Genomic DNA, 55,238 nt, shown 5'->3' on the forward strand with positions numbered 1-55,238 from the left:
AGCCCGCCCACGCGGGCCAGCATGATGCCGACGCCGAGCGCGGCCAGCAGGGAGAACGCGCCGCCGACCGCCATGCCGGTGCGGACTCCGTAGGCGTCGCTGACCCAGCCGACGATCGGGGCGCCGATCGGCGTGCCGCCGGCGAAGACCATCATGTACAGGGCCATGACCCGGCCGCGCATCGCCGGGGCGGCGGCCATCTGGACCGTCGTGTTCGCGGTGATGTTGGTGGTCAGTCCGATCATGCCGATCGGGACCAGCAGGATCGCGAAGATCCAGACGGACGGCGCCAGGGACGCGATGATCTCCAGGAGACCGAAGGCGACGCCCGCGGCGATCAGCATCCGCAGCCGCGAGGAGCGGCGGCGGGCGGCGAGCAGGGCGCCGGCGAGGGAGCCGGCGGCCATGAGGATGTTGAAGAACGAGTACATCCCGGCGCCGCCGTGGAAGATCTCGTCCGCGAAGGCCGTCAGCCAGATCGGGAAGTTGAACCCGAAGGTGCCGACGAAGCCGACCAGGACGATCGGCCAGATCAGCTCGGGGCGCTTGGAGACGTAGCGCAGGCCTTCCCGCAGCTGCCCCTTGGCGCGCGGCACGATGACGGGCTTGTGCAGCTCGCTGGTGCGCATCATCATCAGGCCGATGAGCGGGGCGGCGAAGGACAGGCCGTTGAACATGAAGGCCCAGCCGCTGCCGACGGTGGTGATCAGGACACCCGCCACTGCGGGGCCGATGAGCCGGGCGGACTGGAAGTTCGCCGAGTTGAGACTGACGGCGTTCCCCAGGTGGGCGGGGCCGACCATCTCGGAGACGAACGACTGGCGGGCCGGGTTGTCGACGACCGTCACCATGCCGAGCAGGAACGCGATGAGGTAGACGTGCCACACCTGGACGACGCCGGAGAGGGTGAGGACCGCGAGGGCGATCCCGCACAGGCCGAGTGCCGCCTGGCTGAAGAGAAGGAGCTTGCGCTTCGGAAGACGGTCGGCGATGACGCCGCCGTAGAGCCCGAACAGAAGCATCGGAAGAAACTGGAGGGCCGTGGTGATACCGACGGCGGCGGCAGACCCGGTGAGGCTCAGAACGAGCCAGTCCTGCGTGATGCGGGACATCCAGGTGCCGATGTTGGAGACCGCGCCGCCCATGGCGAACAGGCGGTAGTTACGGATCTTAAGAGACGAGAAGGTCCCTCCGGGCCTGCTCTCGTGGGTGGAAGTCGGTGCGGGGGCGGAGTCTGCTCCGGATCCCGTACTCAAAAAGGTTCGCCTCCTCGGGCACGTACGTTCATTGACTGGCGGAGATGGGGAGGTGTGCGCCGTCCGGTGGTCCGGTGCGCGCCCGCTACAGGTGGGCGAGCTTCTCCAGCACAGGGGCCGCTTGGCGCAGCGTCTCCCACTCCTGCTCGTCCAGGCCCTCGGCGAGGCTGGTCAGCCACGCGTTCCGCTTGGAACGGCTCTCGGCGAGCATGGCCTCCGCCTGTTCGGTCTGGCTGACCATCTTCTGGCGACGGTCGTCGGGGTGCGGTTCCAGCCTGACCAGTCCCTTGGCTTCCAGCAATGCGACGATGCGCGTCATCGACGGGGGCTGCACATGCTCCTTGCGGGCCAGCTCACCGGGCGTGGCCGAACCGCAGCGGGCGAGCGTGCCGAGCACCGACATCTCGGTGGGGCTCAGCGACTCGTCGACGCGCTGGTGCTTCAGGCGCCGGCCGAGCAGCATCACGGCGGAGCGCAGGGAGCTCACCGCGGCCGCGCTGTCGACGTCGTGGATCAGGTCAGGCATGTTCATTAGGGTATCTCATTACCTACCCTAAAGACCATTCGCGTGACACGGGCGAGAGCCATCTCACCCCCTTTGCTCACCCGTTCGAGTGAGTTGAATCCGGAAAGTGACGCAGATCGGCCTTCGAGGCCGTAAGCCTGCATGCCATGGGATCGACGGTGCTCAGCCTGCGGATAGACGGTGAGCTGCTCGACCGGCTCCGGCAGCATGCCGCAAAACGCGGAATGAGCGTCCAGGACTATGTCGTCCGGACGCTCATTCGCGATGACTTCGACGAGCGCTTCAAGGCGGCCGTCGACGAGACGGAGAAGTTCTACGGTTCGGAAGGGACCGCAGGAATCAGGACCGAAGAGGTCACGTGAGGCCGAGGGCCGGCATCGCGTAGTAGAAGACGAAGACCACCGACACCACGTACATGGCCACCGGCACCTCGCGCCAGCGTCCGGCCACGACCCGCAGCACGGAGAAGGCGATGAAGCCGATGCCGATGCCGTTGGTGATGGAGTAGGTGAACGGCATCATCAGCATGGCCAGGAAGGCCGGGATGGCGAGCGTGTAGTCGCTCCAGTCCACGTCCCGCACCGAACCCGCGGTGATCAGGAAGCCGACCGCCACCAGCGCGGGAGTGGCCGCCTGCGAGGGGACCATGGTCGCCAGCGGCGTCAGGAACAACGCCACCGTGAACAGCAGGCCCGTCACGACGCTCGCGAGGCCGGTGCGGGCGCCCTCACCGACACCCGCCGTGGACTCCACGAAGCAGGTGGTGGCGGAGGAGGAGCTCGCACCGCCCGCGGCGACCGCGACGCCGTCCACGAACAGCACCTTGTTGATGCCGGGGAAGTTGCCGTTCTTGTCCGTCAGGTGCGCCTCGTCACCGACACCGAGGATGGTGCCCATCGCGTCGAAGAAGCAGGACAGCAGCACGGTGAAGACGAACAGGATGCCGGTGAGCACACCGACCTTGTCGAAGCCGCCGAACAGACTGACCTGACCGACCAGCCCGAAGTCCGGAGTGGCGACCGGGTTGCCCGGCCACTCCGGCACGGTCAGCCCCCACGACCCGGCAGGCAGATCGGCGACCGCGTTGATGATCACTGCGACGACCGTCATCGCGACGATCGAGATCAGGATCGCGCCCGACACCTTGCGGACCAGCAGCGCCAAGGTGAGCAGCACGCCGACGACGAAGACCAGGACCGGCCAGCCCAGGAGGTGACCGTCGCCGCCGAGCTGGAGCGGGACCGTGGTGTGCGCGGCGTCCGGGATGCGGGAGACGAAGCCCGAGTCGACCAGGCCGACCAGCAGGATGAAGAGACCGATACCGATCGCGATGCCCTTGCGGAGCGACTTCGGTACGGCGTTCATCACGCGCTCGCGCAGCCCGGTCGCGACCAGCAGCATGACGACGATGCCCGCGAGGACGACCATGCCCATCGCGTCCGGCCAACTCATCCTGGGGGCGAGCTGGAGGGCCACGACGGTGTTGACGCCGAGGCCGGCGGCCATCGCGATCGGCACATTGCCGATGACGCCCATCAGGAGGGTGGAGAACGCGGCGGCCAGCACGGTGGCGGTGACCAGCTGGCCTCCGGCGAGCTGATGGCCGTACATGTCCTTCGCACTGCCGAGGATGATCGGGTTCAGCACGATGATGTACGCCATCGCGAAGAACGTGGCGAATCCGCCGCGGACCTCGCGCGCGACCGACGACCCCCGTTCGGAGATCTTGAAGAAGCGGTCCACGCCGTTGCGTGGTGCGGAGGCCGGGGGCTGCTGGGAGTCGACCGGAGCGGTGGCCGAGGGGGACATGTATGCCTCAGTAGTCGTCAGTAGTCGTACGTAGGGGGGCTTAAAAGTTGTCAGCTTTGGACTTTTACACGAATAATTCGAGCCAGCAGCAAACAGATTCAGTATGAATACATAAGGCGAAGATCGCTATCTCCGCGCGTAGACCGTTGCGCCACATGGCCTGTCGGTCCTTGTGGATGCCGCCCCTACGGGGCAAGGGGTCCGGGCGGGGGCCGGACCCTACACTGAGGTCATGGCGAAGTGGACACCGAAGCACGAGGCACCCGAGCCCCTGGAGGGGCCCGTCGTCGCCACCATCACGGGCGGCACGATCCTCTGGTTCGTCCTCTTCCTGGTCCAGCTCCCCTTCTACGGCTGGTTCGACGACCACGGGCACCTGTGGTGGCTGTGGACCTGCCTGGCCGGTGCGGGGCTCGGCCTGATCGGCATCCGGTACGTACGGGCTCGCGACGCGGCGATCAAGCGGGACGCGGCGGCGAAGGCGGCTCAGCAGCCGGGCGGTCCGGACAACGGCAGCGGCCCGGCACCGCACCCCGGCGCGACGGCCTGACACCACCCGCCCACCCGCGGAACCGCGCTCCCGACGCCACGCCACCCCGCGCGGGGTGGCTGATACTCCTCCTGTCGGAGGACCATTCCCCTCCTCCCCCGGTCTGATCTTCGGACCCCCCAGTGGGTGAACAGGGCCAACCACCCGTACCGTCGGAACCATGACGCAGCGGGCACCCCATTCCTTCGGCGAACACATCCCTGAGCCATCCGGTCCTCCCGATCACCCCGAACGGTCCAGGATCGACGCCGGAGCCGAGCTCGACCCGGTCCACCCGGTCAAACTGCCGGCCCCTGCCGTGAACATCCGGGGGCTGACCTCGGCCGAAGTGGCCGAACGGGTCGCCCGCGGCGAGGTCAACGACGTTCCCGTCCGCTCGTCCCGCTCCGTCGCCGAGATCGTCCGCGCGAACGTCTTCACCCGGTTCAACCTGATCATCGGCGTGCTCTGGCTGATCATGCTGTTCGTCGCGCCGATCCAGGACAGCCTCTTCGGCTTCGTGATCATCGCGAACACCGGCATCGGCATCATCCAGGAATGGCGGGCCAAGAAGACCCTGGACAGCCTCGCGGTCATCGGCGAGGCGAAACCCACGGTGCGCCGCGACGGGGTCGCGGCCGAGATCCACACCTCCGAGATCGTCCTCGGCGACCTCATCGAGCTGGGCCCCGGGGACAAGGTCGTCGTGGACGGCACGGTCGCCGAGGCCGACAGCCTGGAGATCGACGAGTCGCTGCTCACCGGCGAGGCCGACCCCGTGGTGAAGCACGCCGGGGACCATGTGATGTCCGGCAGCTTCGTCGTCGCGGGAGGCGGCTCGTTCGCCGCCACCAAGGTCGGCCGCGAGGCCTATGCCGCCCAGCTCGCCGAGGAGGCGTCCCGCTTCACCCTCGTCCAGTCCGAGCTGCGCACCGGCATCTCCACCATCCTCAAGTACGTCACCTGGATGATGGTGCCGACCGCGATCGGCTTGATCATCAGCCAGCTCGTCGTCCAGGACAACGACTTCAAGAACTCGATCGCCAGGACCGTCGGCGGCATCGTCCCGATGATCCCGGAGGGCCTGGTCCTGCTCACCTCGGTCGCCTTCGCGATCGGGGTGGTACGGCTGGGCCGCCAGCAGTGCCTGGTGCAGGAGCTCCCCGCCATCGAGGGTCTGGCCCGCGTCGACGTCGTCTGCCTGGACAAGACCGGAACCCTCACCGAGGGCGGCATGGACGTCACCGAGGTGCGGGCGCTGGGCGGTGCGGACGCCGCATACCTCCAGCACGTCCTGGGTGCCCTCGGCGCCTCCGACCCCCGGCCCAACGCCAGCCTGCAGGCCATCGTCGACGCCTGCCCGAACGGGGAGAAGTGGCGGTGCACGCAGTCGCTGCCGTTCTCCTCGGCCCGCAAGTACAGCGGTGCCGCGTTCGACGAGGGCGGCGGCCGGACGTCGGTCTGGCTGCTGGGCGCGCCCGATGTGCTGCTGCCCGAGCAGGACCCGGCGCTCACCGAGATCGAGCAGCTCAACGAGCAGGGGCTGCGGGTGCTGCTGCTGGCCCGTGCGCAGGGCGGTCTCGACGGCCCGGACATCGCCACCGGGGCCGTGCCGAGCGCGCTGATCGTGCTGGAACAGCGGCTGCGGCCCGACGCTGGGGAGACGCTGGCCTACTTCGCCGACCAGCGGGTCACCGCGAAGGTCATCTCCGGCGACAACGCGGTCTCCGTCGGGGCGGTCGCCGGCAAGCTCGGTCTGCCGGGCGCCGAGAACACCCTGGACGCCCGCCATCTGCCGACCGAACCGGACGACATGGCCACGGCGGTCGAGCAGAACGCCGTCTTCGGCCGGGTCACCCCGCAGCAGAAGCGGAACATGGTCGGGGCGCTCCAGTCCCGTGGCCACACCGTCGCGATGACCGGCGACGGCGTCAACGACGTGCTGGCGCTGAAGGACGCCGACATCGGCGTCTCCATGGGGTCGGGTTCCGAGGCGACCCGGGCCGTCGCCCAGATCGTGCTGCTCAACAACAGCTTCGCGACGCTGCCGTCCGTCGTCGCGGAGGGCCGCCGGGTGATCGGCAACATCACCCGGGTCGCCACCCTGTTCCTCACCAAGACCGTCTACTCGGTGCTGCTGGCGATCCTGGTGGTCTGCACCAAGGTCGACTACCCGTTCCTGCCGCGCCACCTGACGCTGCTGTCGACGCTGACGATCGGCATCCCGGCGTTCTTCCTGGCCCTGGCCCCCAACAAGGAACGGGCCCATCCGCACTTCGTGCGCCGGGTCATGCGGTACGCGATCCCGTCGGGTGTCATCGCGGCCGTCGCCACCTTCGCGACGTATCTGATCGCCCGGCACCACTACGTCGGTACGGGCGCGCTGGAGGCGGAGACCAGTGCGGCGACCCTCACGCTGTTCCTGGTCTCGATGTGGGTCCTGGCGATCATCGCCCGCCCCTACACCTGGTGGCGGATCTGCCTGGTGGCGGCGATGGGCCTGGCGTTCCTGATCGTGCTGGTCGTGCCGTGGCTCCAGGAGTTCTTCGCGCTGAAGCTGGTGGGAACGGCGATGCCGTGGACCGCGGTGGGCATCGCGGTGGTGGCGTCGGCCGCCCTGGAGTACGCCTGGCGGCTGGTCGGCCGCCGCTTCCCGGTGTAGTGCCACATAGCCGGAAGGCGGCGTTCGCAGGGCGAACGCCGCCTTCCGGGGAACCAGTTCTCGCGCGTGCGGGTTACTTCACGTCGACGAAGTCGCCCGCGGCCTTGACGGCCGGCGTGGTGGACGTCCCCACGAAGCTCCAACGCCAGTAACCGTCGACCGACGCCTTGACGGTCGTCTTCAGGTTGCCCGTGCTGTTGGTCTTGATCGTCTTGACCGTGGTGTAGGTGGAGCTGTTCTTCTTACGGAACTGGAGCTGCACCGGCTGCCCGCTGTAGCCGTGGTACTTGTGGTCCTCCCAGTTCGCCCGCGACAGCTTGCCGACGACCGTGATCGTCTTGCCCTTCTTCACGGGCTCCGGGGACGCGTTCACCGTCAGCTTCGAGAGCCGCTGCACCCGGGTGGTGCCGTAGAAGTCATCGAAGGCGGCATCCTCCTCGTTGCCGGCGAGGGCGCCCACGGCGACATGCCAGGTGCCTGCCAGGGCGTTCTTGTACAGGTCGTAGCGCGGGTCGATCGTGACCGTCACCTTGCAGGTCGAGGTCGTCGCATTGACCTTGGTGCACTTTGCCTCGTCCTCGTTCTGCAGGACGACGCCGTCCAGGGTGTCCTCCGAGGACGGGTCCGTGCCGTGCCACAGGACGGCGTAGGCATCGACGACACCGGTGGCGTGCGAGGCGGTGAGCGAGACGGAGACGGTCTTGGTGGCGGTGGTGCCCAGGACGATGTTCTTGCCGCCGTTGACGACGACCTTCGAGATGACGGGCTCCGTCGCGTCGGCGGCAGCGGCCACGCGGGCCTTCGACGCGCTCGGGGCGACGGTGCCGAACGCGTCGGCACCCCACGTCGGCTTGGGCAGGCTGGTGGACTGGTCGCCCGCGTGGGCGGCCGGGACGGCCAGGGCGGACAGGGCCAGGGCGCCGGATACGGCAGCAACAGTGGCACGAATACGCATGTGTTTCCCCAGTGGAGACGGGCCCCGCGAGTACGTGATACGACCCGGGCAGGGCTCAAACGGTCTCGGAGTCTGCTGACTCGCAAGTCCAGACCTGTGACCCCCGTGAAGGGTTGTACACCATGCGAAACTTCTCGGGAGAACGTGTGTCCGACCCTGCACCCACTCAGGCCCGGCCCGCCGGACTCAGTCGAACCAGCGGTCCCGGGCCAGTTCCTCCGTACGGGACGGGTCCTCCAGCAGCGCCGCGACCTCGAAGCGGCGCGGCCACTGCCCCGCCGCCCAGGCCAGGCCCGCTGCGACGCCCTCCAGCGTGGCGGCGTGCAGGGTCCCGTCGGGGGTGCGGCGCCAGTCCAGTTCGACGCCGCCCGCGCGCAGTTCGCCGTGCTCGATGTAGACGTCCGGGGTCCCGGCGCCGAGCAGGGCCCGCACCGACTGCGGCACCTGGTGCTCCTCGCCCTCCGTCGTCACCTCCGCCTCGACGCTCTCGCCGAGCCGCCGCACCTGGAACAGCTCGGCCAGATCGGCCGCGCGCGCCGGGGCGACCGGCAGCAGCGGGAGCCCCGCGGTGAGCGGCAGCAGATCGGGGGCGTCCGCGATCAGGGCGTCCGCCGCGTCGACGACCCGGACCTCGCCGTCGACCACGGCACGCAACGCGTCGGGCAGTGTGACCTGGTCCGGGTCGAGATCGGCGAGCGCGGTGTACAGGGCGTGCAGTTGCACGGGGCCGACCTCGCGGTCCTCGTCCGCGAGCCGGGCGAGGAGTTCGGCGGCGCCGCCCGGCTCGTCGAGGAGCGCGGAGACGGACGTCCGTACGCCGAGGGCGCGCAGCACCTGGGCGTCGTCGAAGCCGGTCGCGTCGGCGGAGTCGTACAGCCCGGACAGCCGCGGGTCGCCGGACGCCGCCCGCAGACCGGCAGGGCGGCGGCCGTCGAGCACGGGGTGGTCGCGCAGCCACCAGGCCGTATAGGGGCGGACGGACTGCGTCGTACCGTCGGGCAGCAGCACCCGCACCGGCTGGGTCAGCGCATCGCGCAACGGCGGCTGGGCGAGCAGGGCGAGCGCCTGCGGCCAGGCGTCGTCGTCGACGAGGTCCAGGTCGCGGATGGCGACGAGTTCGGTGGCGACCGGCGGGACGGTGGTGTCGGGCAGCCGGTCCAGGACGTCCTCGCACCACACGTCCACGGCGTCGAGCAGACCGGCGTCGTCGGGCTCGGCGAAGTCTCCCTCGCGGGGCTCCAGCTCGTCCGGGTCCAGCACCACATCGGTGGCCCGTACGAGGGCGAAGGTGGCGAGGACCCCGCAGGCGGTGAGCGGCTGCTCGCCCCAACGGTCGGCCAGTTCCTGGTCGCAGAGCGCCAGCTCGCCTTCCCGCATGAGGGCCGCGAACGGACTCCCGGGCAGCACGAGCTCACCGGCGGGCGCGGGTTCGCCGTCCTCGTCAGGAAGGGCCAGCGCGCCCAGCCAGGGCTCGTCGCCGGGTGCCAGTTCGGCGTCGCGTACGAGGGTGAGGACGGTCTGGGCGAGTTCGTCGGCGTCCAGCGCGTCCTCGTCCCAGATCTCGCCCTCGTCCAGCGACCCGGCGACGGCGGCCCGCACCTGCGGGGTCGTCAGCACGGCGCGCGGCGTGGCGGGCAGGGCGCCCAGCTTCTCCAGCAGCGGATGGGCGGCGTCCGGGTGCGCGACCTTCAGGCCGAGCCGGGCCAGGCGTTCCAGCGCGGGGCCGGTGAGCGCGTCCGGGAGCGGGAGGAGGACCTGACGGGGGCCGATGGCGGTGCGAGGGGCGACCGGCGTCTCCGATTCCTGCGCCGGTGACGTGCCCGCGAGCGGGACCGGCAGACCGGAGAGACGGTCCGGGTCGACGCCGGAGAGGCTGTCGTACAGCCGCCGCCACCAGCCGGGATCGCGCTCCAGACCGGCGAGCCGGTCGATCGCCTCGGTCAGCGGGACCCGGGCGATCCCGAGGGTGCGCAGTTCGCTGCGGCGTTCGAGCCCGGCGGGCAGCAGGCACGGCAGGACCTCCGCGAGCACCCGCACGGTCTCGGCGCCGACCCCCTCCAGCACCTCGGCCTCGATGGGGCGCAGCGCGGTGGTGGTGCCCTCCGGGATGCCGTCCGCGTCCCAGGGCTCCCACCGGTCCGTCTCGACGCCGGCCTCGCGCGGGGCGGCGGGCGCGAGGAACGCGACGCGCGGCAGCCGTTCCAGGATCGCGCCGCGCAGCGCGCCGTCCAGTTCGCCCTTGCCGAGCGGGCCGGGGACCAGGTCGATGGTGTCGACGGACAGCGGCTGCCAGGCGGCGAGCAGTTCCGCGTACGCGTCGGCCGCGCGCTGCACCAGGAAGTCGGTGAGCGGTCCCGGCGCGGGGTGCCGGCGGGTGGTGTCGAGCGGCAGGGAGGCGATGAGCAGGGCGGGGATGCCGAGGGGTTCGTCGGTGGGGGTCGGTGCGTGGACGACGGGGGCGGTACGGGGGCGCGCCGGAGCGCCCTCCGCGTCCACCGGGACCGCCCAGGTGACCGTCCAGTGGGGGCGCAGCCGTTCCTCGCGCGGCCGGTCGGCGAGCAGGGCGGGCTCGACGGGGCCGTGGTGGGTGACGGTGCGCCAGCGGTGGGTACCGTGCGCGGAGTCCTCGACGTGGGTGTACGGGCCCTGCTGCGAGCGCCTCAACGTCCGTACGCCGTCCGGGGTTTCGATCACGATCTCGCTGATGCTGCGCAGGGTGAGCAGCAGCGCGTCGTCGACCGCGTCGAGCAGCCGGACCACGAGGTCCTCGGCGCCGCCGTCGCGCAGCGGGAGGACGACGACGGTGTCGTACCCGTCGGGCGCGGTGCCCTCGGCGGGCAGCGGGAGCCGCAGCAGCGGAACGTGGCCGTCGCGGCGGCGGAGCTCGTCGCCGAGGCCGGGGCTGGCCGTGGCCGCCCGCGCGGCGAGGTCGCGGGCCTCGGCGAGGGACCAGCGGACGCCGCCGTGCCGGCCGACGACGGCGGGCTCGTCGCTCACCGCGAGCACGGCGGCGAAGCCGACGCCGAACCGGCCGACCGCTCCCTCGTGGCCCTCGCGCTTGGCGGAGGCGCGCAGGGTGGAGAGCGACTCCACGCCGGCGGCGTCGAGGGCGGCGCCGGTGTTGGCGGCGGCGAGCACGGCCGGGGAGTTCGCGGTCGCCGGGTGCAGCGTGAGCCGGAGCCGGCCGGGGACCTGTGCGCGAGCGGCAGCATCGGCGGCGTTCTGGGCCAGCTCGACGACGAGCCGGTCGCGGTAGCCGCCGAGCGCGAGGTCCTCCTCGGCGTTGGCGTCCTCCCGGAACCGGGCGGGGCCGGCGCCCCAGGCGTCGAGCACGCCGCGCCGCAGCCGTGCGGTGCCGAACGGGTCGGCCCCCTCGGTCGCATTCATGCTCACGCTCTGACTCCGCTCTTTTCGGTTACGCCTTGCCCGTGTCGCCAGTGTGCGCCCGAAGGTACCGGGTCCTCTCGCCGGGCGGGGCACCGCAGACAGCGCTCCACGCAGCAGCGCGCCGGGGCTGCCCGTGAACCGGACCGGATTTCCCCTCGCGACCGCCGTCGTGGGCGCACCCCGTACCGGGGCCGCGGTCACGGCACCGCCGGGAAGGCACGTACCCCGCGGATCCGGGGTCAGGAGTGGCCGAGGTCCTCCGTCGAGTCGTCCGGCTCCGCCGGGACCGAGCCCGAGTCCCGGGCCGGGCGCAGCGGATACTCGTCCACCTGCATCGTGTCCAGCGCGTGCGGGGCCGGCTTCGGCGGCTTCGGCATCACCGCCGCCTCCGAATGCCCGCCGCAGCCGTACGACAGCGACACCACGTGTCCGTCCGCCGGACCGAACTCGTTCGCGCACACCCCGAACGCCTGCCGCAGCGAACCCGCCAACGGCACCAGGAACGCGCAGGTGACGCAGGAGGCCGGAGCCGCCTGGGCCATCGGCGTCTTCGCTCCGAACGCCTCGTCCCACCGGTCGGCCGCCGCATGCAGCCCGTACCGCGACAGCACCCGCGCCCGCCGCATGCCGAGTTCCTCGGCGACCGCCGCGATCGAACCCCGGTCCGTCGTCCCGGGCCGGGACGTCAGTTCCGCGTCCTCCGCGTCGACGAGGTCGGCCATCTCATGCGACACCTCGGAGGCCACGGAGTTCGGCGCCGGCTCGTCCTCGCCGGTGTAGCCGGGCTCCAGACGGATGTCGTCCGCCTCGGTGGGCAGCAGATCGCCGGGCCCCATGTCGCCGGGGCGCAGCCGCTCGCTCCACGGCACCCACTCCGGGGCGAGGAGCGCATCGCTGCCGGGCAGCAGAACCGTCTCGTCAAGGGTGACGTTCTTGGCGCGCGACGCCCTGGCGACCGTCACCGCCCAGCGCCAGCCCCGGTAGCCCGGCTCCTCGCACTCGAAGAAATGCGTGACGACCCGGTCCCCCTCGGCGACCACGCCCACGTGCTCACCGACGACTCCCGAAGCGGCGGCTTCCTCGGCCGCCGCGCGGGCCAGATCTACCGCCTCGACGCACAGGCGGTCAGGGACAGGGGTACGGGTACGGCTTCGCGTCGTCGCAGCACTCACAGGTCTCGCTTCTCTCCTACGCCAGTCTCACGGGCGCGCCAGCACATCCCATCGATTCGGCCCTGGCGGATGCGGGCGGAGCGGACCTGGGGGCCGCGTCGACGTCCACACCCGTTGTGCCTGCCTCGGGCGCACCTTCTGCCATCCATTCTGCGGGATCGCCGATAGGCGCGCGGCCGAGAACAACCGCCGGTGGCGCGTTAGGCACGCTACCCTCTCCGCCGCCCCCCGCCCACCTGCCCGTCGCTAACAGGGCCGCATCCGAAAGCCATGGCCCGCACGAAGTCCGCCTCGAAGCCGACTCGGTCGCGGGCCGGGCCGTTCAGGAACGGCCGCTGACCGGAGCCGGCCGGGGTGCTGGCCCGACCGGGCGGAGGACGCCGTGCCCGGCGCCGGTACCGGTTCGCCGCCGCCGGTACTGGGGCACTATGACGGAGTGACTTCCGCCCGGTCGCACCAGGACTCCGGCCCGTTCCGACGGACGGGCCGGGCGATCGGTCATGCCCTGCGCACCCCGTTCACCGGCGCCGCCAGAGGAATCCGGCGGGCGACGCACGCCAACGGCGCCGGGGAGTCGGGGCTCGGCAAGCTGATCGAACTGCACGCGGTCAACGGCGCGGGCGACGTCATGATCACGGTCGCGCTCGCCTCGACGGTGTTCTTCTCCGTACCCACGGACGAGGCCCGCGGCCGGGTCGCCCTCTACCTCGCGATCACCATGGCGCCCTTCACCCTCCTCGCGCCGGTGATCGGCCCGCTCCTGGACCGCCTGCCGCACGGCCGCCGCGCCGCGATGGCCGGTGCGATGCTGGCCCGCGCGGTCCTCGCGCTGGCCCTGTCCGGCGCGGTCGCCACCGGCGGTCTGGAGCTGTATCCGGCCGCGCTGGGCGTCCTGGTGTCCTCGAGGGCGTACGGCGTGGTGCGCAGCGCCGTCGTGCCACGCCTGCTGCCGCCCCGCTTCTCGCTGGTGAAGGCGAACTCCCGGGTCACCCTGGCCGGGCTCCTGGCGACCGGGCTCGCCGCCCCGGTCGGCGCGGGGCTGCACATCCTCGGACCGGCCTGGCCGCTGTACGGCGCGTGCGTGATCTTCGTCTCCGGGACCGTCCTCGCCTTCACCCTGCCGCCCAAGGTCGACTCCGCGAAGGGCGAGCGGCGGGCCCGGCTGGTGCCGACGTACGCCGGGCGGCCTCCCCGGCCCGAGCCCGGGAGCAACGGACAGCGGAACGGGAGGAACACCGGACGGGTGCGGGGCCAGGAGCGGAACGGCGAGAAGCGGCCCGGACTGCGGTCCGTGGGAGCGTCCGTGCTGAACGGGCTGCAGGCCGGCGCCGCGCACCGTGCGCTCTCCGGCTTCCTGATCTTCTTCCTGGCCTTCCTGCTCCGCGACCAGCCGCTCGCCGGGCAGAGCGCCGCCGTCTCCCTGGGCATCGTCGGCGTGGCGGCCGGGGCCGGCAACGCGCTCGGGACGGCGGTCGGCTCCTGGCTCCGGGCCCGTGGCCCCGAGGTGATCGTCGCCTCGGTGCTCTCGCTGGCGCTGGGTGTCGCGGTGCTCTCCACGCTCTTCTACAGCACCGTGATGGTCGCCGCGCTCAGCGCGACCGCGGGCTTCACCCAGGCCCTGTCGAAGCTCTCGCTGGACGCGATGATCCAGCGCGATGTGCCGGAGGAGGTACGGACCTCCGCGTTCGCCCGGTCCGAGACCGTGCTCCAGATGGCCTGGGTGGTCGGCGGCGGCATCGGCATCGCCCTCCCCCTGAACGGCGTACTGGGCATGTCGGTCGCATCGGGCATTCTCGCCCTGGGCGCCGCCACGTCCGTACGGGGGCTGCTGGCCGCCGCACGGCGCGGCTCGCCGCACCCCCGCGTGGCGTGAACTGGAGCGACCGATAGCCTTCGGCCCATGACCGTTGCGTTCTCATCCGGTAAGGGCCGTCGAATCGGCGTCGCTCTTGGTGCCGTGTCCGCGGGACTCCTTGTCCTTTCCGCCTGCAGCAAGCCGACGCCTCTCGCGACCGTAACGGTCAATGGCGACACGGTGACCGCCGAGGCCGCCTGCTACAACGACGGCAAGGCTCTCAAGACCTCCGAGTACCAGACCTGCCTCAACAAGAAGGCGGAGAAGTCCATCGAGGTCGCGATGGACGACAAGGTCCGCTTCGGCGTCGACCCGGAGATCGCGGACAACGGCTGGACGCTCTTCATCGACGGCCAGCAGGCCGAGCAGGAGCCGTACAAGAAGACCTACCGGTCCATCTCCGGCAGCGCGTTCTTCTCCAGCCAGACCGGCGAGACCGCGAACAAGGCGCAGATCAGCGTCGTGGAGACCAAGGGCAAGGAACTCATCGGGATCTGGCACTTCCAGCTGAACAAGGCCTCCTGACGCCGCTGACGCCTTCCTGACGCCTCCTGGCCTCTCCGGAAAGGCTTCCGGCCCCCTGGCCTCTCCTGACCGCCTCCGCCCCCTCCTGCCCCGGAGCATCTCCCCCGTGCGTGTGCTCGTCGTGACCGCTGTCCCCGCGGAACGGGACGCGGTCACGCGTGCGTTCGAGGACGGGCCGGACGTCCGCGACGTGCCCGGCGCCGAGGTCCACCGCACGGGCGGCCCCGGGGGCCGCTGCGTCGTCGACGTCCTCGCGGGCGGTGCCGGACCGGCCGCCGCGGCGGCCGCGACGGCCTTCGGGCTTGCCCACGGGCCGTACGACCTCGTCGTCTCGGCCGGTATCGGCGGCGGCTTCACCCCCGTCGCCCCGGTCGGCTCGCTCGTCGTCGCGAGCGGCATCGTCGCCGCCGATCTGGGCGCCGAGACACCCGAGGGCTTCGTCCCCGTCACCGGTCTGGGCTTCGGCCGCGACCGGTTCACGCCCCCACCCGCGCGGGTGCGGGACGTGGCCGCCGCCACCGGTGCGCTGACCGGCGAGATCCTCACCGTCTCCACCGTGACCGGCAGCGCCGAGCGGGCCGCCGCCCTGCTCGCCGCACACCCGCACGCCGCCGCCGAGGCCATGGAGGGCTTCGGTGTCGCCGAGGCCGCCGCCCGGACGGGCACACCGGTGCTGGAACTGCGGGCGATCTCGAACGCCGTCGGCCCGCGCGACCGGAGCGCCTGGCGCATCGGCGAGGCGCTGGCCGCGCTCACCGGGGCCTTCGGGAAGCTCTCCCCCGTACTGGAAGGTTGGACCCACCATGACCGACACCGCGCCTGACGCGCTCCGCACCCCGCTGGACATCGCGTTCTCGCCCTGCCCGAACGACACCTTCGTCTTCGACGCCTGGGCGCACGGAAGGGTCCCCGGCGCGCCCGCCCTCGATGTCACCTTCGCCGACATCGACATCACCAACGGCATGGCCGAGCGCGGCGAGGGCGACGTGCTCAAGGTCTCGTACGCGGTGCTGCCCTGGGTGCTCGACGAGTACGCGCTGCTGCCGTGCGGCGGGGCGCTGGGCCGGGGCTGCGGACCGCTCGTCCTCACGAAGGAGGCGGGCACGGACCTGACCGGCAGGACCGTCGCCGTGCCCAGCGAGCGTTCCACCGCCTACCTGCTGTTCCGGCTCTGGGCCGCGGAAGTGGTGCCGGGCGGCGTCGGCGAGATCGTCGTCATGCCGTTCGACGAGATCATGCCCGCCGTGCGCGACGGGAAGGTGGACGCCGGTCTCGTCATCCACGAGGCCCGCTTCACGTACCAGAACTACGGCCTCCACAACCTCGCCGACATGGGCCGGCACTGGGAGGAGACGACCGGGCTGCCGATCCCGCTGGGCGCGATCATCGCCAAGCGCTCGCTGGGCGCGGAGACACTGCGGCTGCTCGCCGACTCGGTGCGCACCTCCGTACGGATGGCCTGGGACGACCCGGAGGCGTCGCTGCCGTATGTGCTGGAGCACGCGCAGGAGATGGACCCGGCCGTGGCGAACCAGCACATCGGGCTGTACGTCAACGAGTTCACCGCCGACCTGGGCGAGGACGGCTACGCGGCGATCCGCGGACTGCTGACGCGCGCGGCGGCCGAGGGACTCGTACCGCCGCTGGGCCCGGACGCGCTGTCGTTCGTCTGAGGGCCGCGGGGCCAGGGCTCAGGCTTCACGGCCCGGAGCCCTGGGATGGAGAGGCCCGGAGGCCTCTCCCGTTCCGCTCAGACGTCGAGCTGGTCGGCGACCGCGCGCAGCAGGCCGCCGATCTTCTTGCCCGCCACCTTGTCGGGGTAGCGGCCGCGTTCCAGCATCGGCGTGATGTTCTCCAGCAGGGTGGTCAGGTCCTGCACGATGGACGCGAGTTCGTCCGGCTTGCGACGCTGTGCGGCCGCGATGGACGGGGCCGGATCCAAGATCGCCACCGAGAGCGCCTGGTCCCCGCGCTGACCTGCGACGACACCGAATTCGACGCGCTGGCCGGGTTTGAGGGCGTCGACACCGTCGGGAAGCACGGAGGAGTGCACGAAGACGTCACCGCCGTCGTCGCGGGAGAGGAAGCCGAAGCCCTTCTCGCTGTTGAACCACTTGACCTTGCCAGTCGGCAAAGCACGCACCCCATCTCAACCCGTATGCCGGAACAAAGCCACAGCAGGTCAGGCTATCCAGTGGTGGTGCTCCCCTGCTGGCAGAAGCCTCCCCAGGGGACGTACCCCTCGTCAAGCCGGGTCATCCGGACTGGCTGTCCAGAAACGGTGCTCATTCTGTGCGCGGCCCGCCGTGCGGTGGGCGTGCGGCGGGCCGTGGCGGCCGGGAACTACCCTGGCGGGGTGAGCACTACTCCTCCTGGCGCAGGTGACCGGCTCGTCCGGATCGGCGCGATCGTCTTCTTCATCGGCGCCCTGGCCACGCTGGCCACGATGGCCCCGCTGTTCCTCGGCACCCATCCGCTGCCCTCCATCGCCTGGTCCCTGTGCATGCTGATGGGGGTGGGGTTCCTGATCGCCGCCGCGGGCGTGGTGCGGTCGGTACGGGCGGGGTCGTCGAAGCGGTAGCGCTCGCCACCTCGCCCGACGACCCCTCCGGCGTCAGGACGGGGTGACCGGACTCCCGCCGTCGAGTTCGGCGAAGTGGTCGAACTCGCCGGCCACGACGCCCTTGGTGAAGGCCTCCCATTTCGTCGTGGTCGTCGTCACGACGTTCTCGGGGTCACTGGTCTCCCGCAGATAGACCAGATCGTCCGGCCCGAAGGCGATCTCGATCCAGGGGCCGGGCCCCTCCTCGCCCTCGGGGGCGGCACGGATCCAGGTGAGGTCGGTGGGGATGTCAGCCATGGACGCGGGTCTCCTTGAGAGCTCGTACGAGGGCCGCCCAGGCGGTGGGCGTGGTGCGGAGCGTCGCTCCGGTGGGGTCGCTGGTCTCGGTGAGCGCTATCGCTCCGGTCGGTACTGCGGACACGTGCAGGCAGGAATCGCCCTGGGCGCAGTAGGACGACCTCTGCCATGAGTGCTGGTGCATATCCAGTCCCTTCACTGGTCGGCGATCGGACTGCGCTGAAGCGAACGAAGGGCGGAGCCGAGATCCGGGCCGTAGTTGCCCCAGCACTGGATATCACTGCTGTCGGATACAAGGTCACCGAGATACCAGTCACCGTCGTCGGCCTGCACCACGCAGAGCCCCTCCAAGTGGATTGCCCAGTCGGCTTGGAGAGGTTCGCCGTGCAGGCTGACAGTGCCGAGGGCAGTGAGAATCTGGGCCTGTGGGCAGCCGGTGACGCGCTGAATATCAGCTATCGTCCACGGCTCGGGCAGACATGTGTGTGCTGAAGAAGCTGTACGAGCTGCCCCACCCGATCGAGGGCCAGGAGGCGGACCAGGCCGTGTTCGACCGGATCGGTGAGCTGCTGCACGAGACGGTCATGCCCGCCGAGAACGCCGCCGCCTTCTACAAGGCCGCCGCCCACATCCCCGGCGTCACGCTGCTGGACGACGTCACGGACCCGGCAGGTCGGCACGGCGTCGCCGTCGTCCGCGTCGACAAGCACGCCTCCACGGCCACCCAGTGGATCTTCGACCGGAAGACGCTGGCGTTCCTCGGCGACCGCAGCTACCTCACGAAGGACGTGACGGAGGTGAAGAAGGGCACGGTCATGTCGGAGACGGCGGTGCTGCGCCGGGCCGTCGTGGACGGATACCGGGAGCGGCCCTCGGGTTCCTGAGCCGCCGGGGTGGTTATGGAGACGTGATCCCGCAATCGCCCCTTCCAAGGCCCCAACTGGAGCCCCTCAGCGGCCGGTTGGGGCCTCTTCTGGGTGACGTCCCGCCCCTCTGTCCCCCGTGCGAGCTACAAGCGAGTGTCCACTGCACGGTGACGATTCCCCAACATCGAATCCGTAGCGTTCGAATCACCGCGGAACGCCGGGCCGCGGACCGGAGAAGGAACCGGAGTCGGAACCGGCAAAGGGGGTCCACGTCATGAAAGCCTGGAAGATAGTCCTGCAGGTAGTCGTCGTCTTCGCGGTCTACGCGGTGTGCGGCGGTCTCACCAACGGAGTGAAGGACAACCCCTGGCTCTCGCTCCTGGTGGGCGCCCTCACCGTGGCCGTGATGACCTTCGTCTACCGGTGGGCCGTGCGGCGCACCGAGAACCGCGAGGTGACCGAACTGCGGGGGAAGGAAGCGACGAGCGCGACCTTCTGGGGCCTGGTCTTCGGCACGCTGATGTTCCTCTGCGTCATCGGCAACATTTACTTCCTCGGTGACTACAAGGTCCACGGCATCGACTCGGTGAGCGGGGCCATCGGGCTGATCGGCTTCATGGCGGCCGCCGCCGCGACGGAAGAGATCATCTTCCGCGGACTGCTGTTCCGGCTGCTGGAACGCGGCACGGGCACGTACATCGCCCTGGTACTGTCCGGCCTCGTGTTCGGCGCCATGCACCTCCTCAACGACGACGCCACCGTCGCAGGTGCCCTGGCCATCGCCATCGAGGCCGGCGCCATGCTCGCCGCCGGTTACGCCGCCACCCGCAACCTGTGGCTGCCGATGGGCGTGCACTTCGCCTGGAACTTCATGGAGTCCGGCGTCTTCAGCACCCAGGTCTCGGGCAACGGCGACACCCACGGTCTGCTGGACGCCACCCTGTCGGGCAATCATCTGATCACGGGCGGCGAGTTCGGTCCCGAGGCGAGCATCTACTCGGTGGTCTTCGGCACGCTGCTGACGGTCTGCTTCCTGGTCGTGGCCCACCGCCGCGGCAACATCGTCCCCCGGCGCCGCGCCGAGCGCGTCGACACCCTCGCGGCGCTCGCCCGATGACGGAACAGCGATCCGCCGGTTCGCCGGAGCACTGGACGGACGGAGCCGGACACCGCGAGAGCGGTGCCGGGCACCGGCCGACCGGGCTCCGGCTCCGGCCGTTGGTGAACCAGGCCCGCCTGGACGGCATCCGACACCGTCTGGACAGCACCTGGAAGCGGCTCGGTGGAGTCTGGTACCGGCTGGACGTCGTCGTCCGGGACCTTCTCTTCGGGCTCCTCCTCCTGATCGGTTCCTTCCTCCCGGCGCTCCGCAGCAACGGAACGGTCATCGGGGGTGTCCCCGACCGCCCGCACGACGCGGTGGCCGTCGTGGTGATCCTCCTCGAGACCCTGCCCCTGGCGGTGCGCCGGCGGTGGCCGGCCCTCTCCCTGGCCCTGGTGTCCGGCGGGTTCGCCGTCGACCAGCTCCTCGGCTACCACACCTTCGCGGCCACCGCGATGGGCGTCGTGCTGGTGAGCACCGGCTCGCACCTGGAACAGCATCGCCGGAGCATTGTGGCCGGCCTCACCGTGGCGTACGTGGCGCTTTCGGTGGGCCTCTCCCACCTCGGCACGGGCGAGACCGCCGCGGAGTTCACGACCTTCTACATGGCGCTGGGCCTGGCCTGGGGCGCCGGAAGCTGGCTGCGCACCACCCGGCAGGCGGAGGCCGAACGTCGCAAGCGGGTCGCGGTGGAGACACGGAACGCCGAACGCACCCGGATAGCGAGGGAGTTGCACGACGTCGTGACCCACCACGTGACGGCGATGGTGGTGCAGGCTGAGGCCGCCCGCTATCTGACCGCCGCGCCCGAGCGGCTGGAGCAGTCCCTGAGCGCCGTCTCCGACACCGGGCGCCGGGCGATCACCGATCTGCGGCACCTGCTGGACCTGCTCAACCCCGATCACGGCACCGGGAACGGCGGCGATGCCGCGGCCGAGCCGAGGACACCGGCCGTCGGCCGCGTCCTGACCCTCGTGGAGCAGACCCGCCGGGCGGGCCAGCCGGTGGAGTTCACCGAGGAGGGCGCCCCGCCGGAGTCCACCGGCAGTTCCGACCTCGTGGCCTACCGGGTGGTGCAGGAAGCACTCACCAACGCCCTCAAGTACGCTCACGGCAGCCGCACTTCGGTCACCGTGCGGCACGGCGAGAGGGAGATCACCGTGGAGGTCAGCACGGACGGCACCGGCTCACGGGCCGCCGCCGTCGGTGGCAGCGGACGGGGGCTGGCCGGTTTGCGCGAGCGGGTCGACATGCTCGGCGGGGACTTCAGCGCGGGCGCCGTCGCGGGCGGCGGCTTCGTCGTCCGGGCGCGGATACCGGCCGGGGGCCGCTCGTGAACACACCTCCGCCGTCCGGGTCCGCGCCGACCCGGGTGCTCGTCTGCGACGACCAGGCGCTGATCCGCATGGGCCTGGTCACCATCATCGACGCCCAGCCCGACATGGAGGTGGTGGGCGCGTGCGGTGACGGCCGGAAAGGAGTCGACCTCGCCCGCGAACTCGCCCCGGACGTCGTGGTCATGGACATCCGCATGCCGGTCCTCGACGGCCTCGAAGCCACCCGCCTGCTGGCGGGGGCCGGGGTCGCCCACCCCGTCAAGGTCCTCGTGGTCACCACGTTCAACCTCGACGAGTACGTCTACGAGGCGCTGCGCGCCGGAGCGAGCGGCTTCCTCCTCAAGGACGCCCCGCCCGACCACCTGCTGCACGGCATCCGCACGGTCTCCATGGGCGCGGCGCTCCTCGACCCCGAGGTCACCCGCCAGCTCGTCGGCCGGTACGCGACCCGCATCCGCCCCACCGACGGCGCCCCCGAGGATATTCCGCTCACCCCCCGCGAGTTGGAGGTGCTGCGGCTGATCGCGGACGGCCTGTCCAACAGCGAGATCGCCGCCGCCCTCGTCATCAGCCAGGAGACGGTGAAGACGTTCGTCTCCCGCATACTCACCAAGCTGAACCTGCGCGACCGCGTCCAGGCGGTCGTCTACGCGTTCCGTCACGGCCTGGCGAGCTGAGCCCCCACCGGCCTGGACGGCCGGGGGCCAGGGTCTTTCGTCCGGATCAGGCCGGATCAGGGAGCGGAGTCTGGTGCCGTGCATCGCACAGCGGAGGAGGGCGGCAGGGCGGAGCCCTGACAACCGACGACAACGCGGCGAGGCGCGGTGCCAGACCCCCCGAGCCCGGCTGCCTGCAGGAAGGGCTCGTTGCCCAGTTCGGTGAGCTCGAAAGCGAGCCCAGCGGCCTCGGCGTCTTCAGCGAGCGGCAGGTCTGTCTCGAAAGCCATCCGTATCCCCAGAAACCGCGATCCGCCCTGATCCTAAAAACCGGTCTCCTCATCCCGCTGCGAGATCAGTTGCGAACACGGTCTGGGCGCGGGTCTCCTTGAGGGCACGCACGAGGGCCGCCCAAGCGGTGGGCGTGGTGCGGAGTATCACCCCGGACGGGTCGCCGCTCTCGGTGAGCGCTATCGCTCCAGTTGACACCGCGGATACGTTCACGCAGGCCTCGCCCTGTGCGCAGTAGGACGACCTCTGCCAAGCATGTGCGGACATCGTGGTTCCTTTCACAGACCCTTGGCAACCTTGTGGATGAGCTCTCGGGATCGTTCTACGCCCAACGCCGCGTCGTCGAGCCGTTCGAGCAGCAGGCGGTATTGGGTCAGCTGAGCCTCTGCATCGATGAATACGGGGCCGTGCGATTGGTCGAGCTGCGCGGTGTCGAGTGCGGGCACCGGTCCGCGTACGTAGTACACGGATTGCCCCGATCCCGGGTAGTACGTGGCTTCGAAGGGGATCACGCGGATGGTCGCGTGGGGAAGCTCGCTCACCCTGAGCAAGTGCTGGAGCTGACCTCGGACAACATTCAGGCCGCCGAACGTCATGCGCAGAGCGGCCTCGTGAACGACGGCCCGATAGGGGACGGGATCCGACCGGTAGAGCACCTCCTGCCGCTTGATGCGGTAGGAGACTCGGTGCTCGATCTCCGGTGGAGACAACTCGGGAACGGCCTGCCGGTAGATCTCCCGGGCGTGATCGACGGTCTGGAGCAGCCCGGGGATGTGGATGCTGTGCGCCGCATGCAGGCCAACACCATGGTGTTCGATCTCGGCCAGATCGAGCAGCTTGGGCGGCAGGATCTCCCGATACTCCTCCCACCAGCCGCGCTTGCGGTCGGTTGTCATAGCGACCAGCGCCTCGATCAGCGCTTGATCGGTGCAGGAGTACGTATGGGCCGCAACCCGCACGCGGTCGGCACTGACGCCGAATCGCGCCACCTCTATGTTGCTGAGCTGCCCCGAGCTCGTACCCAGGAGGTCGGCTGCCTGGGTCGTGGTCATCCCGGCGCGTTCCCGCAGTTTGCGCAGCTCGACGCCGAGCCGTGCGCGGCGTGCGGTGGGGGCGGCCCTGCCTGCCATGTTCGAACTCTCCCCTGAAAGGTGCTCAGTTGGACTGTCACTCACACGGGTGCTTCAACTCAAGGATTCTCGCCAATCAGCGCAAGCAATCCTTGCATCCGTCTAATGTCTGACTCAGGCCACCCGCCCGGAAGTACCCCGCTCGACGGAGCGGCCTCGTCACCGGGCAACCCGAAGCGCATCCTTCAACTTCCCTCCGTGAACGGAGACTTCCATGGCCAGTTCCACGGTATCCCCGCCCTGGACCTACACCCTCCAACTCCCGCAGGATCCCCGCGCCCCCGGCGTGGCCCGCTCCACCCTCCGCACCGTTCTGCGCGTTCACGGCATGCGCGAACTCACCGAGATCGCCGAGCTGTTGGCGAGTGAACTGGTCACCAACGCCTACCAGCACTCCTCGGGGCCGTACGCCCTGCGTCTGCGCGACGCCGGACGCGGCCGGTATCCGGCTGAGCGTCTGGGACACCGATCCGCACATCCCCGCCCCCTTCCGCTGGACCCCCGAGGCTCCCGCCGAGCTCGCCGAACGCGGGCGGGGTCTCTACCTCGTCACCCTCTACGCGGAGAGCTGGGGCGCGTACCCCATGCGCGCCGGGCTGCCCGGCCAGGGCGGGAAGCTGCTCTGGGTGGAGTGCGCGGCGAAGACGGAAGGGGCTCCGTCGGGCGGCGCCCCATGAACCCGCTCCCATGAGCCGCTGGTGTCAGCCGTTCCTTTGCAGGTTCGATCTCTGGGCACCGCTCCCCCGAACGGGGACGACGCGACGGCGTACGAGTACGTCGGGCCTACAGGGAGTGCCGGCCATCGGAGCTCATACCTTCAGGGCATCACAGGCGTGTGAATGTCATCCCCCCTGTCCACGGCCCGCTTCTACACCCGGCCGGACGCGATCCCGGTACTGATCGACGACATCGGTCCCCACCAGGTGTGTCTGGCCTGGATGGCCACACGCCGTTCTTCCCTCATCCGGGACTTCATCGAGGTCGCCTCCGGCACTCTCGCTTGACGAACGCGGGCGGTGGGCCGAGATCCACCGAAGGCCGCAGACTCCCCAAAGGCGCAACAACACGGTTGGCCGTCAGAGATTTTGACTACACATCAGGAATGACTCAGCCCTCACATCCGTTCCAAGCAAGCAGTGGACATACGGAATGCCGTACAGAAGGGTGAGGCCGTGTCAGTGGCGTTCAACGAGGAGACACGCAAGCTTCTGGACGGGAGGAACTTCGCCACCGTCGCGACGCTGAACGGGGACGGCGGGCCGCAGACCTCGGTGGTCTGGATAGCAAGGGACGGAGACGCGGTGCTGTTCTCCACCACGGCGGAGCGGCAGAAGGCGCGAAACCTCACCCGGGACCCACGGGTCAGCCTCACCGTCTACGACGCCGAGAACCCGTACCACTCCGTGGACATCCGCGGCACCGTCGAACTGATCGAGGACCGGGAGAAGGCGCTCCCGCGCAAGCTCTCGCAGAAGTACCTCGGCGAGGACCCGCCCGCCGAGTCGGACGATGTTCTCCGCCTGATCGCCCGCGTGACTCCGCAGAGGATCTCGGGCTTCTCCGTCTGAGGCCGACGACTTCCTGGACCGGGGCAGGTTCGGCGCGGGCGCTGTCGGCGATGGTTCGCCTGCGATCACGGTCCATGGCACGGCGCCCGGTGAACCCGCCCCCGTCATGAGGACCTACGCCGCGTACCCGTCCAGCCAGGACGGGAACTCCGTCAGCGTGGACAGGACGACGTCCGCGCCCGCCGCCCGGAGCTCGTCCGCGTCGCACGGGCCCGTGGTGACCGCGACCGACAGTGCGCCGGCCGTGCGGGCGCCCCGTACGTCTCCTATGTGGTCGCCCACGTAGACGTCGGCCCCGTGCTCGCGCAGCGCCGTTCCCTTGGCCTCGGCCCAGAGGCCGCCGATCACCGCGTCGGGTTCGATCCCGAGGTGGGCCAGATGCAGCTCCGCATTCGGCCGGTGCTTGGCGGTGACGACTATCGCCCGGCCGCCCCGTTCGCGGATGGCCGCGACCGACTCCCGGGCACCCGGCAGGGCCAGGGTCGGGACGATGGCGTGTGTGGGGTAGATCTCCCGGTAGCGGTCGGCGGTGGCGGCCACCGCGTCGGCCGGGAACCAGTTCCGCAGCTCGTCGTCGACCGGCGGACCGAGCCTGCTCACCACCAGATCCGTGTCGATCGGCGTGCCCGTCTCGGCGGAGAGGGCCAGGTAGGTGGCCTTGATACCGGGGCGGGAGTCGATGAGCGTCATGTCCAGGTCGAAGCCGACCGTCAGCGGATGTGAAGGCATGGAGCCCATTGTCGCGGCCACGGGTACGGCGTAGGCGCTGGTACGGGCCTCGGGCCGCACCGAGGTGACGCATAGACTCAGCCAAGCCTTACTTAACTCGCTTTCGATTGGGTCCCATGTCAGCCGCCGCACCTCGCCGCTCCAGACGCGCGCTCGCGACGGCGGCGGCCGTCGCGGCGCTGCTGGTGGCGGTAGTTCTCAGCCTTGCCGTGGGAGCTCGCTCCATACCCCCGTCCCAGGTGGTCGACGCCCTGCTGCACGGCGGTCACTCCGACGCCGCCGAGGTCATCCGGAACATGCGGGTGCCCCGCACCCTGATCGGGCTGATGGTCGGCGCGGCCCTGGCCCTCGCGGGCACGGTCCTCCAGGGCATCACCCGTAACCCCATCGCCGACCCCGGCATCCTCGGCATCAGCCAGGGCGCCTCGGTGGGCGTGGTGCTCGCCATCGCCTTCGCCGGGATCCACACCCTGACCGGGTACGTGTGGTTCGCGTTCGCGGGCGCGGCCATCGCCTCCGTCGCCGTGTACGCCGTCTCGTCCAGCGGGCGCGGCGGCGCCACCCCCGTGAAGCTCGCCCTCGGCGGCGCCGCGATCAACGCGCTGCTGGTGTCGGTGACGATGGCGGTGCTGACGACCAAGGCGTCCGCGCTGGACGAGTTCCGCTTCTGGCAGGTCGGCTCGATCGCCGGGCGCGAGGCCGACGTGGCCCAGCAGATCTGGCCGTTCCTGCTGGTCGGGACCGTGCTCGTGCTGTCCGTCGCCCGTGGGCTCGACGCGCTGGCGCTCGGCGAGGACGTGGCGAAGGGACTCGGACAGAAGGTCGCGACGGTACGGATCGTCGGCGGTGTCGGGGCCACCGTGCTGACCGGCGTCGGCGTCGCGGCGGCCGGGCCGCTCGCGTTCATCGGGCTCGCCGTCCCGCACATCGCCCGCGCGATCGTCGGCAGCGACCACCGCTGGGTGCTGCCGATGGCGGCCCTGATCGGGCCCGTCATGCTGCTGGTCTCCGATGTCGTCGGCCGCATCGTCTTCCCGCCGAGCGAGGTCCCGGCGGGCGTGATGACGGCCCTGATCGGGGTTCCGTTCCTGGTCACGCTGGTCCGCAGGAAGGCGGTGCCCGCATGAGCGGCACCACGGTGCGGGTGCGGCCCGCCGGGTACCACGTCGTACGGATCGGGGCGCGCGGCCGGTTCCTGCTGCACCGGCGGGCGGCCGTCGTCGGCTCCGGCCTCGTCGTCCTGCTGGCCGCCGTCTGCGTCGCGTACCTCTGCGTCGGCGAGAGCTTCGTCGCACCCGCCGAGGTCGTGAAGGTGATCCTGGGACAGCCGTCCCCGGACGAACTGGTCGTCGGCACCCTGCGGCTGCCGCGCATGGTGGTGGGCCTGCTGGTCGGCGCGGCGTTCGGGATCGCCGGTGCGCTGATCCAGACCGTCGCCCGCAACCCGTTGGCCAGCCCCGACATCATCGGCATCAGCCAGGGCGCGGGCGCGCTCACGGTCGGCGCGATGACCTTCGGCGTCACCTCGTACACCGTGCTGCCGTACCTGTCCGTCATCGGCGGGGTGGCCGCGGCGGCGCTGGTGTACCTCTTCGCCTGGCGCGGGGGCCTGCACGCCACCCGCTTCGTCCTCATCGGCATCGGCTTCGCCATCGCCCTGCGGTCGGTCACCACACTGTTCCTGACCAAGGGCGACTACCTGGTCGCCCAGCAGGCGCAGATCTGGATGACCGGCTCGCTCAACGGCCGCGGCTGGTCCGAGGCCGCACCGATCGGCTGGACGCTGCTGGTCCTGCTGCCGGCCGTGCTGTGGGCCGCCCGCGCCCAGCGCACCGTGTCGATGGACGACGACACCGCGACCGCCCTCGGGGTGCGGCTGGGACGGGTACGGCTGGGGCTCGTCGCGCTCGGCGTGATCCTGGCGTCCGTGGCGACCGGGACGGCCGGTCCGGTCGACTTCGTGGCGCTGCTCGCCCCGCAGATCGCCCGCAGGATGACCCGTACCGCGCAGATCCCGCTGTTCTGCTCGGCGCTGTTCGGCGCGGTGATCGTGGTGTTCGGGGATCTGCTGGCCCGCAGGCTCTTCTCGCCCACCGAGCTGCCGGTGGGTGTTCTGACGGCGGCGGTCGGCGCCCCGTATCTGATCTGGCTGATCATCCGCGGTCACGGCGGCGGTCGCGGCCGTAGTGGAGGCACCGCATGAGCTCGACCCGTACGTCCGGCACCACGACGATCGCGACCAGCCGGCTCACGGCACGGGAGCTGACGCTCGCGTACGAGGAACGCACCGTCGTCGAGAAGCTGGACCTCGCCGTTCCCGACGGCCGCGTCACCGTCATCGTCGGCCCGAACGCCTGCGGCAAGTCGACCACCCTGCGCGCGCTCGGCCGGCTCCTCCGTCCGCGCGGCGGGGCGGTGCTCCTGGACGGCACCGAACTGTCGAAGATCCCCACGCGGCGGATCGCACAGTCCATCGGCCTGCTGCCGCAGACCCCGGTGGCCCCTGAGGCCATCACCGTCTCCGATCTCGTCGCCCGTGGCCGGCAGCCGCATCAGCACTGGTGGCAGCAGTGGTCGGAGGAGGACGAGCGGGCGGTGACGGAGGCGATGGAACGCACCGACGTCATCGCGCTCGGCGACCGGTCGGTGGACGAACTGTCCGGCGGGCAGCGCCAGCGGGTCTGGATCGCGATGGCACTCGCCCAGGAGACCGACCTGCTGCTGCTCGACGAGCCGACCACGTACCTCGACATCGCCCACCAGGTGGAGGTGCTGGATCTGGTGCGCCGGCTCACCGCCCCGGCGGCGGACGGCACCCGCGGCCGGACCGTCGTCACCGTGCTCCACGACCTCAACCAGGCCGCCCGGTACGCGGACCACCTGGTCGCCATGAAGGCGGGTCGGATCGTCGCCGAGGGCCATCCGAAGGACATCGTCACGGACGATCTCGTACGTGAGGTCTTCGGCCTGGAGGCGGTGGTCGTCCCGTGCCCGGTGACGGGTTCGCCGCTCGTGGTGCCGGGTGCGCCGTGGCAGGCCACGCCGGAGTCGTGACCCCGCGCCGGGCTCCGGCCCGGCGCGCATCTCCAGGACCAGGCCGCGCGCGGTGAGGTGGTCGGCGAACGCGGTCGGCCCGGCGCGATCGCCTGCGCGTATCCCCCGGGCCGGTTCAAGAAGGCCGGTTCTCAGGAGAGCGGCCAGTTGCGCAGGGCGGCGTCGGCCATCCCCTGGAGTTCGTCGCGGCCGACCCCGCTCGCGGCCTGCACGGCGATGCCGAAGGCCAAGGTGGTGACGTAGCGGGCCTGGAGCCCCGGATCGGTCTCCGGAGACAGGTCGCCCTCGTCGACGGCTCGCTGGAACCGCTCCCGTAGGCAGGAACAGCCGTTGTTGCGCCAGGCGGCGAGAAGGTCACGGACTGCCTGCCCGGAGTCACCGGTGACCAGGGCGGCCTGGACGCCGAGGCACCCGTGGGGACGGGCCGGGCGGGTGGTGGTTCGAACGGTGCCGGCCAGGATCGCGGTGGCGACGCCGAGGGCGGTCGGCTCCTCAAGAGCGCGGGCCAAGTACGCGCTCGGGCCTTCGGTGTAGCGCTCCAGGGCCTTGCGGAACAGCTCCTCCTTGTTGCCGAAGGCCGCGTACATGCTGGTGGTGGAGATGCCCATCGCGCCGGTCAGGCCGGCCAGGCTGGCCCCCTCGTAGCCGTGCTCCCAGAAGACCAGCATGGCGCGTTCGAGAGCTTCGTCGGCGTCGAATCCTCGGGGTCGGCCGATGGGGCCGTTCTGTTTGGTTGCCACTCCCGCAGCCTACCTCTTCCGCATCGATCGATACAGAAGTGCTACGGTTCGATTTCTGCATCGATCGATGCAGAAATCGGAGGAGGTAATTCCCGTGGGACTGCTCGAAGGCAAGACCGCTCTCGTCACTGGGGGCAGCACCGGAATCGGCCTGGCCAGTGCCGTACGACTGGCGGCCGAGGGCGCGCACGTGTTCATCACCGGCCGGCGCAAGGCCGAACTGGACGCGGCCGTCGAAACGATCGGGGGTTCAGCGGCCACCGCGGTGGTCGGCGACATCTCGGACCTGGGCGACCTGGACCGGCTCTACGAGACGATCCGCAGCCGGGGACGAGGCCTGGACGTCCTGTTCGCCAATGCCTCCGTCGCCGCGTTCGTGCCGCTTGAGCAGATCACAGAGGAGCACTTCGACACCCTCTTCGGCATCAACGTCCGGGGCATGCTGTTCACCGTTCAGAAGGCGCTGCCCCTGCTCAACGACGGCGCCTCGGTGATCTTGAACGGCTCCACCAATGTGGACTCCGGCGCGGAGGCGTTCGGCGTGTACGCGGCGAGCAAGGCGGCCACCCGGTCCTTCTCCCGGACCTGGGCCAACGAACTCAAGGGACGCGGCATCCGGGTCAACACCGTCACGCCCGGCCCGACCGACACCCCTGGCCTGTCGGGGCTCGCTCCCGACCCGGAGCAGGCCGACGGCCTCAGGCAGCAACTGGCCACGCGGGTGCCGCTGGGCCGGCTTGGGCGCCCGGAGGAGATCGCCGCCGCCGTCGCCTTCCTCGCCTCCGAGCAGAGCAGCTTCATCACCGGTTCGAGCCTGTACGTGGACGGCGGCCTGAACCAGGTCTGACAGCTGGTCACGACCGTGGCCTGCGCGCCCTCCACACCAGGTGGAGCGCACAGGCCACGGCCGCGAGCCGCACCGCCCACGGCCAGGTCTGGCCGATCGCGTCGCTCATCCGCCCGTCCGCGATCGGCTCGCCCCACCGGCCTTCGCTCCTGCCCCACAACCAGACCAGGGCGCCCGCCGCGACCACCCCCGGCAGGCCCATCACCACCCACTTCGCCTCGGCCCGGGACAGCGTGCGGGAGCAGTACGCGAGCAGCCAGCCGGCCGCCAGAATCTCCCAGCGGTCCACCACCAGACCCGTGACCAGCAGCGCGGCGGCAAGCAGCAGCAGAGGGTGGGAGAACCCGCCGCCCTTCGCCCCGCCCTCGCGCGGGGCGCGGCGGCCGAACCGTACGAACCTCCGGCGCGGGCCGGCCTCCTCGTCGCCGTCGCCCTCGGCGTCGTCTCCCCCGGCGTCCTCGTCCCCGGCGCCGTCGTCCCCGTCCGCCGAGGAGTCGTCCGCACGCGAGTCATCCGCACGCGGGCGCGGAACGGTGCCCCCGGCCTGCGGGGGCCGCATCATGTCCGGGATCTCGACACCGCCGACGAACCCCGGCACATCGACCCCGTCACCGAACGGGACCGGCTCGATCCGCCACCAGTCGGGCTCGCTCCCGGACGGCCCCAGTTCGTCCGTACCGGCCCTGTGCGGCGGCAACGGCATCTGCCCGGACGCCGCTTCCGGCGCCGGACGGTCCGCGGGGTCCGCCCGATCCCCGGCCGCCGCCTCCGTACCCGCCCGCGACGCGCCCTTGCCGGAAGTCTCTTTCCGGAACATCCCGGTACGCCCGAGACGCGGGCGGGGAATGCCTCGCTCCTCCCCCGCAGCGGGTTCCGGACGCTGCGGCAGCTCCCCCGCCCCGGCCCCCGCCTCGCCCCCCGACCCGGCCGCGGCGGCGACCAGTTCGTCCGGGGTGCCGAGCCTGCCGAGGATGCGGCGTACCGCCGCCGGGCTGTCCGCGGACTGCGTACCGCGCTGCCGGTCGATCTCGCTCCGCAACGACGCCACGAGCCTCATCCGGGCCGCCGAGGACAGCTGTTGCTGCTGCGCCACGTCACCGACCCGGCTCAGATAGTCGTAGACCAGCTGGTCGCTCTCGATCCCCACGCGTTGGTTCCCCTCCTACCGACCTGCACCGACGGTAGCGCCCTCGGGCCGGTCCGGAGCGACTACCGTGGGACGGATGGGGACGACCACATCACCGCGTACGCTCGCCGAAGCCATCCGTGCCCGGGACGACGCGTCGCTGGCGGGGCTGCTGCGGGCCCGCCCCGATCTCCTCACCCCCGTACCGGGCGACATGACCCAGCTCGCCACCAGGGCGGGCACCCGCGCCTCCGTGGTCCGCGCGCTGGAGCACCTCGACCGGTTCGCGCTGCAAACCGCCGAAGCACTGGCCGTGGCCCCCGATCCCGCCCCGTACGAGACACTGCTCGCGCTCCTCACCGGCGACGGCCAGGACGACGGCGACCAACGCCACGACGCGGACACGGCGATCACCGACGCGCTGCCCACCGCTCTGCACACCCTGCGCGAACAGGCCCTGGTCTGGGGCGACGACGACCGGCTGCGGCTGGTGCGTACCGCACGCGAACTCCTCGCCCCGTCCCCGCAGCACCCCTCCCCCACCGGCCTGGGCCCGACCGTCGCGGAGGCGACCGCCGGCATGTCGCCGGGCCGCCTCCAGGACATCCTGGCGTCCGCCGGACTGCACGCCACCCATGACCCGGTCTCCGCCGTCGCGGCCCTGACCGAGCTCTTCACCGACCGGGCCCGGATGGCCGCACTGCTGGACACCGCCCCCGCCGAGGCGCTGTCCGTACTGGACCGCCTGGTGTGGGGGCCACCGTACGGAGAGGTGACGGCGAACCCCACCCCGCCCGTGCGCTGGCTGCGCGACCGCGGGCTGCTGCTGCCCGTGTCGGCCCGCACCGTGGTCCTGCCCCGGGAGGCCGCCCTGCATCTGCGGGCCGGACGGGCCCACCACACCCCGGAACCACTGCCGCCCGCCGTGAAGGGTGTCGCACAGCGCGATCCCCAGGCTGTGGACAGTCTCGCGGCCGGGCAGGCGTTCCTGGCGGTGAGCACCGTCGAGGAACTGCTGACGGACTGGAACCAGGGCGGCCCCGCCGCCCTGCGCTCCGGCGGGCTCAGCGTCCGCGAGCTGAAGAGGACCGCCACCGCCCTGGACGTCCCCGAACCCGTCGCCGCGTTCTGGACCGAACTCGCCTACGCGGCCGGGCTGCTGGCCTCCGACGGAGAGGCCGACGAACGGTACGCGCCGACACCCGCGTACGACGACTGGGCCGAACTCCCCGCCCAGGAACGCTGGGCCCATCTCGCCACCGCCTGGCTCACCGCCACCCGCACCGCCGGTCTGGTCGGCGGGCAGAACGCCAAGGGCCGTGCGCTGTCCGCCCTCGGCCCCGACCTCGACCGCTCCGCCGCCCCCGAGGTACGCCGCCGGGTCCTCGCCCTCCTCGCCACCCTGGAACCCGGCACCGCCGCCGACCCGCAGACGGTGCTCGCCCGGCTGCGCTGGGAACGGCCGCTGCGCGGCGCCTCCGCGTCCGCCGATAACACCTCCGACCTGCGGTCCCGGATCGCCCTGTGGACCCTGAGCGAGTCCGAACTCCTCGGCATCACCGGCCGCGGCGCACTCGCCGCGCACACCCGTGCCCTGCTGGACTCCGGACCCGCCGAGGCCGCCGCGCTGCTCGCCCCGCTCCTCCCGGAGCCGCTGGACCACGTCCTGCTCCAGGCCGACCTGACCGCCGTCGCACCCGGCCCGCTGGAACGCCCGCTGGCGGACCTGCTCTCCACCCTCGCGGACATCGAGTCGAAGGGCGGCGCGACGGTCTACCGGTTCACCCCCGGATCGGTGCGCCGCGCCCTGGACGCCGGGCAGTCCGCGTCCGACCTGCACGCCTTCCTCGCCGCCCACAGCCGCACACCGGTGCCGCAGCCGCTCAGCTACCTCATCGACGACGTCGCCCGCCGCCACGGCCGTCTGCGGATCGGCGCCGCCTCCTCGTACGTGCGCTGCGACGACGAGGCCGTACTGAACGAGATCCTCGCCGACAAGCGCTCGGCCCCCCTGCGCCTGCGTCGCCTCGCACCGACGGCCCTGGCCGCCCAGGTCGACCCGGCCTCGCTGCTCGACGGCCTGCGCGAGATGGGCTACGCCCCCGCCGCGGAATCCGCCGAGGGCGACGTCCTGATCACCCGCGCCGGCACCCGCCGCACCCCGCCCCGCACGGCCCCCGTCCCCGTGCCCGAGGGCCCGCCGGTCCCGGACGCCACCCTGCTCGACGCGGCGGTACGGGCGATCCGCGCCGGGGACACGGCCGCCACGGTGGCGCGCAAGGACCAGGACGGCGCACCCGACGCCACCCAGACCGGTCCGGGCTCGCTGCCCCGGACGACCTCCGCCGAGACCCTCGCCACGGTCCAGGCCGCCGTGCTGACCGGCTCGGCGCTGTGGATCGGCTACGTCAACGCGGACGGGGCGGCCAGCCAGCGCGTCATCGCCCCGGTCCGCGTCGAGGGCGGGTTCGTCACGGCGTACGACCACACGGCGGACGAGGTCCGCACGTACCCGCTGCACCGGATCACCGGCGTCGCCGAACTGGCCGAGGACGCGACGCCCTGACGGGTGGGACGGGGGCGGCCGGCCGAGTTCGGTCCGGACATTCCGGCCGAGCAGTGCCGCCTCGACGACAGTGCCGTCGAAACCGCGCCGTCGCCCTGTCGTCTGCTACTGCGCGCTGCTCACCGGAGTGCTCGGGTGTACCTCGCGTTCGATGCGCGGCAGGAGCTCGGGGATGTAGATCTTCTGGATGGCGTCGCCGGAGTCGTGCGCCTCCCAGTGGGCGCGGCTCGCCCAGCGCTCGACGAGGACGAAACGGCCGGGGTCGTCCTGCGACTGGTACGCCTCCCAGCCGACGCAGCCGTCCTCGGCGAGACACAGGGGCCGCATCCGGGCCAGGGCGTCGGCCACCGCCGGGATCTCGCCGGACTCGGGCACGCGGACGATGACGAGGAGGTCGAACATCACTGCTCCTTGGAGTGGGGAGGCCGGCCGGGCCGCTCAGGGTGGTGGTCGGTGGCGACGAGAGACAGTTCCTGTTCCTCCCGCACCGACGCATGATTCGTCACCCGGAACCGAAGCAGCACAGCAGCTCCTCCCCGCATGGAACAGTGTCGTTGGACAGGGATTCTCGTCGGAATTCGACGCTACCGGCGAACAAATGACATCGCAGGGGTTTCTCACCATCCCGGACCATGCGTCCGGTACTCCTCCCCGGTGGCGGTCGCCCGCTCCGCCCGCCGCCTCGGAGTCCGACCGCTCCCCGCCCCCGATGCGGCACACTGGATGTTTGGCCGTTCCCGGCCGTCCCCCGCAGCGGAAAGGGCTGACGCGCGTGACCGGACCACTCATCGTCCAGAGCGACAAGACACTCCTCCTGGAGGTCGACCACGAGCAGGCCGACGCCTGCCGTCGTGCGATCGCGCCCTTCGCGGAGCTGGAGCGCGCGCCCGAGCACATCCACACCTACCGGGTGACCCCGCTCGGGCTGTGGAACGCGCGCGCCGCCGGGCACGACGCCGAGCAGGTCGTCGACGCGCTCGTGCAGTACTCGCGCTATCCCGTTCCGCACGCGCTGCTCGTCGACATCGCCGAGACGATGGCCCGGTACGGCCGCCTCACGCTCTCCAAGGATCCGGTGCACGGTCTGGTGCTGACCTCCACCGACCGGCCCGTGCTGGAGGAGGTCCTCCGGTCGAAGAAGGTCCAGCCGCTGGTCGGGGCGCGGATCGACCCGGACACGGTGGCCGTGCATCCCTCGGAGCGCGGACAGATCAAGCAGACGCTGCTGAAGCTGGGCTGGCCTGCGGAGGACCTCGCCGGATACGTCGACGGCGAGGCGCACCGGATCGAGCTGGCCGAGGACGGCTGGTCCCTGCGGCCGTACCAGAAGCAGGCGGTCGAGGGCTTCTGGCACGGCGGTTCCGGTGTCGTCGTGCTGCCCTGCGGTGCGGGCAAGACCCTGGTCGGGGCCGGTGCGATGGCCGAGGCGAAGGCGACGACACTGATCCTGGTGACGAACACCGTCTCGGCCCGGCAGTGGAAGCACGAGCTGGTGCGGCGGACCTCGCTGACCGAGGACGAGATCGGCGAGTACAGCGGTACGCGCAAGGAGATCCGGCCGGTCACCATCGCCACGTACCAGGTGCTGACGACCCGCCGCAAGGGCATCTACCCGCACCTGGAGCTGTTCGACTCCCGCGACTGGGGCCTGGTGATCTACGACGAGGTGCATCTGCTGCCGGCGCCCGTCTTCAAGTTCACCGCCGACCTGCAGGCCCGGCGGCGCCTCGGTCTCACCGCGACGCTGGTGCGTGAGGACGGCCGAGAGTCGGACGTCTTCTCGCTGATCGGTCCGAAGCGGTTCGACGCCCCCTGGAAGGAGATCGAGGCGCAGGGCTACATCGCGCCCGCCGACTGTGTCGAGGTGCGCGTCGATCTGACGGAGTCGGAGCGGCTCGCGTACGCGACAGCGGAGGCCGAGGAGAAGTACCGGTTCTGTGCGACGACCGCGACGAAGCGGGACGTGACGGAGGCGCTGGTGCGCAAGCACCGGGGCGAGCAGACCCTGGTCATCGGTCAGTACATCGACCAGCTCGACGAGCTCGGTGAGCATCTGGACGCCCCGGTGATCAAGGGCGAGACGAGCAACGCCCAGCGCGAGAAGCTCTTCGACGCGTTCCGCGAGGGCGAGCTCAGCGTCCTCGTGGTGTCGAAGGTCGCGAACTTCTCCATCGACCTGCCGGAGGCGACCGTCGCCATCCAGGTGTCCGGGACGTTCGGTTCGCGGCAGGAGGAGGCGCAGCGGCTCGGCCGGGTGCTGCGGCCGAAGGCCGACGGGCACGAGGCGCGGTTCTACTCGGTGGTCGCCCGCGACACCATCGACCAGGACTTCGCGGCGCATCGTCAGCGGTTCCTCGCCGAGCAGGGGTACGCGTACCGGATCGTGGACGCGAGCGAACTGCTGGCCGACGACTGAGGCAGCCGGGCGGAGGCCGCGGGCGAGTCCGGGGGCACGGGCGGGTCGGGGGCGCGGGCGGGAGGCGCTGCCCGGGCCCGTTGCCCGGGCCGGGGAAAACCGTTCGCAGCCCGTCCGGGCGGTCGTTACAATCGCGGGTCTGCCCGCCTCCCGCACCGTGGTACCGGCCGTCGCCGGCAGCCGGGGGAGCGCCGCCGACCGGACGGAAACCGGCCGACAGCCGTACGTGCACCCGTGCGCGTACCCCGTGATCGATCCCGAGCGGATCGCATCGCCCCGAACCGTGGACCGGGGCGAGGTGCGGTCCGCTGTCCTGCGTTGAAATGCCGGAGGCAACACCGTGCCCGCGCACGCATCCGAAAGCGACACCACCACCGATCCACTGGCCCGTGAACGCGCCCATCTCACCGCGTCCCGCGCCGCGTTGCGCGCCATGCGCGAGGACGCCCAGGCCCTCGACATCCGCGATGTCACGGCGAACTGGGTCAACGCGGCCGTCCTGCAGGCCCAGATCGACGAGCGGATCAAGTCCCTCGCCGATCTCGCCCACACCCCGCTCTTCTTCGGCCGTCTGGACTATCTGCACCCGGTCGGTGCGGAGCAGGCGGAAGGCGGCGAGGGCGACAGGTTCTACATCGGGCGCCGCCACGTCCATGACGCGAGCGGCGACCCGATGGTCATCGACTGGCGTGCACCCGTCTCGCAGCCGTTCTACCGGGCGTCCAGGAAGGACCCCCAGGACGTCGGCCGGCGCCGCCGCTTCGGCTACACCGGCGGTGAGCTGACCGCGTACGAGGACGAGGACCTCACCGACCCGGCCGAGACCGAGCGGACCAGCAGGCTGCTCCAGGCGGAGATCGAACGGCCTCGTGTCGGCCCGATGCGTGACATCGTCGCGACGATCCAGCCCGAGCAGGACGAGATCGTCCGCAGCGGCCTGGGCGGGACGGTCTGCGTCCAGGGTGGGCCCGGCACCGGCAAGACGGCCGTCGGCCTGCACCGTGTCGCGTATCTGCTGTACGCGCACCGCGAGCGCCTCGCCCGTACCGGCACGCTGGTCATCGGGCCGAACCGGTCCTTCCTGCACTACATCGAGCAGGTGCTCCCGGCCCTCGGCGAGATGGAGGTGCAGCAGGCGACCGTCGACGATCTGGTGACGGCGGGCATCGAGGTGCGCGGCACGGACACGGCGGCGGCCGCCGTCGTCAAGGGCGACGCCCGGATGGCCGAGGTGCTGCGGCGGGCGATCCGTTCGCATGTGACGCTGCCGACGGAGCCGGTGATGGTGGTGCGCGGCTCGCGCCGGTGGCGGGTTCCGGCGTACGAACTGGAGGAGATCGTCCGGGAGTTGCTGGCCCGCGACATGCGGTACGGGGCCGCCCACGAGGCGCTGCCGCAGCGCATCGCGCACGCCGTGCTGGTCCGGATGGAGCAGGCCGGCGAGGCGCCGGACGACCGGGTGCAGAACACGGTGGCCCGCAACCCCGCGGTGAAGGCGGCCGTGAAGGCGATCTGGCCGGCCGTGGAGCCGGCCAAGCTGGTGCTGCGACTGCTGTCGGACGCGGAGTTCCTGGCCGAGCACGCGCAGGGGCTGCTGACCGAGGACGAGCAGAAGACGATCCTGTGGACCAAGCCGGCCCGGAGCGTGAGGTCGGCGAAGTGGTCGGCGGCGGACGCGGTGCTGATCGACGAGGCGAGCGATCTGGTGGCGCGGACGCATTCGCTGGGCCATGTGGTGCTCGACGAGGCGCAGGATCTGTCCCCCATGCAGTACCGGGCGGTGGGCCGTCGTTGCACGACGGGTTCGGCGACGGTCCTGGGCGACCTGGCGCAGGGCACGACGCCGTGGGCGACCCGGAGCTGGGCGCAGGCGCTGTTCCACCTGGGGAAGCCGGACGCGGTGGTGGAGGAGCTGACGGCGGGCTTCCGTGTGCCGCGCGAGGTGATCGCGTACGCGTCCCGGCTGTTGCCGGCGATCGCGCCGGGTCTGGCGGCGGTGGAGTCGGTGCGTGAGTCGCCCGGCTCGCTGGAGGTGCGGGCGGTGGGCGGTCCGGCGGAACTGGACGCGGCGGTGCTGGCGGCGTGCGAGGAGTCGTTGGAGCGGGAGGGGTCGATCGGGCTGATCGCGGCGGACGCGCGGATTCCGGCACTGGCGGAGGCCCTGACCGCGGCCGGCCACCGGTATCTGTCCCCCGGCGAGGAGACGTCCGCCGAGTCCCGGCTGACCCTGGTTCCGGCGTCGCTGGCGAAGGGTCTGGAGTACGACTACGTGGTGCTGGACGAGCCGGCCGCGGTGGTGGACGGCGAGCCGGACGAGCGGACCGGGCTGCGGCGGCTGTACGTGGCGCTGACGCGTGCGGTGTCGGGGCTGACGGTGGTGCACGCGGCGGGCATGCCGGAGGAACTCGCCTGAGGTCCGGTGCCGTGACCGGCCGCCGGTCGTGGTGGGTCACGGCGCCGGCGGGCCGGGGACGGCACCGGGCTCCCCCGGCAGGGCCCTACGCGTCGAGCGTCGTCCGCCACTCCCGTACCGCCGCGACGTCCACCGGGCCCGCCCAGCCTGCCGGGCGGGCGGCGCTGCCGATGTGGACGGCGTCGATGCCCGCGGACAGCAGCTGCGGCAGGTGGTCCAGGCGGAGCCCGCCGCCGACCAGGATCTGCGGCTCGTATCCGGGCTCGCCCTTGCGGGCCGCCTCGGCCAGCAGGGTCGGGATGCCGTCGTCGACGCCCTTCGGGGAGCCGGCCGTGAGGTAGGTGTCCAGGCCCGGCATGTCCGCCAGTTGCTTGCGCAGGGTTTCCCGGTCGTCGGCCCGGTCGATCGCCCGGTGGAAGGTCCAGCGGCAGCCGTCCAGTTCGGCGACGAGGCGTTCGACGGCGACCAGGTCCGCGTGGCCCTCGGTGTCGAGGAAGCCCAGGACGAACTCCTCGGCGCCCTCGGTCCGCAGCTCGCGGGTCCGGGCCACCAGGGCGTCGATGTCGCCGGCCGCGAAGCCGTCCGCCAGTCTGAGCATCACCCGCAGCGGGATGCCGACGGCCGCACGGATCTTCGCGAAGGTCTCCAGGGACGGGGTCAGTCCGTCCGCCGCCATGTCGGTGACCAGCTCAAGCCTGTCCGCACCACCTTCCTGGGCAGCGACCGCGTCCCCGGCGTCGAGAGCGATCACCTCCAGGACTGCACGGTCGCTCATGGGATCCCATCCTTCAGGAAGCAGCAATACGTCAACAGGTCTAGTCCAATGGCCAGCCTACGGGGCAGAAGTCCGGGAGCGCAGCTCCACACGGCGTGAAGATACGTGAGCTCGTGCGCATATCGGGTGATCGACCACGAACCTCTGGGGGCGAGGTCTGGATCACACTTGCGCTTCATAGGGGTGGGGGGTATACCTGAAGGAGCAATGCATACCCCCCTGGGGTATCAAGTCTTCGGCAGGGAGGACATCGTGTCCGCGCACACCGGCACCACCGGCACCGCCACAGCCGTCGGCACCACCGCAGAGGTCGAGCTCGCGATCGGCGGGATGACCTGCGCCTCCTGCGCGGCCCGTATCGAGAAGAAGCTCAACCGGATGGACGGCGTCGAGGCCACCGTCAACTACGCCACCGAGAAGGCCAGGGTCAGCTACCGGGACGAGGACGTCTCCGTGCAGGACCTGATCGCCACGGTGGAGAAGACCGGCTACACCGCGCAGCCGCCCGCGCCCCCGGCCCCCGCCGAGGACGACACCTCCGCAGCGGCGGAGGCCGACGAGCTTCGACCGTTGCGACGGCGGCTGCTGACCGCCGTGGCGCTCGCCGTGCCGGTGATCGCGCTGTCGATGGTCCCCGCCCTCCAGTTCGACTTCTGGCAGTGGCTGTCGCTGGCCCTGACGGTCCCCGTCGTCACCTACGCCGCCTGGCCCTTCCACCGCGCCGCCTGGACGAACGCCCGGCACGGCGCGGCGACGATGGACACCCTGATCTCGGTCGGCACCTCGGCCGCGTTCCTGTGGTCGGTGTGGGCACTGTTCTTCGGCACGGCGGGCATGGTCGGCATGACCCACCCGTTCGAGCTGACGATCGGCCGCAGCGACGGTGCGGGGAACATCTATCTGGAGGTCGCCGCCGGGGTCACCGCCTTCATCCTCGCCGGGCGCTGGTTCGAGGCCCGCTCCAAGCGGAAGGCGGGTGCCGCCCTCAGGGCCCTGCTGGAGCTCGGCGCCAAGGAGGTCACCGTGTTGCGCGGGGGCCGCGAGGTGACCGTGCCGACCGCCGAACTCCGGGTCGGGGACAGGTTCCTGGTCCGCCCGGGCGAGAAGATCGCCACCGACGGCACCGTCGTCGAGGGCACCTCCGCCGTGGACGCCTCCATGCTCACCGGCGAGTCCGTCCCGGTCGAGGTCGGCGTCGGCGACACCGTCACCGGGGCCACGCTCAACGCGGGCGGCCGGCTCGTCGTCGAAGCCACCCGGATCGGCGCCGACACCCAGCTCGCCCGGATGGCGAAGCTCGTCGAGGACGCCCAGAACGGCAAGGCCGCCGCGCAGCGCCTGGCCGACCGGATCTCCGCCGTCTTCGTCCCCGTGGTGCTGGTCCTCGCCCTGGCCACCCTGATCACCTGGCTGCTGATCACCCACGACGTCACCGCCGCGTTCACCACCGCGGTCGCCGTACTGATCATCGCCTGCCCCTGCGCCCTGGGCCTGGCCACCCCCACCGCCCTCATGGTCGGCACCGGACGCGGCGCCCAGCTCGGCATCCTCATCAAGGGCCCGGAAGTCCTGGAGACCACCCGCCGCGTCGACACCATCGTCCTCGACAAGACCGGCACCGTCACCACCGGAAAGATGACCCTGCTCGACGTGCACACCGCCGACGGCACCGACGAGAACGATGCACTGCGGCTCGCCGGCGCCCTGGAACACGCCTCCGAGCACCCCATCGCCCAGGCCGTCGCCACCGGAGCCACCGAACGCACCGGCGCACCCCTGCCCACCCCCGAGGACTTCGCCAACATCGCGGGCCTCGGCGTCCAGGGCATCGTCGACGGACACGCCGTCCTCGTCGGCCGGGAACACCTGCTCGCCGAGTGGGAGATCCACCTGCCGGCGGAGCTGGCCCGGAAGAAGGCCGCGGCCGAGGCCGCCGGGCGGACGGCCGTCGCGGTCGCCTGGGACGGCGAGGCGCGGGCCGTCCTCGAGGTCGCCGACGCGGTGAAGGACACCAGCGCGGAGGCCGTCGAGCGGCTGCGGGCCCTCGGCCTGACCCCGATCCTGCTCACCGGCGACAACCGTGCGGTGGCCGAGGCGGTGGCGGCCGAGGTCGGGATCGAGAAGGTGTATGCGGAGGTCATGCCGGAGGACAAGGTCGAGGCCGTCAAGTCCCTCCAGGCCGAGGGCCGTTCGGTCGCCATGGTCGGCGACGGCGTCAACGACGCGGCGGCGCTCGCCCAGGCCGACCTGGGTCTGGCGATGGGGACCGGCACGGACGCCGCGATCGAGGCCGGTGACCTGACGCTGGTACGCGGGGACCTGCGGGCCGCGGCGGACGCCATCCGGCTCTCCCGCCGGACGCTGGGCACCATCCGGACGAACCTGTTCTGGGCCTTCGCCTACAACGTGGCCGCCCTGCCGCTCGCCGCGGCCGGGCTCCTCAACCCGATGATCGCGGGCGCGGCGATGGCGTTCTCGTCGGTCTTCGTGGTCGGCAACTCGCTGCGGCTGCGGGGGTTCAAGGCGGCGGCGTAGCAGCGTGGTGCGGGGCGGCGGCTCAGGACGGGGCGCCGCCCCGCACCGTTCCGCCGCCCGGCACCACGAAGCGCACCCGGGTTCCCGGCACCGCCTGTGCCGCCCCCGCGAGCGCGGCGCCGTGCACGACACCGACGACCGGGTAACCGCCGGTCGTCGGATGGTCGTTGAGGAACACCACCGGACACCCGTCCGGCGGCACCTGGATCGCGCCGAGGACCATGCCCTCACTGGGCAGTTCGCCCTCGCGGGTGCGGGCCAGGGCCGGGCCCCGGGTACGCAGGCCGATCCGGTTGCTGTCCGGCGAAACCCGGTAGGTGGCCGTGGTGAGCGTCCGCAGCGCCTCGTCCGTGAACCAGCTGTGGCGGGGGCCGAGGCTCAACGGCAGCACGAGTTCGGCGGGTACGCCCGGCCAGGGCACGGCATCGGTGGCCGCGGGGGCCGGTGTCGGGTGCCCCAGGGGCAGGACGTCCCCGTCGCGCAGCGGGGCCGGGCCCAGCCCGGAGAGCAGGTCGGCGGACCTGCTGCCCAGCACCGGTTCCGGCACCAGGCCGCCGCCGAAGGCCAGATAGCTGCGCAGGCCCCGCACGGCGGGTCCGGCGTCGAGCACGGCGCCCGCGGGCACGTGCACGGGTGCACCCCAGGCCACCGGCCGCCCGTCGACCGTGACCCGGCAGGGGGCACCGCCGACGACGGCGACGACGGGCCGGTCGGGGCGGACCGCGCAGCCGGTGACGGTCGCCTCCAGCAGGGCCGCGTCCACCGGGTTCCCGACCAGCCGGTTGGCCAGGCCCCGGGCCGGGGCATCGAGTGCGCCGGCCCGGGGCACCCCCAGGTGGGCCCAGCCGACCCGGCCCTCGTCCTGCACGGTGGTCAGGGCCCCGGCACGGACCACCTCGACGGCGCCGCTCATCGCCGTGCCTCCGCCGCGACGAACCGCACCCGCGCCCCGGGGGTCAGCAGCGCGGCCGGTTCACGGTCCGGGTTCCACAGGGCGCCCGGCTCGGGCATCCGCCCGATGAGCTGCCAGCCGCCGGGTGAGGAGCGCGGGTACACCCCGGTGTACACCCCCGCGAGGGCCAGCGCACCGGCCGGGACCCGGGTGCGCGGGGTCGCGCGGCGCGGCACGTGCAGGTGGGCGGGGAGGCCGGTGAGATAGCCGAAGCCGGGGGCGAACCCGCAGAAGGCCACCCGGAATTCGGTCCCGGCGTGGATGCGGGACACCTCGGCGGCGGTGACGCCCCAGGCCGCCGCGACATCGCCGAGGTCCGGACCGTCGTAGACGACCGGGACGACGACGGCGTCCCCGGCGTCGCGCCGCAGCGGCGGTATCCGCCAGGAGACGAGCATGCGGGCCAGTCGCGCGGTGGCGTCCGGGGTGCGGTCCGCGATGCCGTCGAGCAGGACCGTCCGGGCACCGGGCACGATCTCGCGTACCAGGGGCAGTTCACCGAGCGCACGCCGCCGCAGCAGTTCGGCGTGGAAGGCCTCGGCGTGCTCACCGGAGGACAGCTCGACGAGCAGCGCTCCCGGCCCGGCGGGCAGAACCTCGATGCCGCCGCCCGTATCCGTGCCCTCGCTCATACGAACGCCCGCACGGCCACGCCCGCTTCCTCGAGCGCCGCCCTGATCCTGCGGGCCAGTGCCGCCGCGCCGGGGGTGTCCCCGTGGACGCACAACGAACGCGCCGCGACCGGTATCCGGCTGCCGTCCGATCCGGTGACACCCCGGTCCACCGCCATCCCGACACTGCGGCGCACCACTTCGTCCTCGTCGTGCACCACCGCGCCCGGCTCGCCGCGCGGGACGAGGGTGCCGAGGGGGGTGTACGCGCGGTCGGCGAAGGCTTCCTCGACGGCCGTGAGTCCTGCCGCCCGCGCATGGTCGAGCAGCCGCGAACCGGGGAGCCCGAGGAGCGCCAGGCCCCCGCCGGCCAGCCGGACGCCCTCGACCACGGCCGCGGCCTGGTCGTCGTCCCAGACGGCGCGGTTGTAGAGGGCCCCGTGCGGTTTGACGTACGAGACCGTGGAGCCCGCCGCCTCGGCGAAGACCCGCAACGCGCCGATCTGGTAGGCGATCTCGGCGGTCAGTTCGGCCGAGGGCACGTCCATGGAGCGGCGGCCGAAACCGGCCAGATCGCGGTACGCGACCTGGGCGCCGATCCGTACGCCCCGGGCGGCCGCGGTCTCGCAGACCCGCCGCATCACGGAGGCGTCGCCCGCATGGAACCCGCACGCCACGTTGGCGCTGGTGACACAGTCGAGCAGCGCGTCGTCATCGGTGAGGGTCCAGTGCCCGAACCCTTCGCCCAGATCCGCGTTGAGATCCATCGGGTTCGCCGGGTTCGTCAGATCCGCCACGGGCGCACGCTAGCGACTGTTCAACCGTTCCGACAAGGCCTGACGTGGGGCGATGCCGTGGGGCGTACGGGGAAGCGGGGCCGTCACCGGATCTCGCGCCCTGCCGCCGCCCGGCGGCCCGTAGGGTCGTGCCATGACCGACCGCTCGCACGGAAGCAGCGCCCACGGGGCGGGCAGCGCCGACTCCACGCTCCGCGACCGCTGGCAGCAGGCGCTGATCGGCGCCCGGGGCACGGCGTCCGGGCCCGACCCCGCGCCGTACGCCGACAACCTGCTGGCGCGCTGGGCTGAGCCGCAGCGGCGCTACCACACCACCGCGCACCTGGTCGCGGTGCTCGATCACATCGACACGCTCGCCGCGTACGCGGCCGACGCGGACGCCGTGCGCCTCGCCGCCTGGTTCCACGACGCGGTCTACCGGCCCGACCGGTCCGAGAACGAGGAACGCAGCGCCGCCCTCGCCGAACGCGCCCTGCCGGAGGCAGGCGTACCGGACGGTGTCACGGCCGAGGTCGCCCGGCTCGTCCGTCTCACCGTCACCCACGACCCGGCGGACGGCGACACCAACGGCGAGGTGCTGTGCGATGCGGATCTGGCCGTTCTGGCGGCGGCCCCGAAGGAGTACGCGGCCTACGCGGCGCAGATCCGCGAGGAGTACGGCTTCGTGCCCGACGACGCGTTCCGGGAAGGAAGGGCGGCGGTACTGCGTCAGTTGCTCGGGCTGCCGTGCCTGTTCCGTACCCCGCACGGGGCGGCCCGGTGGGAGCCGCGGGCGCGGCAGAATCTGCTGACCGAGCTGGAACTGCTCGACCGCTGAGCGCGCGGCGGGGCGGTGGCCGGAAACCGCCGAGGGACGGGAAACGGCGGCAGAGGGCCCGGAAGGCCGGGAATGCCACGCCCGTGGGGGCTGTTGGCAGCTGTCATGCCCGACTCTGCCGCTCACCGTCCTCGCATGCCCCTCGCCGTCTACATTCTGGGCCTCTCGGTCTTCGCCCTGGGCACCAGTGAGTTCATGCTCTCCGGGCTGCTGCCGCCCATCGCCGACGACATGGGCGTCTCCATACCCCGGGCCGGACTTCTGATATCCGCCTTCGCGATCGGCATGGTGATCGGCGCCCCGCTGCTCGCCGTCGCCACGCTCCGGCTGCCGCGCCGCACCACGCTCATCACCCTCATCTCCGTCTTCGGTCTCGGCCAGGTCGCCGGTGCGCTCGCTCCGACGTACGAGGTGCTCTTCGCGTCCCGGGTGGTGAGCGCCTTCGCCTGCGCCGGTTTCTGGGCGGTGGGGGCGGCGGTCGCCATCGCGACGGTGCCGGTGAACGCGCGGGCCCGGGCGATGGCCGTGATGATCGGCGGCCTGTCGATCGCCAATGTGCTGGGCGTGCCGCTGGGGGCCTTTCTCGGCGAGAACCTCGGCTGGCGGTCGGCGTTCTGGGCCGTGGGCGCGGCGTCCGCCGTGGCGCTGGTCGGAGTGGTGACGCTGATTCCGCGGATACCGCTGCCGGAGCAGCGGCCGCGGCTCCGGCAGGAGATGCGCATCTACCGGGACCGGCAGGTGTGGCTGGCGATCGTGATCACGGCGCTCGCGGCGGGCGGTGTCTTCTGCGCGTTCAGCTATCTGTCGCCGCTGCTCACCGAGGTCGCCGGGCTGGAATCGGGCTGGGTGCCGACGGTGCTCGCGCTGTTCGGGGTCGGCGCGCTGGTCGGCACCGCGGTCGGCGGCCGGGTCGCGGACGCACATCTCTTCGGGGTGCTGATGAGCGGTATCGCGGCCTCGACGGTCCTCCTGGCCGCGCTGGCGCTGTTCGCCTCGAACCACGTCGTCGCGATCGGGCTCTCGTTCCTGCTCGGCCTGTCGTCGTTCTACACGGCCCCGGCGCTGAACGCCCGGATGTTCAATGTCGCGGGCGCCGCTCCGACGCTGGCCGGCGCGACGGCCACGGCCTCGTTCAACCTCGGCAACACGAGCGGACCCTGGCTGGGCGGCGCGGTGATCGACGCGGACTTCGGGTACCCGGCCACCGCGTGGTCGGGCGCGGCGATGATGGTGCCGGCGCTGGTGGCCGTGGTGTTCTCGCTGCGGCTGCAGGGCGGGGCCCGGTCGCGGCGGGTGGCCGGTTCGCCCGTGGCGGTGTCGGAGGTGTCGCCCGCTGGGTCGGAGGCGGCCAAGGTGTCGGAGGTGTCGCGCGCCTCGTAGACGCGGGAGGAGTGACGGGCCGTCAGCTACCGGGGATCGGGGCAGCCGACGGCGCGTCGGCTGCCGGGACCGGGGCCGGGCGGCCCTTGGGTCGCCGCAAGCCCGCCTCAGTGATCCGGCGGACGAGTTCCTTCGAGCCGATCCGCTGCGCCCCGGCCCGCACCGCGTCCTCGTAGCGCGATTCCGGTACGTCGTAGTGATCCCGCTCGAAGGCACGCGGCGGGCAGCCGATGGACGCCGCGAAGGCGTGCAGTTCCTCGAAGGACACATCGCTGACCAGATGCGACCAGAGCCGTCCGTGCCCCGGCCAGACCGGCGGGTCGATGTAGACCGTCACCGCCGCAGTACCCCGCCCAGCGAACCGACCGGCGCGACCGCCACGGCCGCCTTGGTGCACACCCAGTGCGGGTCCGGGCCGAGTTCCGGTTCGATGTCCAGGGCGTGCGGGTCGCCCGCGTCGCAGACCGGGCAGATCGGCCACCGCCCGTACCGTTCGAGCAGGGCGTCCTGCACGTCCTGCGCGACGAGACCGACGACGAACGAGGCGCCGTCGGGCCACTGCTCGACCCACCAGCGGCGGTGGGTGACCGCGTCCTCGACGAGCGAGACGATCCCGGCCTCGGCGACGTCACCCGCGGCAAGATCGGCCATGACCAGCGCACGGGCCGTGTGCAGCGCCTGTTCCAGGCGGTTCATCTCCATGCGCCCATTGTCACCCCGCCCACGAACCGGTTTCCCGCATCCGCCCGCCCATGTCCACCCCGTCGGCGGTGGTGGCGGCACCGTCTTGGACGGGTCCGGGCCCGTGCGGGACGGGCCGTGGCACCTGCTCGCCGCAGCGCCGTTACAGGTGGGGACCAAAGGGGGGTTGACGGGCAACCGGGTTGAAAATATCTTTCAAAGGTGACCCATGACCTGAAGGAAAGTTTCAGCACTGACTCACCGCCTGCCCCGGCGGCCCTCGCGGCCAAGGTGCGGACGCTCGCGCCGTCCATGACCCGCTCCATGCAGCGCGTCGCCGAGGCCGTGGCCGGTGACCCCGCAGGCTGTGCCGCCCTCACGGTCACCGGTCTCGCCGAGCTCACGGGCACCAGCGAGGCGACCGTGGTCCGCACGGCCCGCCTCCTCGGTTACCCGGGCTACCGCGATCTGCGCCTGGCCCTGGCCGGCCTCGCCGCACACCAGCAGTCGGGCCGGGCCCCGTCCGTCACCGCGGACATAGCGGTCGACGATCCGATCGCCGATGTGGTCGCCAAGCTGGCCTACGACGAACAGCAGACCCTCGCCGACACGGCCGCCGGCCTCGACACCGTTCAGCTCGGTGCCGCCGTGGCCGCCGCCGCCACCGCCCGGCGCATCGACATCTACGGCGTGGGCGCCTCCTCCCTGGTCGGCCAGGACCTGGCGCAGAAGCTCGCCCGTATCGGCCTGATCGCCCACGCCCACACGGACCCGCACCTCGCGGTGACCAACGCCGTGCAGCTGCGCTCCGGCGATCTGGCCATCGCGATCACGCACTCCGGCTCCACCGTCGACGTCATCGAGCCACTGCGGGTCGCCTTCGACCGCGGTGCGACGACGATCGCGATCACCGGCCGCCCCGACGGCCCCGTGACGCAGTACGCCGACCATGTGCTGACCACGTCCACCGCCCGGGAGAGCGAGCTGCGCCCCGCCGCCATGTCGAGCCGTACGAGCCAGCTGCTCGTCGTCGACTGCCTGTTCATCGGCGTCGCCCAGCGCACCTACGAAACGGCCGCGCCGGCGCTCTCCGCCTCCTACGAGGCGCTGGCCCACCGTCACACCCCACGCCCCCGCTGACCCCCACCGGACCCGACCCCCCACCGGTCCACGGGCCGCACCCGCGCCCGCTGACCGTACGAGATCAAGAAAGCAGAGCCGCTCTCCATGACCTCCACCACCGACGCCGACACCACCCCCGACGGCTACGGGGACCTGCGCGCCCAGCTCGACACCCTCACCACCGAGGCGTTCCGGCCCGAGCTCGCCGAGATCGACCGCATGGCCACGCTCGACATCGCCCGGATCATGAACGGCGAGGACCAGTCCGTCCCGGCGGCCGTCGCCTCCCGGCTGCCCGAGATCGCCGCCGCGATCGACGGCACCGCGGAGCGCATGGCCCGCGGCGGCCGGCTGATCTACGCGGGAGCCGGCACCGCGGGCCGACTCGGGGTGCTGGACGCCAGCGAGTGCCCGCCCACCTTCAACACCGACCCGTCCCAGGTCGTCGGCCTGATCGCGGGCGGCCCGTCCGCGATGGTCAAGGCCGTCGAGGGTGCCGAGGACAGCAAGGAGCTGGCCGCCGCCGACCTCGACGCCCTGGCCCTCACCGCCGACGACACCGTCGTCGGCATCTCCGCATCCGGCCGCACCCCGTACGCGATCGGCGCCGTCGAGCACGCCCGCGCCAAGGGCGCACTGACCATCGGGCTCTCCTGCAACGCGGACTCCGCGCTGGCCGCCGCGGCCGAGCACGGCATCGAGACCGTCGTCGGCCCGGAGCTGCTCACCGGCTCCACCCGGCTCAAGTCGGGCACGGCCCAGAAGCTCGTCCTCAACATGATCTCGACGATCACCATGATCCGGCTCGGCAAGACCTACGGAAACCTCATGGTCGACGTCCGCGCTTCCAACGAGAAGCTGCGTGCCCGTTCCCGCCGCATCGTCTCGCTCGCCACCGGAGCGTCCGACGCGGAGATCGAGGCCGCTCTCGCCGCGACCGACGGCGAAGTGAAGAACGCCATCCTGACCATCCTCGGCCAGGTTGACGGCCCTACCGCCGCCACCCTGCTGAAATCGTCCGGCGGCCACCTCCGCGCCGCCCTCGTCACCGCTCACAGCAGCACCAGCTGAAACACCTCCGCTCCTCCTCGCACAGCAAGGCACCACGCACATGGCACCAGAAGACAAGAACCGCGCCACAGCCGCCGCGATCCTTCCCCTCGTCGGTGGCGCCGGCAACGTCAGCTCCGTCGCGCACTGCATGACCCGGCTCCGGCTGGGCCTGCGCGACCGCTCGCTCGTCGACGACGAGGCCCTGAAGGCGATACCCGCCGTCATGGGCGTGGTCGAGGACGACACGTACCAGATCGTCCTCGGCCCGGGCACGGTCGCCCGGGTCACCCCGGAGTTCGAGAAGCTGGTGGAGGAGGGTGCGGCAGCAGCCCCCGCCGTGGCCGCGACCGCCGCCGACGCCTCGGCCCCCGCCACTGCCTCCGCCTCCCCCTCCGACTTCGCTTCGGCGGAGGAGCTGGCCGCCCAGGGCGCGGCGATGAAGGCGGCGCGGAAGGCGAAGAACGCCACCCCGTTCAAGCTGTTCCTGCGCCGGATCGCGAACATCTTCGTCCCGCTGATCCCGGCACTCATCGGCTGCGGCATCATCGCCGGTCTCAACGGCCTCCTGGTCAACCTGGGCTGGCTCACCTCGGTCACGCCCGCCCTCGCCGCGATCGCCTCCGGTTTCATGGCGCTGATCGCCGTCTTCGTCGGCTTCAACACGGCGAAGGAGTTCGGCGGTACGCCGATCCTGGGCGGCGCGGTCGCCGCGATCATCGTCTACGCGGGCGTGGCGAACATCGAGGCGTTCGGCCAGAAGCTCTCCCCCGGCCAGGGCGGCGTGCTCGGCGCGCTCGGTGCGGCCCTGCTCGCGGTGTACGTGGAGAAGTGGTGCCGCCGCTGGGTGCCCGAGGCGCTGGACGTCCTGGTGACCCCGACCCTCACGGTCCTGGTCTCCGGCCTCGTGACGATCTTCGGCCTGATGTACGTGGCCGGCGAGATCTCCACCGCCATCGGCACGTTCGCCGACTGGCTGCTCTCCCACGGCGGCGCGGGCGCGGGCTTCCTCCTCGGCGGCTTCTTCCTGCCCCTGGTGATGCTGGGCCTGCACCAGGCACTCATCCCGATCCACACCACCCTGATCGAGCAGCAGGGCTACACCGTGCTGCTCCCGATCCTCGCGATGGCGGGCGCCGGCCAGGTCGGCGCGGCAACGGCCGTCTACTTCCGTCTCCCCCGCAACGAGTCGATCCGCCGGACCATCAAGTCCGCCCTCCCCGCCGGTCTGCTGGGCGTCGGCGAGCCCCTGATCTACGGTGTCTCGCTGCCGCTGGGCCGCCCGTTCATCACGGCGTGCGTGGGCGGTGCGTTCGGTGGTGGCTTCATCGGCCTGTTCAACCAGCTCGGTGACAAGGTCGGCTCCACGGCCATCGGCCCGTCCGGCTGGGCCCTGTTCCCCCTCCTCGACGGCAACCACGGCCTGGGCGGCACGATCGCGATCTACGCGGGCGGCCTGCTGACCGGCTACGTCGTCGGCTTCCTCGCGACGTACTTCTTCGGCTTCAGCAAGGACCTGCTGGCGGAGTTCAACGTCTCCCAGGAACCGACGGGCTCCACCACCCCGGCCACGGGACCGGCGGCCCCGACGGGCGGCCCGGACACCCCGGACGCCCCGGCGAAGGAACCTGCGACGGTCTGAGCCCGGCACCCGGACACGGCTGAGGGGCGGCACTCGATCACGGGGTGCCGCCCCTCAGCCATGCCCCCTCACCCATGCCGGTTCACACCGTTCACACCGGGAAGTCCCCTGTGGCCAGCGTCGTACCGAAGGGCTCGGGAAGCGTGAGCGGCTTCCCGAAGGGCACCGGGTCGGAGCGCCTGTACGTCCCGTCCTCGTTCGGCTCCGTGAAGAGGGTGGCCATCGCCCCACGTGTGTCGAACCGGTCGATCAGCAGGTACATCGGGACACCCGCCCGCGCATAGGCGCGGTACTTCTTCGTCCGGTCTTCCCGCGCGTTCCCCTTCGACGTGATCTCGACGATGAGCAGGGCCTCGGAGGCGTCCATCGGATCACTGGAGTCCGGGTCGGCGGAGTCGATCAGCTCCGCCGGCATGACCACCAGATCGGGCACATAGAGCTTGTCCAAGGGGGCGACGTGAACCCCCAGGGACTGGTAGATCTCAAGCTCTTCGGGTAGATATGCGTACAGCCTGCGCTGCACCTTGGCGGCAATGCCGTGGTGATGCGCAGGGGGCGGAGGCGCCAGGACGATCCGCCCTTCGTCGATCTCGGAGCGCCAGCCCTCGGGCACGTCCAGTTCACGCCACGTCCGCAGCAGGTAGTCCCACGGGCGGCCCCAGAGGCCGGGTCGTTCTCGACCATCGAGGCAGTCATCGCGGGTCCCTTCTCCGGTGGCCTGACGAAGGAGCGTAGAGCGGCGGTTCTACGGCAGTCCGCCGCTCCCACCAGCGCCCCACGGACGTGTGACGCACGCACGCACCGCCCCCTCGCCCTCCCGCACAGCGAGGCCGGTCAGCCCGTCCACCGCAGCAGCCCGTAGAGCAGCTGCGTCGCGCCCGGCATGAAGCGGGAGCCGTGGTGGTAGACGGGGTCCATGGCGGCGACGATCAGGCGCCCCGGCGTGGAGACCAGGTCCTCGTAGAGAAGGACCTGGTCGCGCTCCGGGTCTCCGTCCTGTTCCCGGACCGTGTGGACGAGCGGGGTCGCGCCCGCCGGGGGCTTCAGGAGCCCGTGATAGTGCCAGCGGACAGCGCGCTCGGAGAGGAAATCCCACGCCTCGTGGCCCTCGTGGGTGCGGCGTACGCCGTTGTCGTCGCCGGTGCGCCACCACCAGAAGTTGGTCTCGGCGGGCTCGCAGGCCTCCAGGCCGGGAAGCCAGCCGGTGATGTCGTTCTCGCCGAGGACCACGACGGTTCCGCCGCGCTCGGCGACCGTCAGCAGGGCCGGCGCGGCCTTCGCCAGCAGACCCGGGTGCAGACGGTCGGAGACGATCAGGGTGTCGAGGCCGTCGAAGTCCGCCTCGCCGGCCTCCGGAAGGTAGACGGAGCGCGGGCGCCAGGCCTGGACCGCCGGGTCGGCGAGGGTGGCGAGCTGGGAGAAGGACCCGCCGTGCAGGAATCCGAGGGTGGCCATCAGAGGGTTCCTTCCAGCCAGGCGAGAAGACGGGGGCCGAGGGTTCGGGTGGTGCGGTCGGGGTCGCTGAACCCGATCAGGTCGTTTCCGGCATGGGCCATCACGGCACCGGCTCCCAGCGGGTAAACGATGTCGATCGGGAGGGCGTGCGGGCCTACGCCGTTGATGACCGTGCCGCCCTCCGGGACGTGGGAGTGGTATCCGCGGCCGTAGAAGCCGGCCACGCCGACGCGGGCGAGCTCCTCCCCGACCGGGGTGCCGGGGACGCCAGTGCGGAAGAGGAGTTCGTGGAAGTCGACGCCCTCCCAGACCGGGTGCGCGGTGACCGGGCTGATCCGCAGGTCGGCGGGGCCGTGGAAGTCGAGGGCGCGCCAGGGGGCGAGGCCGGGGAGGAAGGAGCGTACGACGTGTCCGTTGACCAGGACGCGGCCTCCGCCCCGGACGAACCGCTCCAGCAGGGCGGACCGGCGTTCCAGGAAGATCTGGTCGCAGTTGAGGGAGAACATCAGGCCCTTGACCTCGCCGCCGAACAGCAGCTCCTCGTCGAGGTCGTAGAGGTCGACCGAATCGACGGGCTGGTCGGCGGACATCTGCGCGTACGGGTCCGGGCCCATGGTGACGTGGCGGACGGGGGTCACTCGGCGGCCTCCTGGGAAGCGGACATCGCGGGCATCAGGGAGTCGGCGGATGTCAGGGGGTTTGCGGGCGTCAGGGAGTTACGGGTGGGGCCGAGGTCGGGGACGACCATGAGGCGCGGGCCTCGCGGGCCCTCGACCAGGGCCGTGGCGACGGGTATGCCGTAGAGCTCGCCGAGCGCCTCGGCGTTCAGCAGCCCGGCGGCCGGGCCGGTGCGGACGTCGTCCGGGCCGAGGACGAGCACCGCGTCGTCGGCCAGATGGAGGGCGTGGTCCGGGTGATGGGTGGTGAGGACGATGCCGAGGCCGGAGGCCGCCAGCTCCTGCAACAGGGTCAGGACACGGGCCTGGTTGTGCAGGTCAAGTGCGGAGACCGGCTCGTCGAGGACCATCACCCGGCACTGCGCGGCCAGCGCCCGTGCGATCAGGGTCATCTGCTGCTCGCCGCCGGAGAGTTCGGCGTAGGAGCGGTCGGCCATATGGGCGATGCCGACCCGTTCGAGGGCTTCGGCGGCCAGTTCCCGGTCGCGGCGACCGGGCGTGGCGTAGGCCTTGAGGTGGCGGGAGCGGCCCATGAGCACCATGTCGGCGACCGAGTAGCCGAAGGCCGAGCTGTGCGACTGCGGTACGTAGGCCACCGGCGAGGTGACGGTGACCTCCCCCTCGGTGGGCGTGAGGAGGCCCGCCAGGATGCGCAGCAGGGTGGACTTGCCGCGGCCGTTGGGGCCGAGGACGGCGAGGACGCGGCCCTCCTCGGCGACGACGTCGACGCCTCGGAAGACCCACCGGCCCGGGGTGTAGTGATGGCCGAGGCCCTGGGCTCTGATCACTGCGACCACATCCGATTGCGCGACCTGGCGAGCAGGACGATGAAGAAGGGGGCGCCGATGACCGCGGTGAGGATGCCGAGCGGCATCTCGGCGGCGGTCAGGGTGCGGGACACGGTGTCGATCACGGTGAGATACGCGCCGCCGATGAGGAAGGCCGCGGGCAGCTGCACCCGGTGGTCGCTGCCCGTCCACAGCCGGGCCAGGTGCGGGACGACCAGGCCGACCCAGCCCACCAGCCCGGCCACGGCCACGGAACCGGCGGTCATCAGCGCGACCGCGCAGAGCAGCACCCCGCGGGTGAGACGGGGCGGGACACCGAGCGCGAGGGCGTCGTCGTCGCCGAGGGAGAGGATGTTGAGCCGCCACCGCAGGGCGAGGATCACGGCCGCGCCGAGCAGGATCGGGACGGCCGCGGTGACCACCTTGGCGTAGGTGGCGGTGGCGAGCGAACCGAGCAGCCAGAAGACGATGGACGGCAGTTCCGACTCGGGGTCGGCGACGTATTTGGCGAACGAGACCAGCGCGGTGAAGAACGCGCCGGTGACGGTGCCGCTGAGCACGATCATCAGGATCGGGTTGCCGGTGTTCAACCGGCCGATCAGCATGACGACAGCGAGGGCGAGCAGCCCGAAGCCGAAGGCCCCGCCGACCACGGCGGCCGAGCCCAGCCCGAGCAGCAGGGCGAGGACGCCGCCGAACGACGCACCGGACGCGACACCGATCACATCGGGGCTGACCAGCGGGTTGCGGAACACGCCCTGGAGGGCGGCGCCGCCGAGGGCGAGCCCGCCGCCGACCAGGAGGGAGAGCAGCACGCGGGGAAGCCGGACATCGAGGACGACGGTCTGCTCCTGCGCGGTCCAGGTCTGACCGACCGGGAAGATCTGACCGGCGAGCATGCGGATGATCTCGTTGGGCGGGACGACATAGCGGCCGACGGCGAGCGCGGTCAGGGCCACCAGCAGGGTGACGACGGCGAGCAGCGGCAGCTGGGGGATCCTGCGCCGCGCGGGGGCCTTCTCCCCGCCCGTCGTGGGGGCCTCCGCCGTCAGGTCAGGCACGGAAGCCGGCATAGCTGGCGCTCTTCGCGTTCATGTCCATACGCAGGACCTCGTCGGTCTGGGCGGCGGAGATCGCATAGCCGTAGAGCCGGTCGAAGGTGTCCTTGATCCGGGTGCGCAGACCGTTGCGGGAGGCCAGCTCCGGGTGCAGGATCTGGGCGACCCAGCGCCACATCAGCGGGGACTCGCAGCACGGCGGATCCCAGCGGTAGCCGCCCAGAGGCACCTTGTAGACGCGGCGGTCGCGTACGGCGCGGACGTCGGCCAGCTTCTTGTCGGCGTAGATGTCGGCCGGGGTCGCGTCGTCGAAGGCGGAGAGCAGGATCACCTCGGGGTCCCAGGCGAGGATCTGCTCGACGGAGACCTGCGGGGCGTCGGCGGAGATGTCGGAGGCGACGTTGACGCCACCGGCGATCGTGGTCCAGTGGGTGACGTAGTCGGATCCCGTGGCGGTCGTCCAGCCATCGGCGGCGGTCCGCAGGTACAGGACCTTCTGCTTCTTCTTCGCGTACGGCTTG

At 71.6% G+C, this 55,238-nt stretch carries 55 protein-coding genes and 2 pseudogenes (2 of these 57 running past the window's edge); 28 read left to right on the forward strand and 29 right to left on the reverse strand.

Annotation, left to right across the window (positions count from 1 at the left end; translation table 11 throughout):
* Both AB0L71_RS05290 and AB0L71_RS05295 read right to left on the reverse strand, forming a co-directional pair.
* Positions 1-1,256 carry the 5' portion of an MFS transporter gene (locus AB0L71_RS05290; RefSeq protein WP_365238072.1) on the reverse strand. It extends 79 nt beyond the left edge of the window, so the window shows 1,256 of its 1,335 coding nt (coding positions 1-1,256); the start codon lies at positions 1,254-1,256; its stop codon lies off the left edge, out of view.
* Positions 1,257-1,341: 85 nt separating this feature from the next.
* Positions 1,342-1,782, reverse strand: coding sequence for a MarR family transcriptional regulator (locus tag AB0L71_RS05295; protein WP_365238074.1), 441 nt, complete (start codon positions 1,780-1,782; stop codon positions 1,342-1,344).
* A 146-nt stretch (positions 1,783-1,928) separates the two neighbouring features.
* On the opposite strand from AB0L71_RS05295, the gene AB0L71_RS05300 reads away from it, so the two are divergent.
* Positions 1,929-2,144, forward strand: a complete 216-nt coding sequence (locus tag AB0L71_RS05300; protein ID WP_365238077.1) for a ribbon-helix-helix protein, CopG family — start codon at positions 1,929-1,931, stop codon at positions 2,142-2,144.
* Here the strand turns inward: AB0L71_RS05300 and AB0L71_RS05305 are convergent.
* Positions 2,137-3,591 carry an NCS2 family permease gene (locus tag AB0L71_RS05305; protein WP_365238079.1) on the reverse strand — a complete coding sequence of 485 codons (1,455 nt, stop codon included), beginning with the start codon at positions 3,589-3,591 and terminating at the stop codon, positions 2,137-2,139. The genes AB0L71_RS05300 and AB0L71_RS05305 overlap by 8 nt on opposite strands.
* 232 nt (positions 3,592-3,823) lie before the next feature.
* Between AB0L71_RS05305 and AB0L71_RS05310 the strand changes: the two genes are divergently transcribed.
* Positions 3,824-4,141: a DUF2530 domain-containing protein gene (locus AB0L71_RS05310; protein WP_365238081.1), complete on the forward strand. Its 318-nt coding sequence runs from the start codon at positions 3,824-3,826 to the stop codon at positions 4,139-4,141.
* Positions 4,142-4,301: 160 nt separating this feature from the next.
* Entirely contained in the window at positions 4,302-6,782 is a 2,481-nt protein-coding gene (locus tag AB0L71_RS05315; RefSeq protein WP_365238083.1) for an HAD-IC family P-type ATPase, read from the forward strand.
* Positions 6,783-6,855: 73 nt separating this feature from the next.
* On the opposite strand, the gene AB0L71_RS05320 is transcribed toward AB0L71_RS05315, so the two are convergent.
* The 3 genes from AB0L71_RS05320 to AB0L71_RS05330 all read right to left on the reverse strand — a co-directional run bounded on the left by AB0L71_RS05320 (position 6,856) and on the right by AB0L71_RS05330 (position 12,296).
* A complete protein-coding gene (locus AB0L71_RS05320) occupies positions 6,856-7,737 on the reverse strand; it encodes a DUF5707 domain-containing protein (RefSeq protein WP_365238086.1) in 882 nt (293 codons plus the stop codon).
* A 186-nt stretch (positions 7,738-7,923) separates the two neighbouring features.
* Complete coding sequence (locus AB0L71_RS05325; protein WP_365238373.1) at positions 7,924-11,124, reverse strand: molecular chaperone Hsp90; 3,201 nt, start codon at positions 11,122-11,124, stop codon at positions 7,924-7,926.
* Positions 11,125-11,363: 239 nt separating this feature from the next.
* Positions 11,364-12,296, reverse strand: a complete 933-nt coding sequence (locus tag AB0L71_RS05330) for a DUF3027 domain-containing protein (RefSeq protein ID WP_365238088.1) — start codon at positions 12,294-12,296, stop codon at positions 11,364-11,366.
* A 436-nt stretch (positions 12,297-12,732) separates the two neighbouring features.
* Between AB0L71_RS05330 and AB0L71_RS05335 the strand changes: the two genes are divergently transcribed.
* The 4 genes from AB0L71_RS05335 to AB0L71_RS05350 all read left to right on the forward strand — a co-directional run bounded on the left by AB0L71_RS05335 (position 12,733) and on the right by AB0L71_RS05350 (position 16,349).
* Positions 12,733-14,169: an MFS transporter gene (locus AB0L71_RS05335; RefSeq protein WP_365238091.1), complete on the forward strand. Its 1,437-nt coding sequence runs from the start codon at positions 12,733-12,735 to the stop codon at positions 14,167-14,169.
* A gap of 27 nt (positions 14,170-14,196) precedes the next feature.
* Complete coding sequence (locus AB0L71_RS05340) at positions 14,197-14,676, forward strand: DUF2771 domain-containing protein (protein ID WP_365238094.1); 480 nt, start codon at positions 14,197-14,199, stop codon at positions 14,674-14,676.
* 106 nt (positions 14,677-14,782) lie between these two features.
* Positions 14,783-15,499, forward strand: coding sequence for a futalosine hydrolase (locus AB0L71_RS05345; protein WP_365238096.1), 717 nt, complete (start codon positions 14,783-14,785; stop codon positions 15,497-15,499).
* The gene (locus AB0L71_RS05350) at positions 15,480-16,349 is read left to right on the forward strand and encodes a 1,4-dihydroxy-6-naphthoate synthase (protein ID WP_365238099.1); all 870 of its coding nucleotides are present in this window, start codon (positions 15,480-15,482) and stop codon (positions 16,347-16,349) included. The genes AB0L71_RS05345 and AB0L71_RS05350 overlap by 20 nt, the downstream gene beginning before the upstream one ends.
* 77 nt (positions 16,350-16,426) lie before the next feature.
* Here the strand turns inward: AB0L71_RS05350 and AB0L71_RS05355 are convergent, their stop codons facing one another.
* Positions 16,427-16,810 (reverse strand): cold-shock protein, encoded by a 384-nt coding sequence (locus AB0L71_RS05355; RefSeq protein WP_365238102.1) that lies wholly within the window; start codon positions 16,808-16,810, stop codon positions 16,427-16,429.
* Between the two features lie 222 nt (positions 16,811-17,032).
* Here AB0L71_RS05355 and AB0L71_RS05360 point away from each other — a divergent pair, with 222 nt between their 5' ends.
* Positions 17,033-17,257: a hypothetical protein gene (locus AB0L71_RS05360; RefSeq protein ID WP_365238104.1), complete on the forward strand. Its 225-nt coding sequence runs from the start codon at positions 17,033-17,035 to the stop codon at positions 17,255-17,257.
* A gap of 33 nt (positions 17,258-17,290) precedes the next feature.
* On the opposite strand, the gene AB0L71_RS05365 is transcribed toward AB0L71_RS05360, so the two are convergent.
* The 3 genes from AB0L71_RS05365 to AB0L71_RS05375 are packed head-to-tail and all read right to left on the reverse strand — an operon-like array spanning position 17,291 to position 17,872.
* Entirely contained in the window at positions 17,291-17,536 is a 246-nt protein-coding gene (locus AB0L71_RS05365; protein WP_365238108.1) for a DUF397 domain-containing protein, read from the reverse strand.
* Entirely contained in the window at positions 17,529-17,720 is a 192-nt protein-coding gene (locus tag AB0L71_RS05370; protein WP_365238110.1) for a DUF397 domain-containing protein, read from the reverse strand. Before AB0L71_RS05370 ends, AB0L71_RS05365 begins: the two co-directional genes overlap by 8 nt.
* Before the next feature lie 11 nt (positions 17,721-17,731).
* Positions 17,732-17,872 (reverse strand): hypothetical protein, encoded by a 141-nt coding sequence (locus tag AB0L71_RS05375; protein ID WP_365238113.1) that lies wholly within the window; start codon positions 17,870-17,872, stop codon positions 17,732-17,734.
* 149 nt (positions 17,873-18,021) lie between these two features.
* On the opposite strand from AB0L71_RS05375, the gene AB0L71_RS05380 reads away from it, so the two are divergent.
* From AB0L71_RS05380 to AB0L71_RS05395, 4 genes are all read left to right on the forward strand, one after another.
* Positions 18,022-18,420: a CU044_5270 family protein gene (locus AB0L71_RS05380; protein ID WP_365238115.1), complete on the forward strand. Its 399-nt coding sequence runs from the start codon at positions 18,022-18,024 to the stop codon at positions 18,418-18,420.
* Between the two features lie 256 nt (positions 18,421-18,676).
* On the forward strand, positions 18,677-19,519 hold the full coding sequence (locus AB0L71_RS05385; RefSeq protein ID WP_365238118.1) for a CPBP family intramembrane glutamic endopeptidase: 843 nt from the start codon (positions 18,677-18,679) through the stop codon (positions 19,517-19,519).
* Complete coding sequence (locus tag AB0L71_RS05390; RefSeq protein WP_365238121.1) at positions 19,516-20,841, forward strand: histidine kinase; 1,326 nt, start codon at positions 19,516-19,518, stop codon at positions 20,839-20,841. Before AB0L71_RS05385 ends, AB0L71_RS05390 begins: the two co-directional genes overlap by 4 nt.
* Entirely contained in the window at positions 20,838-21,518 is a 681-nt protein-coding gene (locus AB0L71_RS05395) for a response regulator transcription factor (RefSeq protein WP_365238124.1), read from the forward strand. Before AB0L71_RS05390 ends, AB0L71_RS05395 begins: the two co-directional genes overlap by 4 nt.
* 318 nt (positions 21,519-21,836) lie before the next feature.
* Here the strand turns inward: AB0L71_RS05395 and AB0L71_RS05400 are convergent, their stop codons facing one another.
* Both AB0L71_RS05400 and AB0L71_RS05405 read right to left on the reverse strand, forming a co-directional pair.
* On the reverse strand, positions 21,837-22,055 hold the full coding sequence (locus AB0L71_RS05400; protein WP_365238126.1) for a DUF397 domain-containing protein: 219 nt from the start codon (positions 22,053-22,055) through the stop codon (positions 21,837-21,839).
* Between the two features lie 11 nt (positions 22,056-22,066).
* Positions 22,067-22,918, reverse strand: a complete 852-nt coding sequence (locus AB0L71_RS05405) for a Scr1 family TA system antitoxin-like transcriptional regulator (RefSeq protein ID WP_365238129.1) — start codon at positions 22,916-22,918, stop codon at positions 22,067-22,069.
* Between the two features lie 214 nt (positions 22,919-23,132).
* Here AB0L71_RS05405 and AB0L71_RS05410 point away from each other — a divergent pair.
* The 3 genes and pseudogenes from AB0L71_RS05410 to AB0L71_RS05420 all read left to right on the forward strand — a co-directional run bounded on the left by AB0L71_RS05410 (position 23,133) and on the right by AB0L71_RS05420 (position 24,486).
* Positions 23,133-23,595: pseudogene (locus tag AB0L71_RS05410) on the forward strand (ATP-binding protein).
* Between the two features lie 162 nt (positions 23,596-23,757).
* Complete coding sequence (locus AB0L71_RS05415; protein ID WP_365238131.1) at positions 23,758-23,922, forward strand: hypothetical protein; 165 nt, start codon at positions 23,758-23,760, stop codon at positions 23,920-23,922.
* A gap of 168 nt (positions 23,923-24,090) precedes the next feature.
* Positions 24,091-24,486, forward strand: coding sequence for a PPOX class F420-dependent oxidoreductase (locus tag AB0L71_RS05420; protein WP_365238134.1), 396 nt, complete (start codon positions 24,091-24,093; stop codon positions 24,484-24,486).
* Positions 24,487-24,600: 114 nt separating this feature from the next.
* Here the strand turns inward: AB0L71_RS05420 and AB0L71_RS05425 are convergent, their stop codons facing one another.
* Entirely contained in the window at positions 24,601-25,215 is a 615-nt protein-coding gene (locus AB0L71_RS05425) for an HAD family hydrolase (RefSeq protein ID WP_365238136.1), read from the reverse strand.
* A 116-nt stretch (positions 25,216-25,331) separates the two neighbouring features.
* Between AB0L71_RS05425 and AB0L71_RS05430 the strand changes: the two genes are divergently transcribed.
* Genes AB0L71_RS05430 through AB0L71_RS05440 form a run of 3 tightly spaced genes read left to right on the forward strand, consistent with a single transcriptional unit; the run spans position 25,332 to position 28,269 of the window.
* Positions 25,332-26,342, forward strand: a complete 1,011-nt coding sequence (locus AB0L71_RS05430) for an iron ABC transporter permease (RefSeq protein ID WP_365238138.1) — start codon at positions 25,332-25,334, stop codon at positions 26,340-26,342.
* The gene (locus tag AB0L71_RS05435; protein ID WP_365238140.1) at positions 26,339-27,418 is read left to right on the forward strand and encodes an iron chelate uptake ABC transporter family permease subunit; all 1,080 of its coding nucleotides are present in this window, start codon (positions 26,339-26,341) and stop codon (positions 27,416-27,418) included. Before AB0L71_RS05430 ends, AB0L71_RS05435 begins: the two co-directional genes overlap by 4 nt.
* On the forward strand, positions 27,415-28,269 hold the full coding sequence (locus AB0L71_RS05440) for an ABC transporter ATP-binding protein (protein WP_365238142.1): 855 nt from the start codon (positions 27,415-27,417) through the stop codon (positions 28,267-28,269). The genes AB0L71_RS05435 and AB0L71_RS05440 overlap by 4 nt, the downstream gene beginning before the upstream one ends.
* Before the next feature lie 131 nt (positions 28,270-28,400).
* Here AB0L71_RS05440 and AB0L71_RS05445 read toward each other — a convergent pair whose 3' ends face one another.
* Positions 28,401-29,009, reverse strand: coding sequence for a TetR/AcrR family transcriptional regulator (locus AB0L71_RS05445; protein WP_365238145.1), 609 nt, complete (start codon positions 29,007-29,009; stop codon positions 28,401-28,403).
* A 94-nt stretch (positions 29,010-29,103) separates the two neighbouring features.
* Here AB0L71_RS05445 and AB0L71_RS05450 point away from each other — a divergent pair, with 94 nt between their 5' ends.
* The gene (locus tag AB0L71_RS05450) at positions 29,104-29,856 is read left to right on the forward strand and encodes an SDR family oxidoreductase (RefSeq protein WP_365238147.1); all 753 of its coding nucleotides are present in this window, start codon (positions 29,104-29,106) and stop codon (positions 29,854-29,856) included.
* A 7-nt stretch (positions 29,857-29,863) separates the two neighbouring features.
* Here the strand turns inward: AB0L71_RS05450 and AB0L71_RS05455 are convergent, their stop codons facing one another.
* Positions 29,864-31,003: a hypothetical protein gene (locus AB0L71_RS05455; RefSeq protein WP_365238150.1), complete on the reverse strand. Its 1,140-nt coding sequence runs from the start codon at positions 31,001-31,003 to the stop codon at positions 29,864-29,866.
* A 76-nt stretch (positions 31,004-31,079) separates the two neighbouring features.
* Here AB0L71_RS05455 and AB0L71_RS05460 point away from each other — a divergent pair, with 76 nt between their 5' ends.
* Positions 31,080-33,548, forward strand: coding sequence for a helicase C-terminal domain-containing protein (locus AB0L71_RS05460; protein WP_365238153.1), 2,469 nt, complete (start codon positions 31,080-31,082; stop codon positions 33,546-33,548).
* 105 nt (positions 33,549-33,653) lie between these two features.
* Here the strand turns inward: AB0L71_RS05460 and AB0L71_RS05465 are convergent, their stop codons facing one another.
* Both AB0L71_RS05465 and AB0L71_RS05470 read right to left on the reverse strand, forming a co-directional pair.
* Entirely contained in the window at positions 33,654-33,950 is a 297-nt protein-coding gene (locus AB0L71_RS05465; RefSeq protein WP_365238155.1) for a putative quinol monooxygenase, read from the reverse strand.
* A complete protein-coding gene (locus tag AB0L71_RS05470; protein ID WP_365238158.1) occupies positions 33,950-34,072 on the reverse strand; it encodes a hypothetical protein in 123 nt (40 codons plus the stop codon). The genes AB0L71_RS05465 and AB0L71_RS05470 overlap by 1 nt, the downstream gene beginning before the upstream one ends.
* 248 nt (positions 34,073-34,320) lie before the next feature.
* Between AB0L71_RS05470 and AB0L71_RS05475 the strand changes: the two genes are divergently transcribed.
* Positions 34,321-35,964, forward strand: a complete 1,644-nt coding sequence (locus AB0L71_RS05475; protein ID WP_365238161.1) for a DNA repair helicase XPB — start codon at positions 34,321-34,323, stop codon at positions 35,962-35,964.
* Between the two features lie 340 nt (positions 35,965-36,304).
* Complete coding sequence (locus AB0L71_RS05480; RefSeq protein ID WP_365238163.1) at positions 36,305-38,377, forward strand: UvrD-helicase domain-containing protein; 2,073 nt, start codon at positions 36,305-36,307, stop codon at positions 38,375-38,377.
* Positions 38,378-38,462: 85 nt separating this feature from the next.
* Here the strand turns inward: AB0L71_RS05480 and AB0L71_RS05485 are convergent, their stop codons facing one another.
* Positions 38,463-39,152: a copper homeostasis protein CutC gene (locus AB0L71_RS05485; protein WP_365238166.1), complete on the reverse strand. Its 690-nt coding sequence runs from the start codon at positions 39,150-39,152 to the stop codon at positions 38,463-38,465.
* Between the two features lie 252 nt (positions 39,153-39,404).
* On the opposite strand from AB0L71_RS05485, the gene AB0L71_RS05490 reads away from it, so the two are divergent.
* Positions 39,405-41,687: a heavy metal translocating P-type ATPase gene (locus AB0L71_RS05490; protein ID WP_365238376.1), complete on the forward strand. Its 2,283-nt coding sequence runs from the start codon at positions 39,405-39,407 to the stop codon at positions 41,685-41,687.
* 22 nt (positions 41,688-41,709) lie between these two features.
* Here AB0L71_RS05490 and AB0L71_RS05495 read toward each other — a convergent pair whose 3' ends face one another.
* The 3 genes from AB0L71_RS05495 to AB0L71_RS05505 are packed head-to-tail and all read right to left on the reverse strand — an operon-like array spanning position 41,710 to position 44,017.
* On the reverse strand, positions 41,710-42,600 hold the full coding sequence (locus AB0L71_RS05495) for a biotin-dependent carboxyltransferase family protein (protein ID WP_365238169.1): 891 nt from the start codon (positions 42,598-42,600) through the stop codon (positions 41,710-41,712).
* On the reverse strand, positions 42,597-43,271 hold the full coding sequence (locus AB0L71_RS05500) for an allophanate hydrolase subunit 1 (RefSeq protein WP_365238172.1): 675 nt from the start codon (positions 43,269-43,271) through the stop codon (positions 42,597-42,599). Before AB0L71_RS05500 ends, AB0L71_RS05495 begins: the two co-directional genes overlap by 4 nt.
* Positions 43,268-44,017: a 5-oxoprolinase subunit PxpA gene (locus AB0L71_RS05505; RefSeq protein ID WP_365238378.1), complete on the reverse strand. Its 750-nt coding sequence runs from the start codon at positions 44,015-44,017 to the stop codon at positions 43,268-43,270. Before AB0L71_RS05505 ends, AB0L71_RS05500 begins: the two co-directional genes overlap by 4 nt.
* A 163-nt stretch (positions 44,018-44,180) precedes the next feature.
* Here AB0L71_RS05505 and AB0L71_RS05510 point away from each other — a divergent pair, with 163 nt between their 5' ends.
* Positions 44,181-44,864: a hypothetical protein gene (locus tag AB0L71_RS05510; RefSeq protein WP_365238174.1), complete on the forward strand. Its 684-nt coding sequence runs from the start codon at positions 44,181-44,183 to the stop codon at positions 44,862-44,864.
* 135 nt (positions 44,865-44,999) lie between these two features.
* A complete protein-coding gene (locus tag AB0L71_RS05515; RefSeq protein ID WP_365238177.1) occupies positions 45,000-46,244 on the forward strand; it encodes a Cmx/CmrA family chloramphenicol efflux MFS transporter in 1,245 nt (414 codons plus the stop codon).
* 22 nt (positions 46,245-46,266) lie between these two features.
* Here the strand turns inward: AB0L71_RS05515 and AB0L71_RS05520 are convergent, their stop codons facing one another.
* Both AB0L71_RS05520 and AB0L71_RS05525 read right to left on the reverse strand, forming a co-directional pair.
* Positions 46,267-46,581, reverse strand: a complete 315-nt coding sequence (locus tag AB0L71_RS05520; RefSeq protein ID WP_365238180.1) for a DUF4031 domain-containing protein — start codon at positions 46,579-46,581, stop codon at positions 46,267-46,269.
* Positions 46,578-46,946: a hypothetical protein gene (locus AB0L71_RS05525; RefSeq protein ID WP_365238182.1), complete on the reverse strand. Its 369-nt coding sequence runs from the start codon at positions 46,944-46,946 to the stop codon at positions 46,578-46,580. The genes AB0L71_RS05520 and AB0L71_RS05525 overlap by 4 nt, the downstream gene beginning before the upstream one ends.
* A 201-nt stretch (positions 46,947-47,147) precedes the next feature.
* On the opposite strand from AB0L71_RS05525, the gene AB0L71_RS05530 reads away from it, so the two are divergent.
* The 3 genes from AB0L71_RS05530 to AB0L71_RS05540 all read left to right on the forward strand — a co-directional run bounded on the left by AB0L71_RS05530 (position 47,148) and on the right by AB0L71_RS05540 (position 50,739).
* The gene (locus tag AB0L71_RS05530; RefSeq protein WP_365238184.1) at positions 47,148-48,065 is read left to right on the forward strand and encodes a MurR/RpiR family transcriptional regulator; all 918 of its coding nucleotides are present in this window, start codon (positions 47,148-47,150) and stop codon (positions 48,063-48,065) included.
* Positions 48,066-48,152: 87 nt separating this feature from the next.
* Positions 48,153-49,118 carry an N-acetylmuramic acid 6-phosphate etherase gene (murQ, locus tag AB0L71_RS05535; protein WP_365238187.1) on the forward strand — a complete coding sequence of 322 codons (966 nt, stop codon included), beginning with the start codon at positions 48,153-48,155 and terminating at the stop codon, positions 49,116-49,118.
* 40 nt (positions 49,119-49,158) lie between these two features.
* Positions 49,159-50,739: a PTS transporter subunit EIIC gene (locus AB0L71_RS05540; protein ID WP_365238190.1), complete on the forward strand. Its 1,581-nt coding sequence runs from the start codon at positions 49,159-49,161 to the stop codon at positions 50,737-50,739.
* Positions 50,740-50,830: 91 nt separating this feature from the next.
* Here the strand turns inward: AB0L71_RS05540 and AB0L71_RS05545 are convergent.
* From AB0L71_RS05545 to AB0L71_RS05570, 6 genes and pseudogenes are all read right to left on the reverse strand, one after another.
* Positions 50,831-51,435, reverse strand: a pseudogene (locus AB0L71_RS05545) (Uma2 family endonuclease).
* Between the two features lie 138 nt (positions 51,436-51,573).
* Entirely contained in the window at positions 51,574-52,194 is a 621-nt protein-coding gene (locus tag AB0L71_RS05550) for a hypothetical protein (protein ID WP_365238192.1), read from the reverse strand.
* Complete coding sequence (locus AB0L71_RS05555; RefSeq protein ID WP_365238194.1) at positions 52,194-52,832, reverse strand: hypothetical protein; 639 nt, start codon at positions 52,830-52,832, stop codon at positions 52,194-52,196. The genes AB0L71_RS05550 and AB0L71_RS05555 overlap by 1 nt, the downstream gene beginning before the upstream one ends.
* Positions 52,829-53,659: an ABC transporter ATP-binding protein gene (locus tag AB0L71_RS05560; RefSeq protein WP_365238196.1), complete on the reverse strand. Its 831-nt coding sequence runs from the start codon at positions 53,657-53,659 to the stop codon at positions 52,829-52,831. The genes AB0L71_RS05555 and AB0L71_RS05560 overlap by 4 nt, the downstream gene beginning before the upstream one ends.
* Complete coding sequence (locus AB0L71_RS05565) at positions 53,656-54,720, reverse strand: iron ABC transporter permease (RefSeq protein ID WP_365238199.1); 1,065 nt, start codon at positions 54,718-54,720, stop codon at positions 53,656-53,658. The genes AB0L71_RS05560 and AB0L71_RS05565 overlap by 4 nt, the downstream gene beginning before the upstream one ends.
* Positions 54,713-55,238 carry the 3' portion of an ABC transporter substrate-binding protein gene (locus AB0L71_RS05570; RefSeq protein WP_365238202.1) on the reverse strand. It continues 506 nt past the right edge of the window, so the window shows 526 of its 1,032 coding nt (coding positions 507-1,032); its start codon lies off the right edge, out of view; its stop codon occupies positions 54,713-54,715. Before AB0L71_RS05570 ends, AB0L71_RS05565 begins: the two co-directional genes overlap by 8 nt.

Origin of the sequence: Streptomyces sp. NPDC052052 (assembly GCF_040680455.1) — a bacterium.
GTDB lineage: Bacteria > Actinomycetota > Actinomycetes > Streptomycetales > Streptomycetaceae > Streptomyces.

Coding starts and splice junctions, on each gene's coding strand:
- AB0L71_RS05350 (WP_365238099.1), top strand. CDS start 15,480: ATGACCGACACCGCGCCTGACGCGCTCCGCACCCCGCTGGACATCGCG.
- AB0L71_RS05495 (WP_365238169.1), bottom strand. CDS start 42,600: ATGAGCGGCGCCGTCGAGGTGGTCCGTGCCGGGGCCCTGACCACCGTG.
- AB0L71_RS05525 (WP_365238182.1), bottom strand. CDS start 46,946: ATGGAGATGAACCGCCTGGAACAGGCGCTGCACACGGCCCGTGCGCTG.
- AB0L71_RS05390 (WP_365238121.1), top strand. CDS start 19,516: ATGACGGAACAGCGATCCGCCGGTTCGCCGGAGCACTGGACGGACGGA.
- AB0L71_RS05515 (WP_365238177.1), top strand. CDS start 45,000: ATGCCCCTCGCCGTCTACATTCTGGGCCTCTCGGTCTTCGCCCTGGGC.
- AB0L71_RS05325 (WP_365238373.1), bottom strand. CDS start 11,124: ATGAATGCGACCGAGGGGGCCGACCCGTTCGGCACCGCACGGCTGCGG.
- AB0L71_RS05465 (WP_365238155.1), bottom strand. CDS start 33,950: ATGTTCGACCTCCTCGTCATCGTCCGCGTGCCCGAGTCCGGCGAGATC.
- AB0L71_RS05400 (WP_365238126.1), bottom strand. CDS start 22,055: ATGTCCGCACATGCTTGGCAGAGGTCGTCCTACTGCGCACAGGGCGAG.
- AB0L71_RS05435 (WP_365238140.1), top strand. CDS start 26,339: ATGAGCGGCACCACGGTGCGGGTGCGGCCCGCCGGGTACCACGTCGTA.
- AB0L71_RS05500 (WP_365238172.1), bottom strand. CDS start 43,271: ATGAGCGAGGGCACGGATACGGGCGGCGGCATCGAGGTTCTGCCCGCC.
- AB0L71_RS05505 (WP_365238378.1), bottom strand. CDS start 44,017: ATGGATCTCAACGCGGATCTGGGCGAAGGGTTCGGGCACTGGACCCTC.
- AB0L71_RS05460 (WP_365238153.1), top strand. CDS start 31,080: ATGGGGACGACCACATCACCGCGTACGCTCGCCGAAGCCATCCGTGCC.
- AB0L71_RS05365 (WP_365238108.1), bottom strand. CDS start 17,536: ATGGCTGACATCCCCACCGACCTCACCTGGATCCGTGCCGCCCCCGAG.
- AB0L71_RS05370 (WP_365238110.1), bottom strand. CDS start 17,720: ATGCACCAGCACTCATGGCAGAGGTCGTCCTACTGCGCCCAGGGCGAT.
- AB0L71_RS05315 (WP_365238083.1), top strand. CDS start 4,302: ATGACGCAGCGGGCACCCCATTCCTTCGGCGAACACATCCCTGAGCCA.
- AB0L71_RS05430 (WP_365238138.1), top strand. CDS start 25,332: ATGTCAGCCGCCGCACCTCGCCGCTCCAGACGCGCGCTCGCGACGGCG.
- AB0L71_RS05510 (WP_365238174.1), top strand. CDS start 44,181: ATGACCGACCGCTCGCACGGAAGCAGCGCCCACGGGGCGGGCAGCGCC.
- AB0L71_RS05320 (WP_365238086.1), bottom strand. CDS start 7,737: ATGCGTATTCGTGCCACTGTTGCTGCCGTATCCGGCGCCCTGGCCCTG.
- AB0L71_RS05300 (WP_365238077.1), top strand. CDS start 1,929: ATGGGATCGACGGTGCTCAGCCTGCGGATAGACGGTGAGCTGCTCGAC.
- AB0L71_RS05540 (WP_365238190.1), top strand. CDS start 49,159: ATGGCACCAGAAGACAAGAACCGCGCCACAGCCGCCGCGATCCTTCCC.
- AB0L71_RS05440 (WP_365238142.1), top strand. CDS start 27,415: ATGAGCTCGACCCGTACGTCCGGCACCACGACGATCGCGACCAGCCGG.
- AB0L71_RS05305 (WP_365238079.1), bottom strand. CDS start 3,591: ATGTCCCCCTCGGCCACCGCTCCGGTCGACTCCCAGCAGCCCCCGGCC.
- AB0L71_RS05550 (WP_365238192.1), bottom strand. CDS start 52,194: ATGGCCACCCTCGGATTCCTGCACGGCGGGTCCTTCTCCCAGCTCGCC.
- AB0L71_RS05405 (WP_365238129.1), bottom strand. CDS start 22,918: ATGGCAGGCAGGGCCGCCCCCACCGCACGCCGCGCACGGCTCGGCGTC.
- murQ (WP_365238187.1), top strand. CDS start 48,153: ATGACCTCCACCACCGACGCCGACACCACCCCCGACGGCTACGGGGAC.
- AB0L71_RS05485 (WP_365238166.1), bottom strand. CDS start 39,152: ATGAGCGACCGTGCAGTCCTGGAGGTGATCGCTCTCGACGCCGGGGAC.
- AB0L71_RS05425 (WP_365238136.1), bottom strand. CDS start 25,215: ATGCCTTCACATCCGCTGACGGTCGGCTTCGACCTGGACATGACGCTC.
- AB0L71_RS05295 (WP_365238074.1), bottom strand. CDS start 1,782: ATGCCTGACCTGATCCACGACGTCGACAGCGCGGCCGCGGTGAGCTCC.
- AB0L71_RS05385 (WP_365238118.1), top strand. CDS start 18,677: ATGAAAGCCTGGAAGATAGTCCTGCAGGTAGTCGTCGTCTTCGCGGTC.
- AB0L71_RS05415 (WP_365238131.1), top strand. CDS start 23,758: ATGTCATCCCCCCTGTCCACGGCCCGCTTCTACACCCGGCCGGACGCG.
- AB0L71_RS05310 (WP_365238081.1), top strand. CDS start 3,824: ATGGCGAAGTGGACACCGAAGCACGAGGCACCCGAGCCCCTGGAGGGG.
- AB0L71_RS05340 (WP_365238094.1), top strand. CDS start 14,197: ATGACCGTTGCGTTCTCATCCGGTAAGGGCCGTCGAATCGGCGTCGCT.